The sequence below is a fragment of the Actinomycetota bacterium genome, assembly GCA_035536535.1.
Lineage (GTDB): Bacteria > Actinomycetota > JAICYB01 > JAICYB01 > JAICYB01 > DATLNZ01.
Window position 1 is genome coordinate 1 of record DATLNZ010000073.1, and the last position, 40,920, is coordinate 40,920.

General features: G+C 68.8%; 39 protein-coding genes and 1 tRNA gene. 17 read left to right on the top strand and 23 right to left on the bottom strand.

Annotation, left to right across the window (positions count from 1 at the left end; genetic code table 11):
* The 11 genes from VNE62_04460 to VNE62_04510 all read right to left on the bottom strand — a co-directional run.
* On the bottom strand, positions 1–3,575 hold a 3,575-nt coding region (locus VNE62_04460; GenBank protein HVE91543.1), incomplete at its 3' end, for a DNA-directed RNA polymerase subunit beta'.
* Between the two features lie 3 nt (positions 3,576–3,578).
* Entirely contained in the window at positions 3,579–7,004 is a 3,426-nt protein-coding gene (gene rpoB / locus VNE62_04465; GenBank protein ID HVE91544.1) for a DNA-directed RNA polymerase subunit beta, read from the bottom strand.
* Positions 7,005–7,261: 257 nt separating this feature from the next.
* Positions 7,262–7,864: a hypothetical protein gene (locus VNE62_04470; protein HVE91545.1), complete on the bottom strand. Its 603-nt coding sequence runs from the start codon at positions 7,862–7,864 to the stop codon at positions 7,262–7,264.
* Positions 7,865–7,872: 8 nt separating this feature from the next.
* On the bottom strand, positions 7,873–8,286 hold the full coding sequence (locus tag VNE62_04475; protein HVE91546.1) for a septum formation initiator family protein: 414 nt from the start codon (positions 8,284–8,286) through the stop codon (positions 7,873–7,875).
* Positions 8,277–9,635: a phosphopyruvate hydratase gene (gene eno, locus VNE62_04480; GenBank protein ID HVE91547.1), complete on the bottom strand. Its 1,359-nt coding sequence runs from the start codon at positions 9,633–9,635 to the stop codon at positions 8,277–8,279. Before eno ends, VNE62_04475 begins: the two co-directional genes overlap by 10 nt.
* Positions 9,628–10,482, bottom strand: a complete 855-nt coding sequence (gene mazG / locus VNE62_04485; GenBank protein HVE91548.1) for a nucleoside triphosphate pyrophosphohydrolase — start codon at positions 10,480–10,482, stop codon at positions 9,628–9,630. Before mazG ends, eno begins: the two co-directional genes overlap by 8 nt.
* 16 nt (positions 10,483–10,498) lie before the next feature.
* On the bottom strand, positions 10,499–11,455 hold the full coding sequence (locus tag VNE62_04490) for a SurA N-terminal domain-containing protein (protein ID HVE91549.1): 957 nt from the start codon (positions 11,453–11,455) through the stop codon (positions 10,499–10,501).
* Positions 11,456–11,507: 52 nt separating this feature from the next.
* Positions 11,508–14,942 carry a transcription-repair coupling factor gene (gene mfd, locus VNE62_04495; GenBank protein ID HVE91550.1) on the bottom strand — a complete coding sequence of 1,145 codons (3,435 nt, stop codon included), beginning with the start codon at positions 14,940–14,942 and terminating at the stop codon, positions 11,508–11,510.
* A 72-nt stretch (positions 14,943–15,014) separates the two neighbouring features.
* A complete protein-coding gene (locus VNE62_04500; GenBank protein ID HVE91551.1) occupies positions 15,015–18,707 on the bottom strand; it encodes an adenylate/guanylate cyclase domain-containing protein in 3,693 nt (1,230 codons plus the stop codon).
* 42 nt (positions 18,708–18,749) lie between these two features.
* Entirely contained in the window at positions 18,750–19,343 is a 594-nt protein-coding gene (gene pth, locus VNE62_04505; GenBank protein HVE91552.1) for an aminoacyl-tRNA hydrolase, read from the bottom strand.
* 12 nt (positions 19,344–19,355) lie between these two features.
* Positions 19,356–20,012 (bottom strand): 50S ribosomal protein L25, encoded by a 657-nt coding sequence (locus tag VNE62_04510; GenBank protein ID HVE91553.1) that lies wholly within the window; start codon positions 20,010–20,012, stop codon positions 19,356–19,358.
* Between the two features lie 114 nt (positions 20,013–20,126).
* Between VNE62_04510 and VNE62_04515 the strand changes: the two genes are divergently transcribed.
* The 3 genes from VNE62_04515 to VNE62_04525 all read left to right on the top strand — a co-directional run bounded on the left by VNE62_04515 (position 20,127) and on the right by VNE62_04525 (position 22,625).
* Positions 20,127–20,200: transfer RNA gene (locus VNE62_04515), tRNA-Gln, on the top strand.
* The gene (gene glmU / locus VNE62_04520) at positions 20,200–21,657 is read left to right on the top strand and encodes a bifunctional UDP-N-acetylglucosamine diphosphorylase/glucosamine-1-phosphate N-acetyltransferase GlmU (GenBank protein HVE91554.1); all 1,458 of its coding nucleotides are present in this window, start codon (positions 20,200–20,202) and stop codon (positions 21,655–21,657) included. Before VNE62_04515 ends, glmU begins: the two co-directional genes overlap by 1 nt.
* Entirely contained in the window at positions 21,657–22,625 is a 969-nt protein-coding gene (locus VNE62_04525; GenBank protein ID HVE91555.1) for a ribose-phosphate diphosphokinase, read from the top strand. The genes glmU and VNE62_04525 overlap by 1 nt, the downstream gene beginning before the upstream one ends.
* On the opposite strand, the gene VNE62_04530 is transcribed toward VNE62_04525, so the two are convergent.
* The 8 genes from VNE62_04530 to VNE62_04565 all read right to left on the bottom strand — a co-directional run bounded on the left by VNE62_04530 (position 22,622) and on the right by VNE62_04565 (position 28,775).
* Positions 22,622–23,503, bottom strand: coding sequence for a 4-(cytidine 5'-diphospho)-2-C-methyl-D-erythritol kinase (locus tag VNE62_04530; protein ID HVE91556.1), 882 nt, complete (start codon positions 23,501–23,503; stop codon positions 22,622–22,624). The two genes, VNE62_04525 and VNE62_04530, sit on opposite strands and share 4 nt — an antisense overlap.
* A 53-nt stretch (positions 23,504–23,556) precedes the next feature.
* On the bottom strand, positions 23,557–24,396 hold the full coding sequence (gene rsmA / locus VNE62_04535) for a 16S rRNA (adenine(1518)-N(6)/adenine(1519)-N(6))-dimethyltransferase RsmA (protein ID HVE91557.1): 840 nt from the start codon (positions 24,394–24,396) through the stop codon (positions 23,557–23,559).
* Positions 24,393–25,214 (bottom strand): TatD family hydrolase, encoded by an 822-nt coding sequence (locus VNE62_04540; protein ID HVE91558.1) that lies wholly within the window; start codon positions 25,212–25,214, stop codon positions 24,393–24,395. Before VNE62_04540 ends, rsmA begins: the two co-directional genes overlap by 4 nt.
* Entirely contained in the window at positions 25,211–26,728 is a 1,518-nt protein-coding gene (gene metG, locus VNE62_04545; protein ID HVE91559.1) for a methionine--tRNA ligase, read from the bottom strand. Before metG ends, VNE62_04540 begins: the two co-directional genes overlap by 4 nt.
* Positions 26,725–27,573 (bottom strand): 16S rRNA (cytidine(1402)-2'-O)-methyltransferase, encoded by an 849-nt coding sequence (gene rsmI, locus VNE62_04550; protein ID HVE91560.1) that lies wholly within the window; start codon positions 27,571–27,573, stop codon positions 26,725–26,727. The genes metG and rsmI overlap by 4 nt, the downstream gene beginning before the upstream one ends.
* Positions 27,570–27,947, bottom strand: a complete 378-nt coding sequence (locus VNE62_04555; protein ID HVE91561.1) for a DUF192 domain-containing protein — start codon at positions 27,945–27,947, stop codon at positions 27,570–27,572. Before VNE62_04555 ends, rsmI begins: the two co-directional genes overlap by 4 nt.
* Positions 27,948–28,008: 61 nt before the next feature.
* Positions 28,009–28,416 carry a hypothetical protein gene (locus tag VNE62_04560; protein HVE91562.1) on the bottom strand — a complete coding sequence of 136 codons (408 nt, stop codon included), beginning with the start codon at positions 28,414–28,416 and terminating at the stop codon, positions 28,009–28,011.
* Positions 28,389–28,775: a phage holin family protein gene (locus tag VNE62_04565; GenBank protein HVE91563.1), complete on the bottom strand. Its 387-nt coding sequence runs from the start codon at positions 28,773–28,775 to the stop codon at positions 28,389–28,391. The genes VNE62_04560 and VNE62_04565 overlap by 28 nt, the downstream gene beginning before the upstream one ends.
* Positions 28,776–28,849: 74 nt before the next feature.
* Here VNE62_04565 and VNE62_04570 point away from each other — a divergent pair, with 74 nt between their 5' ends.
* The 3 genes from VNE62_04570 to VNE62_04580 are packed head-to-tail and all read left to right on the top strand — an operon-like array spanning position 28,850 to position 30,946.
* Complete coding sequence (locus VNE62_04570) at positions 28,850–29,914, top strand: alanine racemase (protein HVE91564.1); 1,065 nt, start codon at positions 28,850–28,852, stop codon at positions 29,912–29,914.
* Positions 29,915–29,931: 17 nt separating this feature from the next.
* Positions 29,932–30,693, top strand: a complete 762-nt coding sequence (locus tag VNE62_04575; protein HVE91565.1) for an inositol monophosphatase family protein — start codon at positions 29,932–29,934, stop codon at positions 30,691–30,693.
* A 46-nt stretch (positions 30,694–30,739) separates the two neighbouring features.
* The gene (locus VNE62_04580; protein ID HVE91566.1) at positions 30,740–30,946 is read left to right on the top strand and encodes a hypothetical protein; all 207 of its coding nucleotides are present in this window, start codon (positions 30,740–30,742) and stop codon (positions 30,944–30,946) included.
* On the opposite strand, the gene VNE62_04585 is transcribed toward VNE62_04580, so the two are convergent.
* Genes VNE62_04585 through VNE62_04595 form a run of 3 tightly spaced genes read right to left on the bottom strand, consistent with a single transcriptional unit; the run spans position 30,947 to position 33,608 of the window.
* The gene (locus VNE62_04585; GenBank protein HVE91567.1) at positions 30,947–31,519 is read right to left on the bottom strand and encodes a GerMN domain-containing protein; all 573 of its coding nucleotides are present in this window, start codon (positions 31,517–31,519) and stop codon (positions 30,947–30,949) included.
* The gene (locus tag VNE62_04590; GenBank protein ID HVE91568.1) at positions 31,516–32,895 is read right to left on the bottom strand and encodes a HAMP domain-containing sensor histidine kinase; all 1,380 of its coding nucleotides are present in this window, start codon (positions 32,893–32,895) and stop codon (positions 31,516–31,518) included. Before VNE62_04590 ends, VNE62_04585 begins: the two co-directional genes overlap by 4 nt.
* Entirely contained in the window at positions 32,892–33,608 is a 717-nt protein-coding gene (locus VNE62_04595) for a response regulator transcription factor (GenBank protein HVE91569.1), read from the bottom strand. Before VNE62_04595 ends, VNE62_04590 begins: the two co-directional genes overlap by 4 nt.
* A gap of 85 nt (positions 33,609–33,693) precedes the next feature.
* Here VNE62_04595 and VNE62_04600 point away from each other — a divergent pair, with 85 nt between their 5' ends.
* Complete coding sequence (locus VNE62_04600; GenBank protein ID HVE91570.1) at positions 33,694–34,209, top strand: GNAT family N-acetyltransferase; 516 nt, start codon at positions 33,694–33,696, stop codon at positions 34,207–34,209.
* Positions 34,202–34,744: a GNAT family N-acetyltransferase gene (locus VNE62_04605; protein HVE91571.1), complete on the top strand. Its 543-nt coding sequence runs from the start codon at positions 34,202–34,204 to the stop codon at positions 34,742–34,744. Before VNE62_04600 ends, VNE62_04605 begins: the two co-directional genes overlap by 8 nt.
* A gap of 19 nt (positions 34,745–34,763) precedes the next feature.
* Here VNE62_04605 and VNE62_04610 read toward each other — a convergent pair whose 3' ends face one another.
* On the bottom strand, positions 34,764–35,201 hold the full coding sequence (locus VNE62_04610; GenBank protein HVE91572.1) for a VOC family protein: 438 nt from the start codon (positions 35,199–35,201) through the stop codon (positions 34,764–34,766).
* Positions 35,202–35,294: 93 nt separating this feature from the next.
* On the opposite strand from VNE62_04610, the gene VNE62_04615 reads away from it, so the two are divergent.
* From VNE62_04615 to VNE62_04655, 9 genes are all read left to right on the top strand, one after another.
* The gene (locus VNE62_04615) at positions 35,295–35,870 is read left to right on the top strand and encodes a sigma-70 family RNA polymerase sigma factor (GenBank protein ID HVE91573.1); all 576 of its coding nucleotides are present in this window, start codon (positions 35,295–35,297) and stop codon (positions 35,868–35,870) included.
* Positions 35,867–36,097: a hypothetical protein gene (locus VNE62_04620; protein HVE91574.1), complete on the top strand. Its 231-nt coding sequence runs from the start codon at positions 35,867–35,869 to the stop codon at positions 36,095–36,097. Before VNE62_04615 ends, VNE62_04620 begins: the two co-directional genes overlap by 4 nt.
* A 2-nt stretch (positions 36,098–36,099) precedes the next feature.
* Positions 36,100–36,978, top strand: a complete 879-nt coding sequence (locus tag VNE62_04625) for an ACP S-malonyltransferase (protein HVE91575.1) — start codon at positions 36,100–36,102, stop codon at positions 36,976–36,978.
* A complete protein-coding gene (locus VNE62_04630; GenBank protein HVE91576.1) occupies positions 36,947–37,255 on the top strand; it encodes a lipoyl domain-containing protein in 309 nt (102 codons plus the stop codon). The genes VNE62_04625 and VNE62_04630 overlap by 32 nt, the downstream gene beginning before the upstream one ends.
* Positions 37,252–38,211: a beta-ketoacyl-ACP synthase III gene (locus VNE62_04635; GenBank protein ID HVE91577.1), complete on the top strand. Its 960-nt coding sequence runs from the start codon at positions 37,252–37,254 to the stop codon at positions 38,209–38,211. The genes VNE62_04630 and VNE62_04635 overlap by 4 nt, the downstream gene beginning before the upstream one ends.
* Positions 38,205–38,939 carry a 3-oxoacyl-ACP reductase FabG gene (fabG, locus tag VNE62_04640; GenBank protein HVE91578.1) on the top strand — a complete coding sequence of 245 codons (735 nt, stop codon included), beginning with the start codon at positions 38,205–38,207 and terminating at the stop codon, positions 38,937–38,939. Before VNE62_04635 ends, fabG begins: the two co-directional genes overlap by 7 nt.
* An 18-nt stretch (positions 38,940–38,957) precedes the next feature.
* Entirely contained in the window at positions 38,958–39,200 is a 243-nt protein-coding gene (locus VNE62_04645) for a phosphopantetheine-binding protein (protein ID HVE91579.1), read from the top strand.
* Positions 39,197–40,426 (top strand): beta-ketoacyl-ACP synthase II, encoded by a 1,230-nt coding sequence (gene fabF / locus VNE62_04650; protein ID HVE91580.1) that lies wholly within the window; start codon positions 39,197–39,199, stop codon positions 40,424–40,426. The genes VNE62_04645 and fabF overlap by 4 nt, the downstream gene beginning before the upstream one ends.
* Positions 40,423–40,920: SDR family oxidoreductase (locus VNE62_04655; GenBank protein HVE91581.1), on the top strand; the 498-nt coding region annotated here is incomplete at its 3' end. The genes fabF and VNE62_04655, both read left to right, overlap by 4 nt.

Below are 40,920 nucleotides of genomic sequence, written 5' to 3' on the forward strand. Positions count from 1 at the left end.
GCCTTGGTGATGCCCATCAGCTCGGGACGGCCCCGGCCCGGCTCCCCGCCCGCCTCGACCACGCGCAGGTTCTCGGCCTGGAAGACCAGACGGTCGACCAGCTGTCCGGGAAGGAAGTCGGTGTCACCCGGCTCGACCACCGAGACACGGCGAAGCATCTGCTTGGCGATCAGCTCGATGTGCTTGTCATGGATCGTCACTCCCTGCGACGCGTACACCTGCTGCACCTCGGTCGCCAGGTAGCGCTGGACATCGCCGATACCACGGATCTTGAGGATCTCCTTGGGGTCGGCCGCGCCCTCGAACAGCTGCTCACCGGCAGCGATGGTGTCGCCTTCGCCGTAGCGCAGCCGCACACGCCGGGGCACCGAGTAGCGGGCCTCGTCGCCGGAGTCGTCGGTGATGACGATCTCCCGGTTCTTCTCCTTCTCCTCCACGGTGATGCGCCCGGAGATCTCCGCCAGGTTCGCGGCCCCCTTCGGGTGCCGGGCCTCGAAAAGCTCGACGACTCGGGGAAGGCCGTGCGTGATGTCCTCACCGGCGACACCACCGGTGTGGAACGTCCGCATCGTCAGCTGCGTGCCCGGCTCGCCGATGGACTGCGCGGCGATGATCCCCACCGCCTCACCGATGTCCACGAGGCGTCCGGAGGCCAGGTTGCGTCCGTAGCACATGGCGCACACGCCGACCGTGGACTCGCAGGTCTGCACGGTGCGCACGACGATCTCCTCGGCGCCCGAGGCCCGCAGGGTCGCGACTTCCGGACGTCCGAGCTCTGTGCCCTTTTTGAGGATCGTCTGCTTGCCGACCTTCACGGGGTCGGCCAGCGTTCGGCTGAAGATCCGGCTGTCCCAGTCGGTGTCGGTCCGCAGAGCCTTGGCCTCGATCGGCACACCCTTCTCAGTGCCGCAGTCGACCTCGCGGACAATGATCTCCTGGGCCACGTCCACCAGCCGCCTGGTCAGGTAGCCGGAGTCGGCGGTACGAAGAGCCGTGTCGGCCAGCCCCTTGCGGGCGCCGTGGGTGGAGATGAAGTACTCGAGGACGGTCAGGCCCTCGCGGAAGTTGGTCTTGATGGGCCGCGGGATGATCTGGCCCTTCGGGTTGGCGACCAGGCCTCGCATGCCGGCCAGCTGCCGGATCTGCGTCATGTTCCCGCGGGCGCCGGAGTGGGCCATCATGAAGATCGAGTTGAGCGGGTGGAAGTTGGCCTCCATCGCGCGCGAGACCTCGTCCTTGGCCTTCTCCCAGATCTCGATGAGCTCCTGGCGCCGCTCATCGTCGGTCAGAACCCCGCGCGAGTAGTTGGCCTCGACGCGGTCCGCCTCCTTTTCGTAGCGGTCCAGGATCTTCGGCTTCTCCGGCGGCACGACCACGTCGTCCACCGACACCGATATGCCGGCCTTGGTGGCGAACCGGAAGGCCATCGCCTTGATGCGGTCCAGGGTCTCGGCGACGACGGCCTTGTTGTAGCGGCTGATCAGGCCGTCCACGATCTGGCCCATCTCTTTCTTGCCTACGTGGTGGTTGACCCACGGGAAAGTGGACGGCAGGGCCGAGTTGAAGATGGCCCGTCCGACGGTGGTCTCGATGATGTGCGGCCCGTCCTTGTCATCAAAGGCGGCGTCGCCGGCCTCGAGCGGCCGGTCCGTGCGGACTCTCACCTTGGCGTGGACGTGGAGCCACGGGTTCTTGCCGTCCTGCGCCTCGAAAGCCATGACGGCCTCCGTTGGCGACGAGAAGACCTTGCCCTCCCCGATCATGCCCTCCTGAGGCGTCGTGAGATACCAGGAGCCGAGGATCATGTCGTGCGTCGGCGTGACCGTCGGACGGCCGTGGGCCGGGGACAGGATGTTGTGCGTCGACAGCATCAGCAGCCGGGCCTCAGCCTGTGACTCCGGCGACAGGGGCACGTGGACCGCCATCTGGTCGCCGTCGAAGTCGGCGTTAAAGGCCGGGCACACCAGCGGGTGGATCTGGATCGCCTTGCCCTCGACCAGGATGGGCTCAAAGGCCTGGATGCCGAGGCGGTGAAGCGTCGGTGCGCGGTTGAGCATCACCGGGTGGTCGCTGATGACCTCCTCGAGCACGTCCCAGACCTGCGGACGCTGCCGCTCCACCATCCGCTTGGCGGACTTGATGTTGGTTGCCAGTCCCTCGTCCACGAGCTTTTTCATGACGAAGGGCTTGAACAGCTCCAGAGCCATGACCTTGGGCAGGCCGCACTGGTGCAGCTTGAGGTCCGGCCCGACGACGATCACGGAGCGGCCCGAGTAGTCGACACGCTTCCCCAGAAGGTTCTGGCGGAACCGGCCCTGCTTGCCCTTGAGCATGTCCGACAGCGACTTGAGCGGGCGGTTGCCGGGCCCCGTGACGGGGCGGCCGCGGCGTCCGTTGTCGAACAGCGCGTCGACGGCCTCCTGGAGCATGCGCTTTTCGTTGTTGACGATGATCTCGGGGGCGCCCAGGTCCAGCAGCCGCTTGAGGCGGTTGTTGCGGTTGATGACGCGGCGGTACAGGTCGTTGAGGTCGGAGGTGGCGAAGCGGCCTCCGTCCAGCTGCACCATCGGGCGCAGGTCGGGCGGGATGACCGGGGTGACGTCCAGGATCATGGCCATCGGCGTGTTGCCGGACTGCAGCAGGGCCTCCATGACCTTCAGGCGCTTGATCGCCCGGATGCGCTTCTGACCCTTGTTCTCCTTGGTCATGGTGCGCAGGTCCTCGATCTCCTGGGTCATGTTCAGGGCGCGGAGCAGATCCTTGATCGCCTCGGCCCCCATGCCTCCCTTGAAGTAGTCGTTGTAGGAGTCGCGAAGCTGGCGCCAGACGTCCTCGGCGATCAGCTGCTTGGGAGCCAGCTTCTGGAACTCCTCCCAGGCGCGGTCCATCAGCTCGGTCTGCTTTTCGACGCGACGGTCGATCTCGCGGACCGCGTTGTCGTGCTCCTTGTGCTTGGCCTTCACGGCAGGCGACTTGGCGCCCTGGGCCTCCAGCTCCTTGAGCGCACGCTCCAGATCCTTGGCACGCCGTGCCTTGGCGGTCTCCGCCTCAGAGCGAAGGTCCTCCTTCATGCGCGAAAGCTGCGACTCCAGGCGCGGCATGTCCCGCTCGCGCTTTTCGACGTCCACCTGAGTGACCACGTGGGCGGCGAAGTAGATGATCTTCTCGAGGTCCTTGGGGGCCAGGTCGAGCAGGTAGCCGAGCCTCGACGGCACGCCCTTGAAGAACCAGATGTGCGCGACGGGGGCGGCCAGCTCGATGTGGCCCATCCGCTCGCGGCGCACGCGGGTGCGGGTGACCTCTACGCCACAGCGCTCGCAGATGATGCCTTTAAAGCGGACCCGCTTGTACTTGCCGCAGGCGCACTCCCAGTCCTTGGTGGGACCGAAGATGCGCTCGCAGAAAAGCCCGTCACGCTCGGGCTTGAGCGTCCGGTAGTTGATCGTCTCCGGCTTGCGCACCTCGCCGTTGGACCACATGCGGATCTGCTCCGCCGTAGCCATGCCGATGCGAAGCTGGTCGAATTCGTTGACGTCCTGGACGCGGTGTACCTTCTCGTCCGTTTGGGTCGCCATGTGTTAGAGCTCCTCCCCGCTCGCGCGCTCCGGACGGGACAGGTCGATGCCTAGCTCTTCCTGCACCCTGTAGTCCTCGTCTGACTCCTTGACTTCGATCTGCTGGCCGGTCGCCGACAGGACCTCGACGTTCAGGCACAGCGACTGCATCTCCTTGATGAGCACCTTGAAGGACTCCGGGATGCCCGGCTCGGGGATGTTCTCCCCCTTCACGATGGCCTCGTAGACCTTGACGCGGCCGAGGACGTCGTCGGACTTGACGGTAAGCAGTTCCTGCAGGGCGAAAGCGGCCCCGTAGGCCTCGAGCGCCCAAACCTCCATCTCCCCGAACCGCTGGCCGCCGAACTGGGCCTTACCACCCAGAGGCTGCTGCGTGATCATCGAGTAGGGGCCGGTGGAGCGGGCGTGGATCTTGTCGTCCACCAGGTGGAGCAGCTTCAGGATGTAGATGTAGCCCACCGTGACCGACTGGTCGAACGGCTCGCCGGTGCGCCCGTCAAACAGCTGCGCCCGCCCGTGCTCGTCGACCAGCTTCGCGGATCCGTTGCCGTTCGTTCCGGCGTGGATGAGGAGGTCCTTGATCTCGTTTTCGCGGGCGCCGTCGAAGACCGGCGTCGCGATGTTGATGGGACCCGGCACCTCGCGTGCCGAGGCGTCCCAGCCGGACCCCTTCATCCAGTCGGGCATGCGGTCAAAGCTCCATCCGGACTTTGCCACCCATCCCAGGTGCGTCTCCAGGACCTGTCCCAGGTTCATCCGCGACGGGACGCCCAAGGGGTTGAGGATGATGTCCACCGGTGTGCCGTCGGGCAGAAAGGGCATGTCCTCCATCGGCAGGACCTTGGAGATGACTCCCTTGTTGCCGTGGCGGCCGGCGAGCTTGTCCCCGTCGGAAACCTTGCGCTTCTGCGCGACGTAAACGCGCACCAGTTGGTTCACACCCGGCGGCAGCTCGTCTTCGTCCTCACGGGTGAAGACCTTGACGGCGATGATCGTGCCGGACTCGCCGTGGGGGACCTTCAAAGACGTGTCGCGGACGTCCCTCGCCTTCTCACCGAAGATGGCGCGCAGCAGACGCTCCTCGGGCGTCAGCTCCGACTCACCCTTCGGCGTGACCTTGCCGACGAGGATGTCGCCCGGCGCGACCTCGGCCCCCACGCGGATGATGCCGCGGTCGTCGAGGTCCTTGAGCAGCTCCTCGGAAACGTTGGGGATGTCGCGGGTGATCTCCTCGGGGCCGAGCTTCGTGTCCCGCGCCTCGACCTCGTGCTCCTCGATGTGAATCGATGTCAGGACGTCGTCGCGGACCAGCCGCTCGGACACGATGATCGCGTCCTCGTAGTTGTGCCCCTCCCAGGGCATGAAAGCCACGAGCATGTTGCGGCCGAGCGCGAGCTCGCCGCCCTCGGTGCAGGGGCCGTCGGAGATGACCTCGCCGGCGGCCACCTTCTGGCCCTCAATGACGATCGGCTTGTGGTTGACGCAGGTGCCCTGGTTGGACCGCTCGAATTTCGCCAGCAGGTAGGTGCGGTCGGACCCGTCGCGATGGGTGATCGTGATCGACTCCGCCGAGACCTCCTTCACTGTCCCGGCCTGCTCGCACACGACGATCTCGCCGGCCCCACGGGCTGCGATCGTCTCCATGCCGGTGCCGATCAGCGGGGCCTCCGTGCGGAGCAGGGGAACCGACTGACGCTGCATGTTCGAACCCATCAGCGCCCGGTTGGCGTCGTCGTGCTCCAAAAACGGGATCAGGGCCGCGGCCACCGACACGATCTGCTTTGGTGACACGTCCATGTAGTCGATCTTGCCGGGCTCGACCCAGACGATCTCGCCGCCCTTGGACCTGCACAGCTCGTGATCGGCCACAAAGCGGCCCTTTTCGTCCAGCGTCGCGTTGGCCTGCGCGATGACGTACTTGTCCTCCTTATCGGCGGTCAGGTAGTCGATCCGCTCGGTGACGCGGCCGTTCTCCACCTTCCGGTAGGGGGTCTCGATGAACCCGTAGGGGTTCACCCGCGCGAAGGAGGAAAGGGAACCGATGAGGCCGATGTTCGGGCCCTCGGGAGTCTCGATCGGGCACATCCTGCCGTAGTGCGAGGGGTGGACGTCGCGCACCTCGAACCCGGCGCGCTCACGGGACAGACCGCCCGGCCCCAGGGCGGACAGCCGCCGCAGGTGCGTGAGGGAGTCCAGGGGGTTGGTCTGCTGCGAGAACTGCGACAGCTGCGACGTCCCGAAGAACTCCTTGATGGATGCCGTGAGCGGGCGGATGTTGACCAGGGACTGCGGCGTGATCGCCTCGGCGTCCTGGGTGGACATGCGCTCCTTGATGACCCGCTCCATCCGGGCCAGGCCGATCCGAACCTGGTTGGCGATGAGCTCGCCCACGGACCGCACCCGGCGGTTGCCGAAGTGGTCGATGTCGTCGGTGTCGAAGTCGGGGTTGCCCTCGTGCAGCTGCACCAGGTACTTGAGGGCCGAGGCAATGTCTTTGTTGGTGACGACCGTGACGGCGTCGGGCAGGTTGAGGTCGAGCTTTGCGTTGATCTTGTAGCGGCCGACCTTTGCCAGGTCGTAGCGCTTGGGGTTGAAGTACATGCCCAGCACGAGCGCTCCGGCGGACTCGGCCGTGGGGGGCTCGCCAGGGCGGAGCTTGCGGTATATGTCCATCAGCGCCTCGCCCGGCGTGCGGATGGCGTCGCGGTTTAGCGTCTCCAGGAGAGCCTGGGACTCCCCGAGTTCCTTGAGGATGTCCTCGTTGGGGATCTCCTTGTCCAGGATCTCCCTGTTGAGCTCGACTGCCCCGGTCTTCAGGTCGAACGTGAAGGCCCGCAGCGCCCGCAGCAGCACGGTTGCGTTCTGGCGGCGCTTGCGGTCGATGCGGACGCCGATCGTGTCCCGGCGGTCCATCTCGAACTCAAGCCACGCGCCGCGCGACGGGATCACCCGGCACGAGACGAGCTCTCTGTCCGAGGTCTTGTCCAGAGTGCGGTCGAAGTAGACGCCGGGAGACCTCACCAGCTGGGATACGACGACCCGCTCGGTGCCGTTGATGACGAAGGTGCCCTTCTCGGTCATCATCGGGAAGTCCCCGAGGAAAACCGTCTGCTCCTTCAGCTCGCCGGTCGTCTTGTTTACAAAGCGGGCCTTCACGAACAGCGGGGCGGAGTAGGTGATGTCCTTTTCCCGGCACTCCTCCACCGAGTGCTTCGGCTCTTCAAACCAGTGGCCGGAGAACTCGAGAGCGAGGTTGCCGGTGAAGTCCTCGATGGGAGAAACGTCACGAAAGGCCTCTCCGATGCCTTCGGACTTAAAGGCCGCGAAGGAGTCGCGCTGGATCCCGATCAGGTCGGGGAGGTCGAGGATGTCCTTGATCTTCTGGAAAGAAAGGCGCTGCCTGGAACCGGTGCGAGGCGATGCGGACACGTCCGCCAATCGTCTCCCTCCCTTCGGGGGTCCGTTTATCTGATCCGGGAACCGCGGGGGCCAGGCGCGGGGCGCGCGGCACGACGAAATCGACAACGGGCCCCGGACATGGCGGAACGGCCAGTATAGACGCGAGCTATACCGGCGTCAAGAGACGATGGCAGCTTCCCAATCGCGGATGCGTAGTTGATACACCGGATGCGTCGGCCGAGTCAAGGCTCCAGACGTCCTGGGAGGCGTAACCGCAGGTCAGGGGGTCAGGAAACCTGGATGCGGAACAGCCAGCAGGGCTGGCCGTTGCCGGTCCACGCGGCGCAGAGGTCCACGTGCCACTCGCCCGGATCCAGGTCGATGGTCAGCGTCGTCTCCCTGGCGGGGTCGATCTGCTGTGTCGGGTACGAGTTTCTTTCCCCCTGAAAGGGCCGGATCGACTCGGAGTCGGGAGGCCGGTCGGCGTCGACCACGAGCAGGACCGCCTCCCCGCGGCGGACGGCCAAGCCGGCCGGCTGGGACGGCGGGGGGAAGTCCTGGCAACGGCTGGCGGCGCCGGACGTCCAGCAGTACGAGGCCGGGGCTCCCGCCTGCGTGCCGGCCGCAGCGCGGATCGAAGTCGAGCGGGGCGGCGCCAGGGGGACCGCGGTGGGCCCGGGCGTCGCTGTCGGGGGGGGCGTGGGCCGCGGCGTCGGCGTCACGCCCGGGGCCAGCGTGTGAACGGCCACACGTTGGGGGCCGGGCGTGGGTGAGTCGAACTGCACGAGCGGGGCATCGTCGGAGTCGACGCCCTGGCCGCCGCAGGCGGCCAGTGCGATGAGCGCGATCACGGCCAGTGCCCGTCTCGGCACCCTTGTGCGGGCCGGCATCGGCGGGCTCAGTCGCCGAACAGGTCCGTGACCCAGTCCCAGGCTCTGGACGGCCACGGACGCTTCGGCTGCCCGGTGGCCCGGACCGCCGGCGACGGGCTGGGGGTGGCCACCAGCAGGTAAGCCTGTTCCCCCGGCTTCACGAGTCCGAGCCTGGCACGCGCGAGCAGCTCGAGCTCCCCCGGATCCTGCAGCCGGTCCACCTGGCGCTCGAGCCGCCGGTTCTCCTCGGTGAGCACCTCCAGCCGCGTCTCGAGCCTGGCCATCCGGGTCCGCTGGACGACGAGCTGCTTCGTCGGGAAGAAGACGAGAAAGGCCGCGATGACGAGTCCGATCCCGAGCAGGGTCCGGCGTTGCGGGTCCTTTTCACGGGCGGGCCGGGAAGAGCCGACGGCCTCCCGCACCTTGGTGATCACTGCCACGAGGTCGCGGACTCCTGGTCCGCCGCCGGCGGCTGCGCCTCGTCAGACGGAACTCCGACGTCCAGCGGCAGCGCCGTCCAACCCGCGTACCTGGCCCCCGATCCGAGCTCCTCCTCGATGCGCAACAGTTCGTTGTACTTCGCGGTGCGCTCGCCGCGTGCGGGGGCGCCCGCCTTGATCTGGCCCACACCGGTGGCCACGGCGAGATGGGCGATTGTCGTGTCCTCGGTCTCGCCCGAGCGGTGGGACATCATTGCCGACCAGCCGGCCCGTCTCGCCAGCGCGATTGTGTCCAGCGTCGCGGTGAGCGTGCCTATCTGATTCGGCTTCACCAGCACTGCGTTGGCGCAGTCCTCCTCAATGGCACGCGCCAGCCGGTCGGGGTTGGTCACGAGAAGGTCGTCGCCCAGCAACTGGACCCGGTGCCCCATGCGCTCCGTGAGCTCCGCCCAGCCGTCCCAGTCCTCCTCCGCGCACCCGTCCTCGATGGAGACGATCGGGTAATCGGCGATGAGGCGGTCCAGGAAGTCGGTCATCTGTGCCGGCGAGATGACCTGTCCCTCCACGGAATAGGACCCGTCCTGCCACAACTCGGTCGCCGCGACGTCCAGCGCGAGGACCACGTCACGGCCGGCCTCGTAGCCGGCGACCTCGACGGCCTCGACGATGAGGTCCAGCGCGTGGCGCGTGGACTGGACGTCCGGGGCGATGCCCCCTTCGTCGCCGACGTTGACGTTCAGTCCGCTGGACCGGGCCTGGGACCGCAGACAGGCGTATATCTCCGCTCCCGCGCGCAGCGCGTCGGCGAACGTGGGAAGTCCTATCGGGGCGACCATGAACTCCTGGACGTCCACCGCATTGTCGGCGTGCGCACCGCCGTTGATGACGTTGAAGTAGGGAACGGGCAGGATCCCGGACCCGGGACCTCCCAGGTACCGGTGCAGGGAGAGCCCGGTGTGGCCGGCCACGGCCTTGGCCGCCGCCAGAGAGACGCCCAGGACGGCGTTCGCCCCCAGGGACGCGAGGTTGGGGGTGGCGTCCATGACGGACAGGGCGTCGTCCAGGCCCCGCTGGTCCACGGCGTCGCGGCCGAGGATCTCCGGTGCGATCCGGTCCCGGACCGCCTCCACCGCGCGAAGCACTCCGCGACCCCCGAATCTGTGGTCGCCGTCGCGCAGTTCGTGGGCCTCGTGGGCACCGGTGGACGCGCCGGAGGGGACGGCCGCGCGGCCGAGCGCTCCGGACTCCAGCCGCACCTCCACCTCGATCGTGGGGTTTCCGCGTGAGTCCAGGATCTCCCTCGCCCAGACACGCTCGAGGGTGGTGGGTGCAACGGGTGAGCTACGCAATAGAGTCCTCCAGGCCCTTGGCCTTGTCCCAGTATTCCGCCCAGTCGCGCTGCGACAAGGATTCGAGCTCACGGCCGTCCGCCGCAGCCATCTCCTCCATCGCGTCGAAACGCCTGCGGAAAAGGTCCGCCGAGCGCCGCAGGGCGGTCTCCGGCTCGACGCCCACCTTGCGCGACAACGCCACCGCCGCCAGCAGCACGTCGCCGACCTCGGCCTCCAGCCGGTCCGCCCTGGGGTCGTCGCGGGCCATCTCCTCGTGCAGCTCGGACAGCTCCTCGTCCAGCTTCGCGGCCGCGGCGTCGGCGGAGGACCAGTCGAAGCCGGTCTGGGCCGCCCGCCGGACCAGTTTCGCCGCCCGAGAGAGGGCGGGCATCGCGCTGGGGATCCCGTGCATCACGGACGTCCCCTTCTGGGCGCGTTTGGACTTCTCCCAGTTGGCCAGTACTTCGTCGGAGCGCGACACCTTCACGTCGCCGAAGACGTGCGGATGGCGCGTCACGAGTTTTGTCCGCAGCCCCGACACGACGTCGGTGATCGTAAAGGCGCCGGAGTCCGCCGCCACCTGAGCGTGAAGCACGACCTGCAGCAGCACGTCGCCAAGCTCCTCGCGCAGGGCTTGCGGGTCCTTTGTGTCGATGGCCTCGAGGACCTCGTATGTCTCCTCGAGCAGATACCGGGCGAGGCTTTCGTGGGTCTGTTCCCGGTCCCAGGGACAGCCGCCGGGGGACCGCAGCTGCGCGATGACCTCGACCAGGCGCCGGAACGGCTCGGGGGCCGGTTCGACCACCTTCGAGGCGACCTCGGGAGCCAGGGCAGGGCCCCGGGGGCCGGGCACCTCGGCGCTCATAGCGCCTGTGCCGGCGTCACTCGGGCAGCGACTGCGGCCCTCTGGTGACCAACAGCTCCTCGGCGTCGAACTTTCCGTACTTCGGATTGACGACGATCTTCGCCCCCTTGAGCTCGCGCTCCAGAAACTGCTGCAGCGCCTGCTCCCGGGCCTGCTGGGATAGCTGCTGCTCGATTTGAGGGCGCACCTCCTCAAAGGGAGCGGTCCGCCGCTCGCGCACCTGATAGACGGCGAAACCGCCGGCGACCTGAAGGGGGCCGACGATCCCCCCGATGGGAGCCGCCTGCACCTGCTCGCCGGCGGGACCGAATTGCTCGGCCGACAACCAACCCACGTCGCCCCCCGAGCGGGCGGCGGGGTCCACCGACTGCGCCCGGGCGATCTCGGCGAAGGGGCGTCCCGAGTTCACCTGCGCCATCGCCTGCTCGGCCTCCGGGCGTGTCCGCAGGGTCATCTGGGACACCCGCACCTCGGGGAACCGGCTGGGGTTCTGGTCGTAGAACGACCTCGATACGGCCTCGTCCAGGCGGACGTCCTTCGCCGCGATCTCGGCGATGCGCTGCTGCAGCGCGTTGCGCCTGATCAGCACCCGGAGGCGATCCCGCGAGATCTTTCTGGACTTCAGGATCTCCTCGAAGGCCTCTTCGCCGCCGACCTGCGCGCGGGCCTGCTCGATGTCGCGGTCCACGTCGGCCTCGGTCACCGAGATCCGGTTGCGCTCGGCGTACTGGCGCGACACCTCCGTGCGGATCAGAGTCCCGAGGATCTGCCGGCGGAGCTGGCCGCGGCCGCTCGCTTCCTTGAGGAACTCCTTGGCCTCGGGGTCCTCCCGCAGCTGGAGCACTTCCTGCTCGACCTCCGACTCCGGGATCTTCTCGCTGTTGACGATCGCAGCCGCGGGGGTCAGCGCCGCGCAGGAGGTGGCCGCGAGGGCGCAGGCGGCAGCAAGGACAATGAGGTGCCGGGAGCGCATCAGGCGGGACGATATCACGCGCACCATCGACCGGCGGAGGTGTCCAGGTCCTTCATGCCGGGACCGCGTCGCGCTCCAGCAGTCCCCTCGTCGCCTCCTCGAGCCAGTCCAGCAGCTGGGTCCCGTCCAGGTCGGGGACCGGGAGCACGAGGGTCGAGGTCGCCTCCGACAGAACCGCCCGCGGGTACTTGCGGGCGAGGCGGACCCGCTGCCAGTCACTGGTCAGCGCGACGGGCTTGATCTTGGCCACCCGCCCGTGGAGCTCATTGGGCGTCACCGACAGGTCGGTGATCCCCAGGGATCGGAGGGATGCCCGCAACTCCGCGACGCGCAGCAGGGCGGCCGCGGGATCCGGCAGGGGGCCGAAGCGGTCGCGAAGCTCGCTTCGCACGTCCTGGATCTCCGACGCTGCGACCGTGTCGGCGATCCTGCGGTACGCGGCCAGCCGCAGCGGCTCCGAGTCGATCCAATCGGCAGGCAGGAATGCGTCCACCGGCAGGTCCATGCGGACCTCGGGGGGCTTGGCCGGCGGCTCTCCTTTCAGCTCCCGGGCCGCCTCCTCCAGCAGCTGGACGTACATCTCGAAGCCGACCGCCTCGATGTGGCCGTGCTGGTCCGCGCCGAGAAGGTTTCCGGCTCCCCTGATCTCCAGGTCCTTCATCGCGATGGCCATGCCGGACCCGAGCTCGGTGTACTGCGCGAGCGTCTTGAGCCTTTCGTGGGCGCCACCCGTCAGACGCAGGTTCGGGGGGAAGAACAGGTAGGCGTACGCCTGCTCGCCCGCCCGGCCCACCCGGCCCCGCAGCTGATAGAGCTGGGCGAGCCCGAGCATGTCGGCCCTGTCGACGATCAAAGTGTTGGACGAGGGGATGTCCAGGCCGGCCTCGATGATCGTCGTGCACAAAAGGACGTCCACCTCCCTGCGCCAGAACGACACCATCACGCGCTCCAGCTCGTGCTCGTCCATCTGTCCGTGTCCGACGGCGATCCGCGCCTCCGGAACCAGGCGCTCGAGGCGGCGGCGCTCACGCTCGATGGTCTGCACGCGGTTGTGGACGAAGAAGACCTGGCCGCCCCGGGCCAACTCACGTCGGATCGCCGCCGTCACCAGCCTTTCGTCGAAGGGGCCGACGAACGTCCGGACGGGCCTGCGGGCGGCCGGCGCCGTCTCGATCGTGGACAGGTCGCGGATCCCCGACATGGACATCTCCAGGGTCCGCGGGATGGGAGTGGCGGTGAGCGTGAGCACATCCACCTCCACCCGCATCCGGCGAAGCTGCTCTTTCTGCGCCACCCCGAACCGGTGTTCCTCATCGACGATGATCAGGCCCAGGTCGGCGAACTTCACGTCCTTGGACAAAAGGCGGTGCGTGCCGATCACGACGTCGATCTCCTTGGTCGCCAGCTTCGCCACGGTGCCGGCGATCTCCGACGGCGAGGCGAAACGGGACAGCAGCCCCACGTTCACGGGGAACGGCGCGAACCTCTCGGAGAAGGTGGAGAAGTGCTGCTGGGCCAGAAGCGTCGTCGGGACGAGGACCCCGACCTGCTTTCCCTCGACGACGGCGGCGAAGGCGGCACGCACGGCCACCTCGGTCTTGCCGTAGCCGACGTCGCCGCATACCAGCCGGTCCATGGGCACTGGGCGCGCCATGTCCCGGCCGACCTCCTCGATCGCCCGCAACTGGTCCGGAGTCTCGTCGAAAGGAAACGACTCCTCCAGCTCCCGCTGCCAGGGGCTGGACACCGGGTAGGAGTGACCCGGGGAGTGCAACCGGGCGGAGTACAGCCGCACGAGCTCGGCGGCGATGTCCCGTGCCTTTTTGCGGACGCGCGCCTTCGTCCTCTCCCACTCCGTCGTCCCCAGCCGTGACAGCTTCGGCTGCTCGCCCCCGAGGTACCGCTGGAGCGACTCCGCGGTGTCCGACGGGACGAACAGGCGGTCACCGCCGGCGTACTCACAGATCAGGTACTCCCTCGTGAACCCGGCGACCTCGCGGGTCTCCATCCCCACGTACCGGCCGATGCCGTGCAGGACGTGCACGACGAGGTCCCCCGGGTTCAGCTCCTCGAGGGCCCGGGGCCGGGAGCGGGACTTGGGCCGCGCGGGGGCCGGGGGCCGGGCGTGCCACTCGGTGTGGGTGACGACGGCCAGCTCGAGCGACGGCATCACGAAGCCGCCGTGCAGAGACGAGGAAACGACCGGGGCGCCACCGAGGCCTTCCTCGGCGAGCCGGGTCCCGACCGCGGCCACCTCGTGCGGCAGCGCGCAGAACACCACCTCGACGCGCTCCCCGCGAAGCCTGCGGCAACGCTCGAGCAGCGTCCGCGGTGACAGTCCGGGCTCCCACGGGTGGGCGTCCAAGGCCGCCGTTCCCTCGTCGCTGGCCAGGGCGCCCGCGGTCCGTATCGTCGTGCCGCTCTCGCGCAGCGACTGAAGGACCCGGTCCAGGGGCAGGTACAGCACCGACTGCTCGTCGCGCGAATGGATGCGGCCGGGAGGGCGGTTCGTGGGGTCGGGCGTGACGTGCTGGGGCTCCGACCACAGTGCCGCCAGCTCCTCCTCTTGCTCGACCGCCATGGCGGCCTCGTCGGACGCCCGCTTGACGTCGAACAGAAGGACGGGAGTCCCGGACTGCAGCAGGTTGTGCATCCCGTCGGCAGCCTCGTCCCAGATCCTCGGGAGAAGCGACTCGCCTCCCTCGGGAAACACGCCCGACGCGAGCCGCGCCAGCCGGTCCCGGACCTCCTCCAGCCACTTTCCCGTGGTCCGGCCCACCGCACGTTCGGCGCGTTGCCTGAGCTCCGGCGACGGCGGCAGTTCGGTGCGGGCCACGATGACGGCGGCCTTGGCGTCCTCCACCGACCGCTGGCTCTCCGGATCGACCCAGCGCAGCGACTCCACCTCGTCGCCGAACAGCTCGAGCCGCGCCACCCGCGTGTCCTGGGCGCCGAACACGTCCACGATCCCGCCGCGCACCGCGAACGTCCCCGGTTCCTGAGCGACGTCGGTCCGCTCGTAGCCGAGATCGACGAGACGGGCGACGAGTTCGTCACGGTCCACGGTCCCCAGCGAGGGCAACTCCACCGGAACCGCGGATGCCGCTCCGGGCGCGGGCTTCTGGATGAACCCGCGGACTCCGGCCACGACCACCCGTGGGCCCTCCCCGTGCGACAGCATCCGCAGGGCCTGGATGCGCCGCGACGATATCCGCGGGTCGGGGGACATCGCCTCGTAGGGCAGGACGTCCCACGCGGGCAGGTGGGCCGCCGGACAGAACTCGGCCACCGCTGCCCGCAGCGCTTCGGCGTCGGGCTCCGACGGGACGACCGCCACGACGCACCCGCCGGTCAGACGGGCGAGACCGGCCAGCGCAAACGGCCGGACGGCGTCGGGCATGAGCAGCGGCCCTTCTGCCGTGGCGGCCGCCGTGAATTCGGGGTCTGCCACAAGGCGGTCGACCAGGTGGGTCAGCGGTGCGTCCATGGCCTCCTATCAGGGAAACGCGGACAGGGCCCGGTCCGAAGAACCGGGCCCTTATCGACTGCGGCGACCAGTCTAGCGGGGGGCCGGGGAGCCCTCGTCCGGAGTGACTGGGGGTAGTGGCCGGTGGTTGAGCCAGATCCGCGTCATACCGACTGCAGCCCACGCCAGTCCGAAGGCCACACCGGCGGCCGCCGCGGAGGGGACTCGCGGGCTGGAAAGGGCGAGGAACAGCCCGAGCGATGTCAGTCCGACGAGCAATGCCGGCCAGCGCAACGGGGGGTCGTGCACCACCAGGGCGCCCGCGACGAGCAGAAGGCCCAGCACGACCAGAGGCAGGGCGGCCAGGCCCCACAAACCGAAACCGAAGCCTCCGCCGGTGCGCGACACGGCGAGCGCGTGCATGGCGCCGATCGGGGCCCAGGTCCCGATGAGCAGCCATCCGATCGAGGTGGCGCGCCAGAGACCCGGCAGCTTCCGCGCGAACGTCCCCAGCAGGACGCAAACCACCACCACCGCTGCCGGAGGGCCAATGAGGGAAACAGTGGCCAGGTCGGTCCACGCTGTGACGAGTCCGGCGACGGCCGCCGCGATGGCCATCAGGCGCGGCAGCCCGGTCCCGGGGAGCCTCTTCAGCACCCACACGAGCAGCCACGCCAGAAGCAGGGTCGAGGCCACGCCGGCGCTGCGGGTCTTCAGCCCCAGCCAAAAGGACAGCAAGGACGCCGGTGTGGCCCCGAGGACCCAGCGACTGGCCCCGTCCAGCTTCCTCGTCCTGGAGACCACCAGATGACGCACTCCTCCTGCCAGAAACCATCCGATGACGCTGAGCAGTACGGCCAACCCGTGGCCCCAGGGCTTCGTGGCGAACGCCAGCGACCATGCAACGCCGGCGACCACGGTTCTCGTGCCGCCGGCTCTGTCCAGCCTGATGATCAGATCCATTACACCGATGAGGAAGCGTTCGGAGGAGTCTCCGGCGGCGTCGGCCATCCGGTAGATCTCGGCTCTGTGGTGATCGGCGGCGGCGCGGTCGCCGCGCCTGAAATCGTTGAAGATGAGCTCGCGCAGGTTCGTCCGGACCGACTCGTCATCCTCCAGGTCGCGGAAGATGGACAGGCTCTGCTCGAGGAGAGACTTGCCCAGGTGCGGGTCGCCCGTGCTTCCGCTGATCGTGCCGAGGGTCATCAGAGAGGAGGCTTCCAGCCGGCGGTCACCGAGCTCTCGGGCGAGCCCGAGCGCCTCGCCGGCCGCCTCCTTTCTGTGCCTTTCGTTGCCCGACCTGACGCGCACTTGGAGCAGTCCGGCCAGAGCGGTCTTGTCGCCTCTCGCCTCTACGAACTGCCTCCGCGACTCGTCCACCTGGGACCGGCCCATCAGCGAGCGGAAGAACGCGAGGGGCCCGCCCTTGGTGCGTTCCACTCGGTACTCCAGGTCCGCCAGAGTCGTCTCGTCACCCAAGGCTTGCGCGAGGGCGATCGCCTCGTCGGCCAAGGGCCTGCGCGTGGGATCCAGATATGCGACGTCCGTTACCTCGACCAATACGTCCAGCAGCAGGCGTTGATCACCAAGCGCGCGGGCCGTTTGCTCTGCTTCGCGGAGCCAGGCATCCCGGTCCCCTTTGGACCTCGCAGGCCCCCCCTGGTGTCCCGTCGAGAACCCACTCATGAAATCGCTCACAGCCCCCGAGGTGCGAGCACGGGGGTCGGGAGGGGATGTGTCGGCGGCCGCGATGGGCATCGTCGGAGCCGAAGGCGAGGTGGCGACCGCGGCCAAACCCTCCTTTTGGGATACGGGAGCGGACGTGCCCGTGGGGGTCAGACGAACCTGCCCCAGCAGGCTCATGACCCTTTGTGCGGAGCCGGGCGCAGAGGCGGCGACGGACCGTGCCAGCCACATCCGGCCTTCACGGAAGTGGCTGTGCACTCGCCAGAACCTGCTCAGCCGCCCCGCCAGGCTCACCCCCAGCGCGGGGTCGGCCCCGTCCATCAGGGTCCGCTCCAGCACGGCACGAAAGTTGTCGTGGTCGGCCTCCAGTCTTTGGAGCCACACGATCTGTTCGCGCTCTCTTAGGTGCGCGTCGGCTCGCTCTGCCTGTTTCAAAAACCACGCCGCGTGGCGTCGACGGGTGTCGACGTCTTCCCCCGTTTCGTGCAGCTTCTCACCCGCGAATTCCCGGATCGTCTCCAACAACTCAAACCGCAGGACGCCCGGAGGTGACACGGCACGCCGGATCAGACTCTTGTCCACCAGCGAGTGCAGCACGTCGGCGATTTCTGGGCCCCCGCCAACGACGGCGAAGGCTGCTTCCGCCTCGAACCCGCCGCGGAACACGGCGACGCGGCGCAACACCTTTCGCTCGCCCTCATCGAGAAGGTCGTAGCTCCAGCCGATCGTCTGGCGAAGCGATTGGTGCCGCTCCGGCAGGTCCTCCGGACCCCGGGGAAGAGCCTCCAGGCGGCTCTCCATCCTGGACAGCATCTCGTGGGGGCCGAGCACCTTTGAGCGCGACGCGGCCAGTTCGATCGCCAGCGGCAGTCCGTCCAGCCGCGCGCAGACCTCGGCGACGGCGGGCGCGGAGGACTCGTCGAGCTGGAAGTCGGGGTTGACCGACATCGCGCGCTGCACGTAGAGCCGGACGGCGTCGCTGGACGAGACATCCTCGAGCGACGCGGCGGTGGTCGCCGGGAGCTCCATTGGCTGCAGAGGCATCTCCTGCTCGCCGGACAGGTGCAGGGGCTCGCGGGACGTGACCAGCACGGTCACGTCCGGACACGTGGCCAGCAGGTCCCGGACGAACGACGAGGCCTCCATCACCTGCTCGAAGTTGTCCAGGACGACAAGGCGTCGCTTCGTGCGCAGCTCAGACAGCACGGACTCCGCCGCCCCGGCCCCCGGGCTCTCCCGTATCCCCAGTGCCTGGGCGACGGCCCGCGGCACGTCCTCGGCGTTGGTCACCGACGCCAGAGGGACGAACCACACACCGTCGGCGAAGTCGTCGGCCGACTCCGCCGCGACCTGCAACGCCAGCCTGGTCTTGCCCATGCCACCCGGACCGGTGACGGTGAGCAGGCGCAGTCCCGGCCGCAGGACAAACTCGCGCGCACGGGCGAGGTCGGGCTGCCGGCCGGTGAACGGAGTCTGCTGCACGGGAAGGTTGTGCGGCCTGGACTCCAGAGTCTTGAGCGGTGGGAACTCCCTTTGAAGTCCAGGGTGGCAGACCTGGTAGAGCCGCTCGGGCCGCGCGAGGTCCTTGAGCATGTGGGGGCCGAGGTCGCCGAGGGTCACATCCTCCGGGAGATCGTGCCCCGCCAGCGCCCTGGTCGTCTCCGACACGAGGATCTGACCACCGTGGGCTGCCGCGCTCACCCGGGCGGCCTGGTTCACGGCCAGGCTTACGTACTGTCCCGCCACGGGCGAGGCCTCGCCCGTGTGAATGCCGGCACGCACCCGCACCCTCGCGCCCTCGGGCCAGTCGTGCGCCTCCAGTTCGCGCTGAAGGTTCACCGCCGACCGCACGGCGGCTCCGGCGGTCGAGAACACGACGAAAAACGAGTCTCCCTCGGTTCCAAGCTCGATGCCGCCGTGGCGCGCGAACGCGGCTCGAAGGATCTCCCGGTGGGCCTCCTGCAGATCCCGGTAAGCCCCGCCCCGGGCGGCCAGCAGCCGGGTGGATCCCTCGATGTCGGTGAACAGGAAGGTAACGGTGCCGGACGGCAGCGAAACCGCGGACGACCCGTCGCCCCCAGCCGGCGCCTTATACCGCATGCGCACACGCTAGACGAGGTGACGGCCGGAGGCCAAGACCTTCTACGAGGCGGTGTGCAACCGGGTCTGCGCAGCTTCCAGGCCCTTGGAAACCAGAAGCGGCAAAACCTCCAGGGCCGCGTCCATGGACTTCTCGAGGACCGGCCGTTCGTCGGGCGTGAAGGGGCGAAGGACGAACTCGCGCGGCTCAACCCCCACGGGCGGACGGCCGATTCCGATTCTCAGCCTCAGAAAGTCCCTGGACCGCAGGGACGAGGCGATGGACTCAAGACCCCGGTGGCCCCCCGTCCCTCCTCCGGACTTGAGCCTCACGCGTCCGAGGGGCAGGTCCAGCTCGTCGTGGACGACCAGCAGCGACTCCGGCTTCGCGCCGGCCTTGCGCAACAGCCGCGCCACGGGAGGGCCCGACTCGTTCATGAAGGTCGTCGGGATGGCCAGCGCCACGGACTTGCCCTCCAGATGGCAGTCGCCGGAGCGGATCTGCCCCCTGACGCGCCTGAGATCGGCCCCACATCGCGACGCGAGCATTTCCACCAGCACCGCGCCGACGTTGTGCCGTGTCCGCGCGTAGCCCGGTCCGGGATTGCCGAGCCCCGCCACCAGCAGGGACCGGTCGCGGGAGTGCCGGTGAAACACCGCTGGCGCGGCCTAGGCCGCGCCGTCCTCGGCTTCGCCGCCTGCGGTCTCGCCGGCAGCGGCCTCGTCCCCCGCTTCCTCGCCTTCGGCTGCGACCGTCGTGAGAGGCTCCTCGGCACGGGGGGTGACGACCGTCACCAGCGTCTCCTCAGCGTCCGTCAGGATGGTGACACCCTCGGGCGCTTGGATGTCTCCCACCCGCGCGACGTCGCCCAGCTCCAGGGAGGAAACGTCGAACTCGATGGCCTCCGGGATGGAGCGCGGAAGCGCCTCGATCGAAAGCGAACGCGTGTGGAGGTCAAGGACTCCGCCCGTCTTGACCCCCGGCGCATCGCCGACAATCGTGACCTCGACCTCTGTGTGGACGGGCTTGTTCTCCTCGACCCGGTGGAAGTCCACGTGCAGCGCCTCCAGCCGGACGGGGTCGATCGCCACCTCCTTGATGAGCGCGAGGTAGTCGCCGCCGCCGGCGATCTTGAGGGACACCAGAGCATGGGTCCCGTGCGCGTGGAGCAGTCGGATGAAGTCGTACCGGGGCACGGCCAGCTGCTGGGTGTCGATCCCCTTGCCGTAGATGATGCCCGGCAGCATGCCCTGCGCCCTGAGCTTGCGGACGCTGCTGCTGCCGGTGCCCTCCCGGGTCTGGACGGACAGGGTCGTGGCCTTCATGGGGTGGGTTCCTTTCGAGATTGCGGGCCAATCAGCGTAGCAAGCGCCGCCGGTCCCGACGAACCGCGTCGGGGGCATCGGATGCCTCCGGCCCCGGTCGTACACTTGCCGCGGTGGGAGGTCGTCCAATGGCAGGACCCGGGTCTTTGGATCCCGTTATGGCGGTTCGAGTCCGCCCCTCCCAGCCATGAGGAGATCACCCGCCCGCAAGCCCCGCGTGGGCGCGATCATCCTGGCCGGTGGCCGGTCGGTCCGGTTCAGGTCGGCGACCCCCAAGGTCCTGCACACGGCCGCAGGCAGGCCGCTGGTGGTCCACGTTCTCGAGACGCTGCGGGAGGTGCACCGGAGGCAGAAGATCAGCCGGGCTTGCCTGGTCGTCCCGCCCGGAGGAGCGGTGGAGTCGGCCCTGGCCGGCATCGGGCTGCCGTTTGACCTCGAGTTCGCCGTCCAGAAGCAGCCGCGCGGGACGGGGGACGCGGCACGGGGCGGGCTCGGCCCCCTGAAGGACTGTGACGAGGTGATCGTGCTGGCGGGCGACGCGCCCCTGGTGCTGGCCGGCAGCATCGGCGGCCTGATCGCCGCGCGTCGGCGCCGCGGAGCCGGGGCGGCGGTCCTGACGGCGCGGCTTGAGGACCCCCGGTCGTACGGCAGGATCGTCCGGCGCGGCGGCCGCATCGAGGCAATCGTGGAGGAGCGCGACGCGACGCCGGAGCAGCGTCAGATCAGCGAGGTCAACGCGTCCTGCTACGCCTTCGCCCGCGACTCGCTGGCCGCGGAGCTCCCGCGGCTTCGTGCATCCAACGTCCAGCGCGAGCTCCTGCTTACGGACGTCATCGGCAGGCTCGCCGCGAAAGGAGGGGTGACATCGCGCGAGGGGGAGCCGGGCGAGGTGCTCGGAGCCAACACCCGCAGGGACTTCGAGTTGGTCACGTCGATCCTGCGCCGGCGCGTGCTCGACTCGCTGATGGACGCCGGCGTCACCGTCGTGGATCCCGCCACCACCTACGTGGACGCCGGCGTGTCCGTCGGTCCGGACAGCGTGCTGCACCCGATGACGTTTTTGGAAGGCGCGACGCGGGTGGGCGCGGCGTGCGAGATCGGACCGGCGGCGCGTCTGGTTGACTGCGACGTCGCCGACGGCGCCCGCATCGCCTTCGCCGTTGCCCGCTCGGCCCGCATCGGCCCACGCGTGGAGGTGGGTCCGTTCGCCAGCCTGAGGCCGGGCACCGTCCTGCACGAGGGCTCCAAGGCCGGGACGTTCGTGGAGATGAAGAACGCCGACGTCGGCGAGGGGGCCAAGGTCCCCCACCTGGCTTACATGGGCGACGTCACCATCGGCCGCGGATCCAACGTGGGAGCGGGGACGATCACTTGCAACTACGACCCCTTCAAGCCGGGTCCGGACGGAAGCACCAAGCACCGCACCGAGATCGGCGAGGACGTCTACATCTCCTCGGACACGATGCTGGTCGCCCCGGTCACGCTCGGGGACGGGTCGCGGACGGGGGCGGGATCGGTGGTCACGCACGACGTACCGCCGGGCGAGCTGGTCTACGGTGTTCCGGCGAGGCCGAGGGCTCCGTCGGAACCGCGCGAGGCCGCAGACAAGAGCAGAAAGTCGGGGCGCCGGAAGAGGGGGTCGTGATGGAGTTGCTGGTTCGCAAGCAGCTTGTCCTGTACTCGGGGTCGTCTCACCCGGAGCTGGCGGAGGACGTCTCGAAGCTGCTGGACGTGAACCTCGGGGACGTAGACATCCACCGCTTCCTCAACGGGGAGATCTACGTGCGGTTCCTGGAGTCTGTCCGGGGGTCCGACGTGTTCGTGATCCAGACCCACGTGACTCCGGTCAACGAGCACATCATGGAGACCCTCGTAATGCTCGATGCGCTGAAGCGCGCTTCGGCGGCCAGGATCACGATCGTGCTGCCCTTCTACCCGTACTCACGGATGGACCAGAAGACGCTGGCGCGGGAGCCCATCTCGGCGAAGCTGATGGCCGACCTGCTCCACACCGCCGGGGCGGACCGCGTCATCTCCACCGACCTGCACGCCGGACAGATCCAGGCGTTCTTCAACTTTCCGTTCGACCACCTGACCACCCGACCGCTGCTGGTGGACTACCTGGCCAAAGAGATCGGCGGCGACATGATGCTGGTTTCCCCGGACGCAGGCCGAGCCAAGCTCGTGGACAAGTTCGCCAACGCTCTTGGGGCCCCGCTGGCGATCCTGCACAAGCGGCGCGACCCGAACAGGCACAACGTGTCGGAGACGCTGGATGTGGTCGGTGACGTCCAGGGGCGCCGTTGCGTGCTCGTGGACGACATCATCGAAACGGCCGGGACGCTGTGCGACGCCGCCCGGGTTCTGGCAGAGCACGGGGCGGCCGAGGTCTACGCGGTCGCGACCCACGCGGTGCTTTCGGGACCGGCCGTCGACCGGCTGCGCAACTCGGTCATCAAAAAGGTGGTCGTGACCAACAGCCTTCCGATTGCGCCCGAGAAGCGGTTTGAGAAGCTCGACGTGGTTTCGATCGCACCGGTCATAGCTGACGCCATACGGGCGGTGTTCGAAGACGAGTCGGTATCCAGCATCTTCGGCGGCGACAACGCCTAGGTCGCCGGCGCTGCGCCGAGTCTGAGCCTCACCCCCCAGGGCACGGGCTGGGCGACCACGACCCGCGAGAACGCTCCGGAGGCCCGGCTCGCGACCTGCCTCGCCTCCGCCTCCGAGGCGGTGACGCCGACGACGGCCGGTCCGCTTCCGGACACGAAGACCACGGGTGCCCCAGCCTCGGACATCGCCGCCACCCCATCCCCGGTATCCGGACAGAGCGAAAGCGCCGCCGCCTCGAGGTCGTTGGTATGCAACAGGCGAGGCTGATCGCCGTGACAAGGGTCTGGTCCGAGGTCGTCCAGCGCTCGGTACACCTCCGGCGTCGAAAGCTGTGACCGGCTGATGCCGAGCACGAACCACCCGTCCGTCGCCGATCCGATCGACCGCACCCGTTCGCCACGACCGGACACGTGGACGAGGCCACCCAGCAGGATCGGCAGGACGTCGGAACCCAGTCCCACCGCCAGCGACTCAAGACGGCCGGGCTCGAGGTCCACCCCCCAGGCGACGCACAGCCCGACCAGGGCAGCGGCGGCGTCGGCGCTGCCGCCTCCCAGACCGGCGGCCACCGGGATCGACTTGTGGAGCCGGATTGAGGTGGGCAGAGGTGCAGCCAAAGTCGCCACCTCCCGCGCCGCCCGAAGGACAAGGTTGTCCTCGTTCGCCAGGGCCTCGAAGTCAGCGGGCTCGACCTGGAGCGACACCTGTGCACCCTCCACCTCGACGCACATATGGCCGGCGTCGGCACAACCGGTCGAGATCCTCAGGGTGTCCAGCAGCGAGATCGTCTGGATGGTGCCGGCGACGTCGTGGTAACCGTCCGGCCGCACGCCACCCACCGACCACCCGATGTTGACCTTGCAGGCCGCGTCCACCATCACCGAGGGCGGAGGCCCCGCACCGAAGCGTGGAGGACGTTCCCGAAAGCGCCTCACTGCCCCATAGCCCGGTACAGCCGAGCGTAGTCGTCCAGATCCAAGACCTCAGGGCGCGACGCGGGAGCGATGGCGGCTTGGCTCAGGGCGGTCTCCACCACAGCGGAGTCGAGGCCCGCCGAAACCAGTGCGTTGCGAATCGTCTTGCGGCGGTGCCCGAAGGCGCGGGAGACGAAGTCCAAAAACGGCTTGTGCGGCCCGACGTCGACCGCAGGCGCGTCCAGGCGCCTGAAGTCCACCAGCACCGACGAGACCTTCGGCGGAGGCATGAACACATGGCGCGACACTTCCGCGGCCACACGTGCCTGTGCGTGGTACGCGAACTTCACGCTTATAGCGCCGTAGGTCCTGGAGCCGGGTGGGGCGGTCCACCTCTCCCCGAGCTCCCTCTGCACCATCACCAGCCCCCCGCGCACGGCGGGTACTTCGTCCAGCACCCGCGCCATGATCGGAGTCGCCACGTTGTAGGGCAGGTTCGAGATCATGCGGCAGTCGCCACCGACGGCGGCCTCCAGGTCGATCCTCAGCGCGTCGCCCACGACCAGGTCCACATTGTCGAACCCGGAGATCACCTCGCGCAGAGCGGGAACGACCGCCTCGTCCACCTCGACCGCCACGACCCGGGCCGCGACGGCGGCCAGCGAAGATGTGAGGGAACCGATGCCGGGACCCACCTCCAGCACCGTGTCGCCATCACGCACACCGGACAACCGCATGATCTTGCGGACCGTGTTGGGGTCCACGAGGAAGTGCTGTCCGAGGCTTCGCCGCGTGTGCAGTCCGTGACGGTCGAGAAGGTCCCGCGCGGTGGTGGCGGTCGGGGGTCCGGACGTCACGACCGCGGCACCGGCAGCCCGAACGCCCGGTGGAAGTTGTGCCACAGCGTCCCGGCCAGCTCGGGGGCCGGGATCCCACGCACGCCGGCCAGAGCCGCCGCCGTCAGCGGGAGCAGTGCGGGCGAGTTGGGCTTTCCCCGGTGGGGGTGCGGCGCGAGGTAGGGAGCGTCGGTCTCGACGAGCAGCAGCTCGTCCGGTACCTCCTGCGCGGCCAGCCGCAGATCGTCGTTGCGCTTGTAGGTGATGTTGCCCGCAAACGAGCACCACCAACCTCGGTCGGCGCACTGCCGCGCGTGAGCCGCGTCGCCCGAGAAGCAGTGCATCACGACGCGGTCCGGCGCCCCCTCGGCCTCCAGGACCTCCAGCACGCGCTGGTGTGCTTCGCGGCAGTGGATGACCAGCGTCCTGTCCGTCTGCTTGGCCAGAGCGATATGCGCCGTGAAGCAGTCCTCCTGCTCGGCCGGCGACCAGCGGTCGCGGTAGAAGTCCAGCCCCGTCTCGCCGACCGCCACGACTCCGCCGGCGAGGGCAAGCCCGGCGAGAACCTCCATGCACCCCGGGGGGTCGGAGAGGAAGTCGTTCAGCTCGTTGGGGTGCACGCCCACACACGCGAACACCTCACCATCCGAAGCGCCTGCCCGCGCCGCGCACTCAGCCGACTCGCGGAGGCCCATCCCGACGTCCACCACCAGGGCCACTCCAGTCTCCGTCGCCCGTCGCACGACCTCGTCCGGCGACCCTTCCACGTGGGCTACGTGACAGTGGGAGTCGGCCAGCGGCGTCTCGGCCGGAAACCCGCCGGACGCCGGCCCGCTCAACCTTCCAGGCGCGGGAACAGGGGGTCGCCTGGACGCACCCGGGCTCCCGCGAGAGGGGGCGCGTCCAGCCGGGGAGGCCCCTCCAGCCCGAGACGCGACCACAGCTCGGACATGGCGCCCGGCATGGCCGGGCACAAGAGCGCCGCCACCGTCTTGAGTGACTCCGCCGCGGTGTTCAGCACCGAACCGACCAACGGCAGGCTGGACTCGTCCCGCGCGAGCTTCCACGGCTCCCTTTCGACCAGGTAGCGGTTGGCGTGACGGATCACCTCCCAGACCGACCCGATCGCTTCGTTGATCCTGTACTGGCCGACCAGGGCATCGGCGGACGGGCCCGCCGCACCGGCCCGGTCCAGCAGATCCTGCTCCGGCGGCTGGACCTCTCCGGGCTCCGGTACCACGCCGCCGAAGTATCGGTCGACCATCGCCACCGTGCGGCTGGCGAGGTTGCCGAGGTCGTTGGCGAGGTCGGCGGTGTAGCGCGCACCCATGTCCTCGATCGAGAAGTTGCTGTCGTCGCCGAACGACGTCGCGCGGAGGAAGTGGTATCGGTAGGCGTCGACGCCGAACTGGTCGATGAGCTCCAGCGGCGAGATCTGGGCGATCGAGCGACCGGACTTCGCGATCTTCTCTCCTCCGGCGAGCAGCCAGCCGTGCGCGAACACCGTCTTCGGCAAAGGGAGCCCGACGGACATCAGCATTGCCGGCCAGACGATGGCGTGGTGCCAGATGATCTCCTTGCCCATCATGTGGACGTCCGCGGGCCAGATCCTTTTGAAGCGTTCGTCGTCGGTCCCGTAGCCGATCGCAGTGATGTAGTTCTGCAGAGCCTCAATCCACACGTAGATCACGTGCTTGTCGTCCCAGGGCACCGGGATTCCCCACTTCAGCGTCGGACGCGAGATCGGGATGTCCCGCAGCCCCTGGCGGATGCGTCCCAGGACCTCGTTGCGGGTCCGCTCCGGCTGAGCGAAGCCCGGGTTGGACTCGTAGTGGTCCAGCAGCCTGTCGGTGTAGGCGGACAGACGGAAGAAATAGTTGTCCTCGGCAAGCGTTTCGACCGGTGTCTTGTGGATCGGGCACACCCCGCCCTCGGCCTCCGTGTCGGTCTTGAACTCCTCGCAGCGCACGCAGTACAGGCCCTCGTAGGAGCCGAGGTAGACGTCGCCGGTCTCGTGCAGAGCCGTCATGAACCTGCCCACCGGACCGATGTGGCGCGGCTCGGTAGTTCGGATGTAGTCGTCGTGGGAGATCTCCAGGCGCTCCCACAGCTGCTTCCAGTGGACGACGACCTGGTCCACCCACTCACGCGGCGTCAGCCCCCGCTCCTCGGCCGCCTTCGCGTTCTTGGCACCGTGCTCGTCGGTGCCGGTCAGGAAGTGGACGCGGCGTCCGTGGAGTCGGTGCCAGCGCGCCAGGAAGTCGCACGCGACCGTCGTGTACGCGTGCCCCAGATGGGGAACGTCGTTGACGTAGTAGATGGGCGTGGTGACGTACCAGGTGTCTTTGGTCACTGTGCGTCCTCGTCGCGCAGCCGCAGGACCCGATGGTACAGCGCGCGCCTGGGCACCCCCGTCCGCTCGGACGTCTGCCGGGCCGCGTCGCTGAGGCTGGTCCCCGACCTGTGCATCTCGAGAGCCGACGCGGCCGCCGACTCGAGGTCCGGCTCAGCGGGAGCAGCCCCCGAGACGATCACCACGATCTCGCCACGGGCGGGGTCCAGTCGCAGCGACTCCAGGACCTCCGACAGCAAGCCCCGCCGCACCTCCTCGTGGACCTTGGTGAGCTCACGACACAGAGCACACCGGCGGTCGCCCAGAGACAGCAGCATGTCGGCGACGGATGCCTCGACGCGATGCGGCGACTCAAAGAACACCAGCGTCCGGACATCAGCCGCCAGCGATTCGAGCCGCCGGCGCCGCTCGCCCTGACGCCGGGGCAGGAATCCCTCGAACGCAAACGACTCGATCGGCAGCCCGGAGACGACCAGTGCCGCGAGAAGCGCAGACGCGCCGGGGACCGGTTCCACCGGGATCCCCTGGTCGATGCAGGCCCTGGTGAGCCTCAGACCGGGGTCGAACAGCGTCGGGGTCCCGGCCTCCGAGACCAGGGCCACGCTTTCGCCCTCCTTCATCCGTCCGAGCAGTTCGGGGGTCCGGGAGTCGGAGTTGTGCTCGGTGTAGGACACCAGTTTCGCTTCGACGCCGTGATGGACAAGCAGCCTCCGGGTTGTTCTCGTGTCCTCCGCGGCGATGACATCAACCGACGACAGCACGGTCAACGCCCTGAGGGTGATGTCGGCGAGGTTGCCAATCGGCGTCGCCACCACGTAGAGCCGGCCGGAGTTCTGGGTGCTCACCCGCTTTCCTCGACGAGGTCCAGCCGGCAGCCTTCCACGACGGCGGCCGCCGATGCGGATCCGGCAGGCGCCTCGATGCAGCACCTGGCCTGTCGGTAGGTCCGGGACAACCGCCAGGGCGGCAGGGTGTGGACCGCGACGACCCGCAGCTGAGCGTCGCAGAACACCGCGTCGATGACGTAGCGCATACCGAACGTGTGGACCTGTGAGCACGGATGCAGCAGCAGGGCCTCGCCGGGCCGAAGGACGGGCCGCCACAGCAAACCCCTCATACGCCGGAGCGGCGTGGCGGCAACGGTCAGCCGGGCGGCGAGCACACCGCCGGGCGCGTGCAGCGACCACCGGCCGTGCAGGGCGCGCGTAACTGCTTCCACGCTTGCGATGGTAGGTCCAGGAGGAGGCTCTTGCGCCGGGGTCTCGAGCCCACCGGAGGCGTCAGGAAGCCGCGGCGCCCCCCGGCCGGGCGGCGCGCAGCACTCGCGTGGACCCGGACTCCTCCTTGGACTTCCTCCTGGCCTCCATCAGCCGGATCCCCGCCCAGACGGCGACCGCGGCGATTCCGAGCGCAACCGCCTGCGGTGGAATCACGTTCACGACGACGGGAGCCGGGGGAGGAGCCTGGGTTTGCGAGACGGCCTCGTCGACCTTCTTCTTCGTCCGTTTCCGGCGAATCGCCATCCACAAAACAGACCCGCTGGCGCCGCCGCCCAGCAGCATCCCGACGGCCTTTTTGCCGACCTTGGCCACCGCCGGAACGCGGTTCTCGAGCTCGTCGAGCTTTTCGTCCAGGCCCGTCCTCAGGTCCTCGATCTCCTTCAGCGTTTGAGATGCCCGCGAGCCCATCTCACGTCCTCCTTGATCGACTCCACCGAGGTACCCACACCGCCGGACTTCTCCTTCAGGGCCCTGGCTCCCAGAACGACACCCAGGGCGGTCAGGGCCAGCATGATCAAGCCTACGATCAGAAAACCCAGCGCTGTGCCCACCGGCAGCCACACCGCGAGTGCCACGGCGAGGAACAGCAGGCCGGGAAAGGCGGCGAGAACCCCCGCGGCGATCAGCCCCGCTCCCTTCAACTTCGATGAGAGCGAGTCCACCAGCTCGACACGCGCGAGCTCCATTTCCTTTCGGACGAGCATCCGCAGGTCGTCCGCGACGTCGCGAATGAGCTCCCCGGTCGATCTGGTCGAGACCTCCGCCATCTTCACCTCGCTGTAGTCGGCGACGTCGAGCAGGATACTCGTGTGATGCGCAGCCCGGAGCGACCTCCAACCCGATGAAGCTCACAGACGTGGGCACTCCGGCGCTGTGTGTGGACGTGGACGTCCTCGATCGGAACCTGAGGGTGATGGCGTCGTTCTTCGAGGCGCGGCCCGCGTCGCTGCGCCCTCACGTCAAGGCGCACAAGACCCCGGCCATAGCCAAGCTCCAGGCGGCCGCGGGCTGCGAGGGCTTCACCTGTGCCACCGTCTGGGAGGCCGAGGTCATGGCGGCCAGGGGGTTCGGCGACCTGCTCATCGCCAACGAGATCCTCGACCCCACCAAGCGCGAGCGCCTGCGCCGGCTGAGCGACTCCGCGCTCGTCACCGTGGCCATCGACTCCCGCGAGGCCCTGGACCTCGTGCGCGACCTTCCCATCGCCGCTCTGGTCGACGTCAACGTCGGGCTGCCGAGATGCGGGGTGGACCGTGCCGGAGCGCTGGAGCTGGCTCTGGCCATCAGCGAAACAGAAGTCAACTTCAGAGGAGTGATGGGCTACGAGGGTCACGCCATGGCCATCGCCGACCGGGAGCTGCGCGACAAGACCGCGCGGGAGGCGGTGGAAGTCCTGGTGTCGGTCGCCGCGGAGCTGTCCGCCGAGGGCCTGGACGTGTCGGTGGTGAGCGCAGGGGGCACCGGGACTTACGACACGACGGGGACGGCCCCCGGGGTGACCGAGGTGCAGGCCGGCAGCTATGCGCTGATGGACACGACGTACTCCGGTTACGGCCTGCCGTTCGAGGAGGCGCTCGGGGTCCTGTGCACGGTCCTCAGCGTCCAGGGACCGATCGCCGTGCTGGACGGCGGGCTCAAAGCGCTCGCGGTGGACCATGGCAGCCCTCAGCTTCACGAGGGGACGCCGGCGAATGTGCTTTTTCTGTCCGACGAGCACACCACGCTGGCGACCGGAGAGGGATTCAGCTCCCGTCCTGGGGACAGGATGTGGCTGCGTCCCTCGCACGTCGACCCCACGGTCAACCTGCACGACGTCATCTACGCGTTTCGCGACACGGACGTGGTCGACGTGTGGCCGGTCGAGGCGCGCGGATACGGGGTGGCCAAGCGGGCAGAACGGCCGTGACGGCCTGGAGCGGAGAGTTGCGGTTCGCCAACCACCTGGCGGACGTCGCCGACTCGATTGCCATGAGGTTTTTCCGGATGAACCCCGGGGTGCGCATGAAGCAGGACGGCAGTCCCGTCACCGAGGCGGACGAAGCCGTCGAGAAGGCGCTTCGGCAGGAGATCCTTGCCTCCTTTCCACGGGACGCGGTCGTGGGCGAGGAGGAGGGGGCGGCCGCTGGGACGTCCGGGCGTCGCTGGATCCTGGACCCGATCGACGGGACGAAAAACTACTCGTTCGGGATCCCGGTCTGGGCGACGCTCATCGCGCTCGAGGAGCGGGGCGAGGTCGTAGCTGGGGTGGTCAGCGCTCCAGCGATCGCCGAGCGCTACGAGGCCGCAAGAGGCTCGGGGGCCCGTCGCAACGGTGAGACGCTGTCCGTGTCGGGCGTCTCCAGCCTGCCGGAGGCGAGGGTCTCCTACGGCTCGTTCAGCAGCTTCGAGAAGCACGGCAGGGGCGAAGGCTTTCTGCGGCTGATCCGGACTGCTCGATGGAGCCGCGGGTTCGGCGACTTCTGGGGCCACATGCTCGTCGCGGGGGGGCATGTGGACGTGATGGCAGAGCCTCAGGTCAACGTGTGGGACCTGGCCCCCCTGCTTGTGATCGTCGAGGAGGCGGGGGGAAGGTTCACCGACCTGTCCGGGGCCAGGCGGCCGGACGGGGGCTCAGCGCTCAGCACCAACGGGCTGCTCCACGAAGCGGCCCTCGAGTCGCTGGGGCTGAATGTCATGGAGCCGTAACATCGGCGACCCGTGACCGATATGTCCCGGGGGCATGGTTATCGCAATGGCAGGCTCACCAGTCCCTGAAGGCGCCTCGATCACGTCCGTTTCCGGCGCCACGCCCGTCGGACAGTGCGACTTCTGCCACGGCGACATCGTGGTCCCCAGGGAAGTGCTCGTTTGGGTGGACGACCACAGCTACCACCGAGGCTGCTACCAGGCCCACCTCGCACGCAGCGCCGTCGACGAGGGCATTCGCCCAGCCATCTGATCAGGCCGCGGGACCGAGTCCCGAGTAGTCGCTGCGAGAAACCGGCTCCTGACGCAGCGCACCGTCCTGCGCGACGACGTCGGCCGGCACCCCGTCGATCATGAACCTCACCCGCTCGATGCTGGCGAGGTCGGTCAACGTGAAAACCACCTGAGCCAGACGCAGGACGAGCACCCCCTGCTCGGCCCCCAGCTCGAACTCGCGGGACAGGTCCACGGTCGCCACGGGACCGGACAGCTGGACCCCGAGCAGGCCGGTCCCCTGGGGAATCACGGTCCTGAGGCCGACCGCCGCCTCGTCCGGGTGGGGGCCGGCCAGCAGGGCGGTCATGGCGGCCTCGCTAGGCCTCGAGGGAGCTTCGACCCGGCGCCCGACGGACTCCACAGCCGCACCCCTCGCGAAGAACACGCGAACGTCGTCGGCCGGTGGCTCGATCCGCACCGGGGTGGGTGAGGCGTACAGGTCACGCGGCAGGTCCTCGATGACCTTGACGCCCGACGGCGCGCCGCAGCCGGCGGCCAGGCACAGGATGGCGCCAAGGCCGGTTAGCCGGAGTCCGTAGGCCCGGATCATGGCTGTCCGGTTGCGGCCGGGACCGCGTCGCCCATCGGGAGCCTGACCGTAAACTTCGTGCCGGTCTCCTTGGACGACTCCACGTCCAGCTCGGCCCCCAGCACGTGGGCGTTCTCCCTGGCGATCGCGAGCCCGAGGCCCGCGCCCGCTAGTCCCCCGCGACGGCGCGAGGCGTCGGCACGCCAGAAGCGCTCGAAGATGCGCGGCACGTGCTCCGGCGGGATGCCCGGCCCCCGGTCGGCCACCTCCAGCGACACCCATCCGACCGAGCGCCGGACGGCGATCTCGATGTCCCGCGCCTCTCCATGGACCACCGCGTTCTCCACGAGGTTGCCGACCACCCGCTCCAGCCTCGCCTTGTCGGTACGGACCACGCAGCGGTCATCAGGGGCCGTCACGTAGACCGGACGTCCGGGTGCGCGCCTGCGGGCCACCTCGACGGCGAACGCACCGAGGTCGACGTCCTCCGCGGCCGGCTGGACTCCACCGGCCTCCATCCGTGAGAGCTCCAGCAGGTCGTCCACGAGCCTCTGCAGGGAACGCACCTCCTCGGCGGCCAGCCCGACCACCGGGCGCAATCGCGACGGAAGGGCGTCGGCGTGGTCGGCCAGGAAGTCCACGGATGTTTTGAGCGCGGTGAGCGGGGTCCGCAGCTCGTGGGAGGCATCGGAGACGAATTGCCTTTCACGCAGGATCCGCTCTCGCAGAGCCGAGGCCATCGAGTTGAAAGAGGAAGCCAGCACCCCAAGTTCGTCGCGCCCTGTCACCTCGAGGCGGGTGTCGAGCAGCCCTTTGGACACCTGCTGCGCGGCCTCACTGGCCCGGCGCAGCGGCTCTATCGTCCGTCGGGCCAGACGCAGGCCGACCAGCGCCGCGACCAGGACGGCCCCCGCCACCACGGCGAACAGGATCTGGGCGAGCAGGCCCAGCGTCGCATCCAGGTCGTCGATCGGATAAACGAGGTACGCGTGCAGGTTCGACGAGGGAATGGGCGAGCCGAACGCCAGACGGCGCGGGTCGGAGTCCAGGATTGTGTACCCGACCTGCCCGCGCTCCACAACTCGAATCAGTTCCGACGGTATGGCCTCCGGGGTCAGCGACACCGACGCGACCACGGGACTGCGTCCGTCCGTGACGAGCACGTCGGCGTTTGACCGTGCGCGCAGCGATTCCACGAGCTGGTCCAGCGGATGGTCCGGACGCGCGAGGTACTCCCTTGCGTAGCGAAGGCTGTTGTAGCTGGACCCGACCACGGCGTCGGTGCGCTGCCGCGTCATGTAGGTGCGGGCCAGCGCGTACGTGGAACCGGCGACAAACGCCGACACGACCAGGGCCCCGACGAAGAAGGCAGCCGCAATCCGCAGCCTCAGTGTCACGGCGGGCCCTCGGCCCCCCTGGACTGTGCCTCCGACAGTTTGTAGCCCATGCCACGAACGGTCTGGACCAGGACCGGGTGGGCCGGGTCGTCCTCCACCTTCGACCTCAGGCGCCGTATGTGCACGTCCACCAGCCGGGCGTCGCCGAAGTAGTCGTAACCCCACACCTCCTCGAGCAGAAGCTCCCGGCTGAACACCCGCGACGGCCTCGACGCCAGCGTGCACAGAAGCCTGAACTCCGTGCGCGTCAGCGGCAGCGAGGCCCCGTTCTTGAGGACCACGCCTTCGTCCGGACGGATCTCCAGGGGGCCGAGGTGAAGGATCCTCTCCGCCCCCTCCCTGGACCGGGCCCGACGCAGCAGCGACCGCAGCCGGGCCACCAGCACGCGCATCTCGAAAGGCTTTGTGACGTAGTCGTCCGCTCCGGACTCCAGGCCCACCACGACGTCGATCGTGTCGGTCTTCGCGGTCAGCAGGACGATCGGGACGCTGGAGGACTTTCGGATCTCGCGGCACAGCTCGAACCCGTCCCGTCCGGGGAGCATGACGTCCAGCACGAGCAGGTCCGGACGGTTCACCCGCATCGATTGCAGGGCCTGCTCGGCGTCCCCCGCGGTATCGACCCGGTAGCCCTCCTCCTCCAGCGCAACACGCATGATCTCGATGATTCGCTCGTCATCGTCGACGACAAGAAGGCGGGGGCCGGTGGTCATGGGACAAGTGTCCCGCAGGCGGCGTGTTCCCGGAGTGCGATGCTCTAGCCGTCTCCGCCGCCGGCGGTGACCATGAGGAGGAGGCATGATCCGCGTGCGCTCACTCGGGATTCGCAACGGAACCGCCGGAGACCTGGCAGCGGTCAACGAGATCTACAACCACTACGTGCTCACGTCCCACTGCACGTTCGACGTGGAGCCCGTGGGCATCGACACGCGCCACGAGTGGTTCGGTACCTTCGAAGTCCGCGGGAGATATCGCTTTCTGGTGGCAGAGTCCGGGGGCCGGGTTGTGGGGTGGGCCACCAGCAGCCCGTATCGTCCGCGCAGGGCCTACGAGACGTCCGTCGAGACGACCGTGTACGTGGCTCAGCAGGCAACCAGGGGCGGCATCGCGACCAGCCTTTACTCCGCGTTGATGGACCTTGTGGCAGGTGAGGACGTCCATCGCGCCTACGGCGTCATCGCCCTGCCGAACGAGCCATCCGTGCGGCTGCACGAACGGCTCGGCTTCCGGCTGTCGGGCCTGTTCAGCGAGCAGGGCCGGAAGTTCGGACGCTGGTGGGACGTCGCCTGGTACGAGAAGAAGTTCGATGATTGAGGATCTGGACGACACCTGCGTAGAGCTCGAGGCGCTGTCGCCTGAACTGGTCGGGTCGCTACTGGAACTCATGGAGCTGGCCTATGGCCTGCGCTTCTCCCCCCATGACTGGGACAACGCGAGCGGGGGTCGCCACTTCATCGTCTTCCGGGGAGGCGCACCCGTGGCGCACGCATCCGTGGTCCCCCGCCCCCTGTCGACCCCCGAGCTCGAGCTGGCGACCGGGTTCGTCGAAGCGGTGGCCACCCGCCCGGACCTGCAGGGCAGGGGACTGGGGACGGAGGTCATGCACGCGGCACAACGTCACATCCACTCGACATATGAGCTCGGCGGGCTGTCGACGGGGTCCGGCCCGTTCTACGAGCGGCTGGGGTGGGAGCAGTGGCAGGGACCGACCTACGCCAGGACGCCGCAGGGATGGCTTCGGACTGAGGAGGACGACTACGGCCTCTACATCCTTCGGACGCCGTCCACCCCCGACTTGGACCTGACGCGGCCGATCAGCTGCGACTGGCGGGTGGGCGACGTCTGGTAGGGGACCGCGGAGCCTACGGCTACTCGGGCAGCTCCAGCGAACCGTCCCTGCCGATCGTGAAGGCCGGGTTGTGGGCGACCTCCCACGCGTAGCCATCGGGGTCGGCGAAGTAACCCGAGAATCCACCCCAGTCGGTTGCAGCGGCCTGCTTAACGATCCGGCCCCCGGCCTGGACCGCCTCGTCCAGCGCCCGTGTCACGTCGTCCGGCGACTCGACGTTGATGGCCAGGGTGATACCGGTGAACGCCGGCCGGGGAACGGGCGCCGGGAGGGTGGCGTCCTCCGCCAGCGAGTCGTACGGGAACAGGCCCAGGACCGAGTCGGCGGTGATGAACCACGCGATATGCGGGTTGGAGGCCGAGGACCGTTTCCACCCGAGGTCCTCGTAGAAGCGGGAGGACCGCTCCACGTCCTCGACTCCAAGGGTCACGATGCTGATCCGCGCCGGCACGGCCATGTGCACCTCCTTGTCGGGTCGCAGGATAACGTCTCGCCGCCAGGGCCCCCGGCCGGATGTAACGGAAGGCAGGCAGCCGCGTCTGTAAAGGTCATGGTGCAACTTCTCAGGGCGCAGTCACGCGCGGACACTCCCGACGAGATCCTCGCGCAGGGCGCCGCCGACGACAACCACGCCTTTACAGAGCTGTATCGCCGCTACCTCGGCCCCGTCCACCGTTACATGCGGTACCAGGCCCCCCACGAGGAGGCCGAGGACCTGACGGCGCAGGTGTTCATGCAGGCGTACAGGGGCGCGTCCCAGTTCCGGGGCGAGGGCGCCTCTTACCGCGCCTGGCTGTTCCGCATCGCCCACAACACCTTGGCGACGTACCGCCGCGTGAGTCGGCGGACCCCAATTCCCCTGTCCGAGATCCCGGACCAGCTGGACGACGCGCCCGACCCCGCAGCCGGAGCCGCCGACCGCGAGCTCCGCCTCATCGTCAGGTCGATCGTCGACGAGCTCCCCGCGGCGGACCGCGAGCTCATCGAGCTGCGCTACGTCGAAGGCCTGGCTCCCCAGGAGATCGCGCACGTGACGGGCGCCTCGGACGGAGCGATAAGAGTCCGGATCCACAGGCTCCTTAAGAGACTCCGGCCTCGGCTGGTCGAACGGGGGGTGCGCCTGTGAACGATGTAGAGCTTCTGTTGGTAAGGGCGCTTCCGAGGCCCGAGCCCGGCCCGGACCTGGCCGCGAGGCTGCTGGACCGGATCCTGTCATCGCAGGAAGATCCCCACGAACTGCCCCACAACCGGCGCCTGTACTTCGTCGGAGGCGCCTTTGCGGGGGCCGCCGCGCTGGCGGCAGTCATCGGAGTGCGCCTTACCCGGTCCAGGCGCTCCGGCAGGGCAGCCTGACGGTGCGGGCGGTTCTTTTCCCCGGACAGGGGGCCCAGCACGCAGGGATGGGTTCGGGCCTGCGGGATCGCCATCCGGACGCCTTCGTTGAGGCCTCCACCGTGGTCGGCTTCGACATTGCGGCCTTGTGCGACTCAGGCCGTTGCGAGTCCGCGACCCTGGACTGCACACGCTGGGCCCAGCCGGCGATCGTGCTCGTCAGTGCGCTGTCCGCCCTGGACCACGGCGACGCCTTCTGCGCCGCCGCAGGCCACAGCGTCGGCGAATACTCGGCTCTCGTCCATGTGGGCAGCCTGACCCTGCGCGACGCGCTCTGGCTGGTCCTTCAAAGGTCCGACGCTATGGAGCGGGCGACGGCCGAGTGCCCGGGTCGCATGGCTTCGGTGCTCGGGCTCGACCGGCAACTGGTTTGGTCGATTTGCTCCAGGACGGGGGCATCGATAGCCGCCGAAAACGCCCCGGGACACGTGGTGGTGACCGGTCCGAACGCTTCCGTGGAGGAAGTGACGAGGCTCTCTGCTGAGGCCGGGGCCAAGGTCCGGATGCTGAAGGTGTCGGGTCCCTTCCATTCGTCCGCAATGAGATTGGCCGTGCCAAGCCTGACGCGAGCGCTGGACGCAGTGGACATCAAGCGTCCGCGACTGCCGTTCTGGTCATCGACGCGGGCCCGGGTCCTCGACGACCCTTCCGCCATCAGGGCTTCTCTGATCGATCAGCTGACGGAGCCGGTCGAGTGGGCCGCGACCATTCGAGGCATGCGGAACTCGGGGGTGGCCGACTTCCACGACGCAGGGCCCGGCAACGTGCTGGCGGGGCTCGTCAAGCGCATCTTGCGGGAGGAGGTGCGGGATGGAGCTCCTGTCGCGGGAGGCACCCGCTGACATAGGCGCAGCTGCGTCCTCGCAGGACGCGCTGGCCGACACGCACCACCGGATCGTCGTTTCCCCGGCCTTCGGAAAGTTCGTGCACGCGGCTCCGATGACGTTCACAGCTGAGGGCGAATGGGTGTCGGCGGGACAGGTTCTCGGGACTCTGGAGACGGGCGACGGAACGATCGACGTCCCCTCGCCCTGCGACGGCTGGCTCGTGGACTACCTGGTCCTGGATGGGCAGCGCGTTCGTCCGGGGACGGCGTTGTGTCACGTGGAGGCCGAGTGACCGGCGCAACCGTCCTCGGATGCGGCATGGCGGTTCCGAGCCGGCGGGTCCCGAACTGCGAGCTCGAGGCGACCCTGGACACCGACGACGCCTGGATCAGACGCCGCACCGGCATCCAGGAGAGAAGGGTCGCCGCCCCGAACGAGGCGACCTCGACGTTCGCCGTTGCCGCCGCGAAGGAGGCTCTGGACGACGCAGGCGTCGAGGCTGGAGAGGTCGATCTGGTAATGGTCGCGACGTGTACCCCCGACTACCCGATGCCGGGGTCCGCTCCCATCGTGCAGCACGAGCTCGGTGCGACGTCTGCCGGAGCGGTGGACGTGAACGCCGGGTGCACCGGCTTCGTGTCCGCGCTTGCGCTGGCTGCGGCAACGGTTGACTCCGGCCAAGCGAGAACGGTCGTCGTCTGCGGCGCGGAGACGATGAGCAGGGTGATGGACTGGTCCGACAGGCGAACCGCCGTGCTTTTCGGCGACGGCGCCGGAGCGGTCGTGGTCGGCCGTGGATCAGGCGGCATCGGTCCGTTCGTCCAGGGCTCCGACGGAGCCAAGGCCGACTGGCTGCTGATTCCGGCGGGAGGCTCGAGGCGGCCCGCGGACGCCGAGTCCGTCGAGGAGCATGCCCACACGGTCCAGATGCGCGGACAGGACGTTTACCGCCACGCGATCGACCGAATGGCGGAGGCCGCCACCGCCGTGTCCGACCCCCGCGACGTCGACCTGCTCGTGGCGCACCAAGCCAACGGCCGGATCATCGAAGCGCTCGGTGAGCGGCTGGGGCTGGAGCCGGAGCAGGTCGTGTGCAACATTGCCCGCTACGGCAACACCTCCGCCGCGTCCATCCCGATCGCCCTTGCGGAAGCCGCGCGTAGCGGCCGTTTGCGGCGCGGGATGCGTGTTCTCCTCGTGGCCTTTGGGTCCGGTTTCCTGTGGTCCGCCGGAGTGGTCCGATGGTGACCGGCGTCGCTTTGGTCACCGGCGCGTCGCGAGGCATCGGGCGCGCCGTGGCGCTGCGTCTCGCAGACCAAGGAAGGACCGTGGCGGTCAACTACCGCAGCGACGAGGCGGGGGCCAAGGAGACGTGCAGGCTCATCGAGGTCGCGGGCGGCACGGCCATCACGGCCGCCGGCGACGTCGGCACCATCACCGGCGTCGACGAGATGTTCGCGGCCGCCGAGCAGGCCGGGCCGGTGGAGGTCCTGGTCAACAACGCGGGCACGCGCCGAGACGGCCTCGCGGTGCTGATGAAGCCGGACGCGTGGAGCGACGTGATCCGAACAAACCTCGACGGCCCGTTCCACGCCACCCGCCGCGCCCTGCGCGGGATGTTGTCGAAGCGCTGGGGGCGCATCGTCAACATCTCGTCGGTGGCGGGGCTGCGGGGCAGTCCCGGCCAGGCCAACTACTCTGCCGCCAAGGCGGGTCTGATCGGGATGACGAGGACGCTGGCCCGAGAGCTGGGGGCCAAGGGGATCACGGTCAACGCCGTGGCACCCGGACTCGTCCTGACCGCGTTGACCGAGGAGCTTCCGGCGGACCGGGTCGCGGCTATGACGGCGCAGTCGCCCATCGGGCGACTGGTGACCCCCGAGGAAGTGGCCGCCGCGACTGCGTTCCTCACGTCGGAGGAGGCGGCGGCGATCACTGGACAGGTGCTGTGTGTGGACGGCGGAATGACCGCCTAGGAAAAGGAGAGACAGGACATGGAGCAAGAAGTAATGGTGAAGCTGACCGAGCTGCTCGCGCAGTTCCAGGTCGAGCCCGGCCAGGTCTCCGGGGACGCCACTTTCGAGGCACTCGGACTGGACTCTCTTGATGTCGTCGAGCTGTCCGTGAAGATCGAGGACGCGTACGGAATCGACATCGAGGAGTCCGACCTCAAGGACGTTCAGACGGTCGGCGACGCGGTCCGCGTCGTGGTCGGCAAGGCCGGCGCGCGCGCATGAGGCGCGTTGTCGTCACCGGCCTCGGTGTGGTGGGTCCTCTGGGCACCGGGGTGGAAGCCACCTGGCAGGCCCTGCTCGAGGGACGCTCGGGGGCCGGACCCATCACGCGCTTCGACACTGAAGGCTTCGGAGTCCGGATCGCCGCGGAAGCGTCGGACTTCGACCCCGGCGCGTTCATGGACGCTCGGGAAATCCGCAGGTCCGACCGCTTCTGCCAGCTGGCGGTCGCCGCGGCGCAGCTGGCGGTCGACGACGCGGGCTGGAACGGGTCCGTGCCCTTCGACCGCGACAGGGTGGGCGTCGTCGTCGGGTCCGGAGTCGGGGGCCTGGAGACGATGGAGCAGCAGCACGATGTCCTGCGCGACCGCGGCCCTTCCAAGGTCAGCCCCTTCGTCATCCCGCTGCTGATGATCAACGGGGCTCCCGGCGCGATAGCCATGCGTCTGGGCCTGACGGGCCCCAACTACGCCCCCGTCTCGGCCTGTGCGACCGGGGCCCACTCTCTCGGAGAGGCGGCCAGGATGGTCCGGGACGGCTCGGCGGATGCGGTCCTCGCGGGGGGAGCCGAATCCGCGATCACCCCCTTGTCCATAGCCGCGTTCTCCGCAATGGGTGCCCTGTCCAGGCGAAACGACGAGCCCGCCGCTGCCTCACGTCCGTTCGACTCCGACCGTGACGGCTTCGTCATGGCAGAGGGCGCAGGCGTGCTCGTGCTCGAGTCCTATGAGGCCGCCGAGCGTCGTGGGGCCAACATCCTGGCGGAGCTCGCCGGATATGGGGCCTCCTGCGACGCGTTCCACCTGACCCAGCCCGACCCCAATGGGACGGGCGCCGTCGCGGCGATGAAGATGGCGCTGGAGGACGCGAAGCTGAACCCGGGTGACGTCGGTTACGTCAACGCGCACGGGACGTCGACTCCTTTCAACGACAGGGTCGAGACGTCGGCCATCAAGGCCGTGTTCGCGGAGGCCCCTCCTGTCTCCTCGACCAAGTCGTCCACCGGCCACCTGCTGGCTGCGGCCGGAGCAGTGGAGGCCGCGTTCAGCGTCATGGCCCTGCGCACCCAGACGCTGCCCCCGACCATCAACTACTCGACCCCCGATGCCGACTGCGACTTGGACTACGTGCCGAACACGCCGCGGAGCAGCCGGGTCGACGCGGTCATCTCCAACTCCTTCGGCTTCGGCGGACACAACGCCTGCCTCGCCTTCCGGGCGGTGCCGTGAAGACGGCCTTCGTCACCGGCGCATCGCGCGGGATAGGCAAAGCCATCGCCCTGCAGCTCGCACGCGACGGCTACTGCATCGCGGCCGGGTTCTTCCGCAACCGGACGGCGGCCGCTGACGTATGCCGGCAGATCGAGGACGAGGGCGTGAAGGCCGTGGCCGTGAAGGTCCACACCGGCGACCCCGCCTCCTTGACGCGGGCGTTCGCCGAGCTGGAGGAAACGTTCGGGAGCCTGGACGTGTTCGTCTCCAACGCCGCGTCGGGAGTCCTGAAGCCGCTCATGGACGTCGACGAGCGCGGATGGTCCTGGACCATGGACGTGAACGCCCGCGCGTTTCTGTTCGGCTGCCAGAGGGCAGCGCGGCTTATGCCGCAGGGCGGGAGCATCGTCGCCCTGACGTCGGCGGGGTCGGTGCGTGTCCTGCCGGCCTACGGCGCGGTAGGTGCGTCCAAAGCGGCTCTGGAGAGCCTCGTCCGGTACATGGCCGTCGAG

Bases quoted from the DNA above. Each gene is read 5' to 3' on its own strand.
- VNE62_04565 (HVE91563.1), bottom strand. From the start codon at position 28,775: ATGGCGGAGGTCTCGACCAGATCGACCGGGGAGCTCATTCGCGACGTC.
- mazG (HVE91548.1), bottom strand. From the start codon at position 10,482: ATGAGCGCCGAGGTGCCCGGCCCCCGGGGCCCTGCCCTGGCTCCCGAG.
- VNE62_04560 (HVE91562.1), bottom strand. From the start codon at position 28,416: ATGGGCTCGCGGGCATCTCAAACGCTGAAGGAGATCGAGGACCTGAGG.
- VNE62_04525 (HVE91555.1), top strand. From the start codon at position 21,657: ATGGAGTTGCTGGTTCGCAAGCAGCTTGTCCTGTACTCGGGGTCGTCT.
- fabF (HVE91580.1), top strand. From the start codon at position 39,197: ATGAGGCGCGTTGTCGTCACCGGCCTCGGTGTGGTGGGTCCTCTGGGC.
- VNE62_04645 (HVE91579.1), top strand. From the start codon at position 38,958: ATGGAGCAAGAAGTAATGGTGAAGCTGACCGAGCTGCTCGCGCAGTTC.
- VNE62_04595 (HVE91569.1), bottom strand. From the start codon at position 33,608: ATGACCACCGGCCCCCGCCTTCTTGTCGTCGACGATGACGAGCGAATC.
- VNE62_04580 (HVE91566.1), top strand. From the start codon at position 30,740: ATGGCAGGCTCACCAGTCCCTGAAGGCGCCTCGATCACGTCCGTTTCC.
- glmU (HVE91554.1), top strand. From the start codon at position 20,200: ATGAGGAGATCACCCGCCCGCAAGCCCCGCGTGGGCGCGATCATCCTG.
- mfd (HVE91550.1), bottom strand. From the start codon at position 14,942: ATGGACGCACCGCTGACCCACCTGGTCGACCGCCTTGTGGCAGACCCC.
- VNE62_04610 (HVE91572.1), bottom strand. From the start codon at position 35,201: ATGGCCGTGCCGGCGCGGATCAGCATCGTGACCCTTGGAGTCGAGGAC.
- VNE62_04490 (HVE91549.1), bottom strand. From the start codon at position 11,455: ATGCGCTCCCGGCACCTCATTGTCCTTGCTGCCGCCTGCGCCCTCGCG.
- VNE62_04510 (HVE91553.1), bottom strand. From the start codon at position 20,012: ATGAAGGCCACGACCCTGTCCGTCCAGACCCGGGAGGGCACCGGCAGC.
- fabG (HVE91578.1), top strand. From the start codon at position 38,205: ATGGTGACCGGCGTCGCTTTGGTCACCGGCGCGTCGCGAGGCATCGGG.
- VNE62_04500 (HVE91551.1), bottom strand. From the start codon at position 18,707: ATGCGGTATAAGGCGCCGGCTGGGGGCGACGGGTCGTCCGCGGTTTCG.
- VNE62_04585 (HVE91567.1), bottom strand. From the start codon at position 31,519: ATGATCCGGGCCTACGGACTCCGGCTAACCGGCCTTGGCGCCATCCTG.
- VNE62_04615 (HVE91573.1), top strand. From the start codon at position 35,295: ATGGTGCAACTTCTCAGGGCGCAGTCACGCGCGGACACTCCCGACGAG.
- VNE62_04470 (HVE91545.1), bottom strand. From the start codon at position 7,864: ATGCCGGCCCGCACAAGGGTGCCGAGACGGGCACTGGCCGTGATCGCG.
- VNE62_04630 (HVE91576.1), top strand. From the start codon at position 36,947: ATGGAGCTCCTGTCGCGGGAGGCACCCGCTGACATAGGCGCAGCTGCG.
- VNE62_04530 (HVE91556.1), bottom strand. From the start codon at position 23,503: ATGGTGGACGCGGCCTGCAAGGTCAACATCGGGTGGTCGGTGGGTGGC.
- VNE62_04600 (HVE91570.1), top strand. From the start codon at position 33,694: ATGATCCGCGTGCGCTCACTCGGGATTCGCAACGGAACCGCCGGAGAC.
- VNE62_04605 (HVE91571.1), top strand. From the start codon at position 34,202: ATGATTGAGGATCTGGACGACACCTGCGTAGAGCTCGAGGCGCTGTCG.
- VNE62_04570 (HVE91564.1), top strand. From the start codon at position 28,850: ATGAAGCTCACAGACGTGGGCACTCCGGCGCTGTGTGTGGACGTGGAC.